Raw genomic sequence first — 57,671 nt, forward strand, 5'->3', positions numbered from 1 at the left:
TGACCGATAATCGTAGAGATTCAACCCGATATGGTATCCGAAATCGTTTATCCTGTCATTCCATGACAATTCGGTTTCCCATCCTTTTGTATTCATCGTCCCGATATTCTGGTACGGGTCCGAATATCCCATAAAATCGGGGATATCCACAGCAATCAGCATGTCTTTTGTCTTTTTCCAGTAATAATCACCCGAAATACGCAGGCGGCTGTCCAGTAAATAGAGGTCGAACCCTATATCGGTTGTGGTTGTCGTTTCCCATGTATTTTCCTTGATGGCGTACTGGTAAGCCGAAGCACCTTGTACTGAACTGGGTGTGTTGCCGATATAAAGCGTCGGGTTGTTAAAACTCAGGTACGATTGATAGGTGTAGTTCCCGATGCGTTCATCTCCCAATTGTCCCCATGATCCCCGGAGCTTTAACATCGAAATGGCCGGAACATTATTCTTCATAAAAGGTTCCTCACTCACGATCCAACCGGCCGATACCGAGGGGAATGTTCCCCAGCGATGGTCTTTATGAAAACGGGATGAACCGTCCCTGCGCAGATTGAACTGGAAATAGTACTTCATGTCCCAGTTGTACATGATCCTGCCGAAGAAAGAGCGGTAACTGTTTTCATAAGCGTCACCGTCATTCTTCATCAATGTACCGGGACCGGCCGTCAGGTAAGGATAATAAGGCAATGCATACTGGTCGCGTGAAGCCATGAGCGATTCATAAAAGTAATAATAGTCTTCGTAACCGACCATCGCATTGATATTATGTTTCCTTATGTTCTTTATGTAGTTGGAAAACAGTTGGGTATTATAGGAATGGTTGTCGTTCCGGTTTTCTTGCAGGTCCATGTTTGCCGTCCCGTCCATAGTCCCTGAAGGGATCTCTTCATCGGGACTTGTATAATACATTACTCTTTTTGTGAATTGCTTATTCTTCAGCATATTGAAGGTTGGGGCGAAGACCATGGTGAGCGAGAGGTCTTTTGTGGGGTTGACCGTAAGGCTGGCTTTGGCATTCGCCACGTAGTTATTGGCCGTTATTGTCCCCCCGTGGAGCATTTTTCCGTAAGGGTTCGTACCGTCTTTGCCTCCGGCCAACCGCCCGTCCGAATAGGTTGCGGCATAGACAGGGGCGGCATAACGCATCTGGAACGATGGGCTGTAAGCCGGGTTTACAGACGAGGTCTTTCTCATGTTGACATCTATTGATGCTTTGAGCCAGTTTTTTATCGTAATATCATTATTAACACGCAGGGACACTCGATCCCATGAGAGGTTTTCTTCAAACAATCCATCTACATTGTCATACCCCACACCTACTTTGGTTTGATGCCTCTCACTTCCGGCGGTAATCCCTATTTGATGGCTTTGCCGCGGGGCATAGTCCTTCAATATCAGTCCCACCCAATCGGTATTCGGGTACAGATCCGGATTTTGCTTGTTCAATGTCCAGTAATTATCGATAAGGTCTTTGTCGTAAATGCTGTATTCATTGACTTCGGGTACGGCGCCCGAACCGTTCCATTCGCGCTCGTTCACGACTTTCATGTACGTAACGGCATCGGCATAATCCGGCATGTCGGTCGCAAAGTCCATTGAATAGCTATAATTGTAATCGATGTCAATATCTTTTTTCGAACCCCGTTTCGTTGTGATGAGAATCACTCCCGAAGCCGCCCGTGCACCGTATATGGATGCCGATGCCGCATCTTTCAATACCGTCAGGTTCTCGATATCGTTGGGATGCACATCATTGATGCTTGATGTGGCAACCCCATCCACAATAACCAAAGGGGCATTGTCCCTCATGGAGGTGATTCCTCTTACCCGGATACTTCCTCCCGCTCCCGGAGCCGAACTTGATCTTGTTACGGTCACACCCGGCAAAACCCCTTGCAAAGCTGCGGATATCTGTGTTGTCTGACGGGCGGCTAACTCGGCACCATCCAAAGAAGATACGGCTCCTGTCAGGTCTTTTTTCCTTGCACTGCCATACCCGATCACCACTACTTCCTCAAGGGCCTGGTTGTCTTCCTTAAGGATGATCTTCAGTTCGTTTTTGTCATCTATCTTTGCCTCTTGCGTGACGAATCCTATGTAGGAAACTGTTAAGACGGCACTATCGGGAGCATCCAGTACGAATCGCCCGTCCATATCGGTAACGGTTCCCGTGGAAGTCCCCTTGATGACAATGCTTGCCCCGATAACCGATTCCCCATCCTCATCCGTTACTGTTCCCGACCGGCGTTTTGCAACTTCCGCCTGTTTTTGAGCAATTTGCGCCTCTCCCCTGATAATAGCGTATGTATTATCGGAAAATTTCCTATAGGTAAAACCAGTGGAGAGAAGGGTTTGAGATAAGGTTTGTTCCACATCCGCCTGTTGCAGTTCCAATACAGACACTTCCACGCCTTTAATTAAATTGTTATCGAAAGAGATATTCACTGAATACCGCTCCGATATTTTCTGGATACGTGTTATCAAACCTTCTTTCGGAAAAGTTAAGTCGTATTGTTGTGCAACGGTACGGACGGGAAACACGACCCATACGAGGAGCACTACTACCGGCCAGATGCCGGAATGAATACTTGTCCTGATCTTTTTTTTCATTGTCGTTTTCATTTAAAAATACCTATATATTATTATATCTTTGTTTATGAGTCTATTACCTGTCTGTTTACTCGTTTTTAAAAGGCATAGGAAGAACCTTTCCCTTTTTCAGAGGAAAAAATTTCAATTGCTAAAATCAAAGATGATTTGTTACCCTAAAGGGAGAACGGGAAGAGAATTAAAAAAACCTCATATAATTGTTCTAATCATATAAAATTACTTGTGAATGTGTGATGCGGTAGTTTACGCCGTACATCGCACTGATGATCTCCATTACCTGCCCGAGCGACGTTCCTTTTTCAAAGGAAGCGGTAAGCAACATTGTATGAAGCGCCGTTCCTTCTATCGTTACCTCTTTTCCAAAGTGTTGTTTTATCCTTAGTTTCAACTCGTCGGCATTCGCCTTGTTCAACACTAACCGGTCATCCATCCACCCGCAGGCGTCATTCCATTTCACGTCCGAAATATCCGCACTCCTATCGTCCAATTTATAATTCAGTTGCTTATTCGATGTGAGCGTACCGTATAATTGACCTGCGGAACCCACTTCCACTTTTCCGCTACGTACGGATACTACATTTTCGTGAAGGCTTTTATAGGCTTTTATATTAAAACTTGTCCCCCTTACAACCGTTTGCAAATCCCCGTGATATACGATAAATGGTCTTTCGGTATCCTTGGCCACCTCGAAAAAAGCTTCCCCTTCTTCCAACCATACTTCCCGTATACGACGATTAAATTGATCCTGAACGATATACAAGCTGGTCTCTTTATTCAGTTGTATATTGGAACCATCCGGCAAAGTAATTCTCATAACGGGCCTTTCCCCCGTTGTCTGATAATAGGTTTTGTCCGCCTGCGCCATAGTAACACCTGAATAGTCATCCGATAATCTTGGAACCATATACCATAAGCCGCCGATAATCAAAGCTAGCGCTACGGCGGCAGCGGCATATTTCGTAGACCGGCGGATAACAAGTTTCGGCCGGCGATCCCGTCCCCTATGTATTTGTTCAGTTATCTGCTTCCAGACTCTCTCTGTAGAGACATCCACTAGAGGATTATCCTGATCGACGGTATTCAGCATGCGCTGATCGGGGATCCACTCTTCGAGCATCTCGCGTTCCTTTTCACTCACGTCCCCTTGCCGGTAGCGCCGGATCAGATCCGTAACGTACATCAGACTACTGATTTTCTTCGTTTTTCCTTGCTTCATCATTATAACTTGTTCAATTACATCAGCAGTTTTCCCGCAATAGCATAATACCAATGAATTTATCTTCTGTTCATTTCTCTTATCCCTTCCGGTTCTTATCCCCTTCTATTAGATAAAAGGAACGAACAGGATAAATCTACTTGAAAAACCGATTAAGATTTTGTTAAGATTCTATCTTATCCTTATTTTCAGCCATGCATATCTACCCTATATTCCTTTTTCCGGGCCATCAAAATTAACTGGAACGTAACAAGTCGGCAGGAATTTATACATAACTTTGCAACAAAAAATGACGGATAAACAATTATTGGAACGAATATCCCAAAAGGATGAGGAAGCTTTCAGGATGTTGTATGACCGTTACCGTAGATTATTTTTCGGATGGGTACTTTCACGGCTGAACGATGAGGATGCATCCTGCGATCTGACTCAGGAATTCTGGATAAGCGTATGGACGGCTCCTGAGAAGATACAGTGTGATGATACCGGGTCTGCCAAAAACTGGTTATTGCGCCATATTTCATTCGGTATCATGGATTACATTCGTATTCAATGTAAGCGTCTTGAAATCACAGATGAGATGTTGATTGAGCAAAAGATACGGGTTATGGCTTATACCCATGTACAGGAAGATATAAATTTTCTTGAGTTACAACAACTTATTGATGACATACTGCGCAACTTACCCCCTCTTATTCGAAAGGTATATGAACTACGTTGCGTCCGGAATTTCTCGGCAAAGGAAACGGCTAAAGTACTCGGTATTGCAGAAAGTACGGTTTATAACAATTTGTCATCTGCGCTTATCTGTCTCCGTAATGAACTCACCTTACAATACACTACTAACGATTCCGGTAAGTTGAAAATATTACTGCCGATATTACTGTTGTTGCTGAATTAAATCCGTTCAATAAAAGAAGCCATCTGCGATTACACGTCCAACTCTTACACAACAAGCGTCTTTACGAAAAAGAGGATAAGTAAACCGACCGTAACCAATTTGAGCACAAGCCCCGCAATATAACCGACAAAAGCACCCGTAGCCTGTTTCACAGCGTGTATGAATTGTGTTCCGGAAAGCAGTCCTCCAGCGAACGCACCGATAAACGGGCCGAAAATAATCCCCCAAGGCCCCAGGAAAAAACCAATCAGTAAGCCGATGGTAGCCCCCCATACCACCTGTTTATTGCCACCCAGTCTTTTTGTGCCCCATACCGGAAGCACATTATCAAGGATAGTGACCACTATCGTCAATACCCCCAGGATAATAATAGTTCTCCAGGAAATATCGTCCTGTGTGGAGGGGATGAACTTCAATACCAGCAAACCGCCCCAACTCAGGGGGACACCGGGAAGAATCGGGGCAATGGTACCAATAGCTCCCACGAGCACCAGCAAGCCTGCAAAGATGATCCAGATCGTATCTCCCATTTCTAATTGTGTGTATGTGATTCCTCTTCCGGATGATCATGTTCCAGATGATTGTGCTCCATCAGCACACGGTGAGGCAATGAGCCATGACCGAGTATTTCTATGGGACAAGATTCATAAGCATTCAGCAACCACTCCTGCGATATATCAGTGCCTGGATGGTAATGTAACCCCTGATTCACACAAGCAATATTCTTTACAAGTGAAATGATCGTGCCCACATCGTGCGAAACCAGTACAATAGCTATATCTTTATTGATATCGCCCAGCAATTTATAGAAATTGGTCTCGAAAAGCTTGTCCACATAGGTACTCGGTTCATCCAGGATAATCAGTTTCGGATTGTCGATAATCGCCCTCCCAAGCAATACCCGTTGCAGTTGCCCCCCTGAAAGTTCTCCGATCGCACGTTGCAACAGTTCTTCGATTCCAAGCCGTTGTGCGACCTCCTTGACTTTTTGCTTATCTGCATGAGAATAGCGCTTGAAAATATTCGTCCCGGGAGTCAGGCCTGACAGAATCACTTCCGATACGGAGATAGGAAATTTTTTATCAATCTGGTTGATTTGGGGCAGATAACCGATATTGAGTGAAACCGTTTTTTCATCTTTATTATAGAATGTAATGGAGCCCGATTGAGGTTTTATCAATCCCAGAATCGTCCTCAGAAGAGTAGTCTTCCCTCCTCCATTAGGTCCGATAATACCAAGGAAATCATCCTGATAGATGCTGAGATTAACATCCTGCAATACATTCGGCTTATTGTCATAGCCGACAGTAAGGTTTGTTATGTCGATCAGTTTATTCATTTTACTTCCCGGGCTAAAATAGTGGCAATCCTCAACAGTTCCTCATCCCACTCATACCTGAGCGGATCAATCTCGAATACCTGGGCACCGATTTCCTGGGCGACAACTGTCGTATTCTTCGTATCAAAACTACGCTCGATAAAAATAGTATTGATTTTTTCCTTACGGGCAACGTCTACAATTTCCTTGATCTGAGAGGGAGAAGGGCTCTTTCCCTCGAATTCGATACTAATCTGGTTCAGGCCGTAATCACGGGCAAAATAACCCAACGCCGGATGGTAAATAATAAATGATTTAGAGGAAACATCCTTCAACAAATCCCGGATCAGGCTGTCCGTCTTTTCTATCTTTGCCAATAATATATCATAATTCGCTCTATATGTCCCTGCATTATCAGGATCCAATTCCATCATTGTTTCCAACATATTGCGTGAGAAAATTTTTACTGCCCGGGGCGACGACCATACATGGGGGTCTATTCCACTGTGGGAATGCACATGTGCGGGATCATCCGCTTGAAGATCGTGATGATCGTGACCATCGCATGACCCATCGGCATGACTATGGTCGTGATCATGATCATGGTCGTGGCCTTCCATCCTCACGATACCTTCCGAACAATTTATAATAGTCACGTCCGGGTTATTTTTTGCGAGCCGCTTGCTCCAGACATTTTCGAAACCGAGATCACCTACCATAAAATAGACATTGCTCTTTGCCATATCGACCATTACAGACGGCGCCGGTTCATACGTCTCCGGGCTGGTTCCGGGCGGCACAAGCGTATTGATGGTAAACGCATCGCCCACAATCTGGTCGAGAAAATAACGTTGGGGTTCAATCGTTACCGTCAGTATCCGGGTCCCTTCCACATTGTTTTTCTTCGTACCGGAACCACAAGCCAGTGTCAATGCCGATAATAAGATGATATACAGATATTTTTGCATAAAATGGTTTTAGTAGACAAATGTAGTAATTTTTTTTCTGACGCTGCTCCATTGCAAATACTAAAATCAGTAGCCGGCAATGGATACAATAAACAAATAGTTTCTATTTTTGTTGTGATTTTGAATAATAACTACCTGCTTCATCCTGAATCGGGTCAGACTCAACGTACATCAGCGGAAACTGAATATATAAGCGCATAAGAAACATATGCAACATATTATAGAAATAACGGAAGACGGATCGCATACATTATATGTACCGGAATTGGATGAACATTATCATTCCACACACGGAGCCATTCAGGAGTCGCTCCATGTTTATCTGGAAGCAGGGTTACACCATTGCGGTAAATCGGAGATCAATCTATTGGAAATAGGTTTCGGCACGGGACTGAACGCGTTCCTTACCCTACTCGACATTGAAAAATCGGGAAAGAGAGTAAAATACACCTCTCTTGAACGATATCCGGTATCGTTTGTGGATGCACAGATGTTCAACTATGCCAAATTGCTGGATCCGGCGCAAGAAGAGAAGTTTATGCGGCTTCATTCCTGCCCTTGGGGAGATTGGGTGGGGATAACCCCCAATTTTCATCTAAAAAAGGACCAAATGGACGCAAGCAATCTGGATGATTTTCAACCGGAAGCGCCTTTCGACGTGATCTACTACGATGCCTTTGCCCCGGAAAAACAGCCCGCACTGTGGACACAAGAGATATTCAACCAGTTATACACCCTCAGCAATCAGGGAGCCGTACTTACCACCTACTGCGCCAAAGGAGCCGTAAGGAGGATGCTTCAATCCGCCGGCTTCCAAGTGGAACGCCTTCCCGGCCCTCCCGGAAAACGGGAAATACTACGGGCCGTGAAATAAAATTTGCCAATCCATGTAGAATTCATATATTTACACACATAAAAAGTAAGTCATGGATATAAAACCAACATCGGACAAGGATCTCCTCAATTCTCTTTCCAATGATGAAATGGATAATTTTAAAATTTTCCCTTTCGTCAAAAGTATTTTAAGCGGGAACAAGTATTCCGTCAAATATTGATGATCAAAAAGTGAGAGAAAAATACATTGATTTTTTAGACGAAAAATATCAATGAGATACAAAAACGGATATCCACAAAATAATAACTATCTTTGCAGCACAAATCAATAAGTAAGATCCAATGAGATAAAATAATTTCTTTCCATCTTTTAATGAGGTAAATCGCAAAAACGGTTTGCCGGGTTACTCATCTATTTAAAGAACGTTTTCGTTAAGCAGTACGAACAGAAGACAAGCTTGCTTGAATTATGTCGTTGCGAGAACCATTTCGATAAGCGAAGACAAAGGCAAAACTTGTTTTGACCATGTTGAGCGTAGAAATAGTGTAAATAATTTGAAAACGACTAACTTTAGTGAAAGAAATTATGCTTACAATTCAAAACCTATCCTATACACATCCCGATAAGACTCTATTATTCAGCAATATCAGTCTGACAGTCAATCCGAATGAGAAAATTGCGTTGATTGGCAATAACGGTTCCGGCAAAACCACATTGCTGAAAATCATCGCAGGGGAATTGCAACCCTCCGACGGAATATTGAAAACGGATGCCAAACCCTACTACATTCCCCAGATCTTCGGCCAATATGACCATCTCACAATTGCCGAAGCATTGCAAATAGACCATAAGTTGGATGCTTTGCACGAAATACTGAATGGAAATGTTTCTGAAAAGAGTTATGAATTGCTTGACGACGACTGGACAATCGAAGAACGTTGTACGGCTGCTTTGAACGAATGGCAGTTAAGCGGCTTGGACTTGTCACAAAAAATAGAGTCACTGAGCGGGGGACAGAAAACAAAGGTTTTCCTGGCAGGTATCTCCATCCATCAACCTGAACTGGTACTATTGGACGAGCCCAGCAACCATCTGGATATTCAGGGAAGACTATATTTGTATGATTTTATAGAAAATACAAAGTGCACCTTGCTCGTCGTAAGCCACGACCGGAAATTACTCAACCATTTGAACGTGGTCTGTGAGCTGACCAAGCCCGGAATAACCGTCTATGGTGGCAATTATGACTTTTACAAAGAACAAAAACAGATAAAGGCGAATGCTTTGACGCAAGACATCCAAAGTAAAGAAAAAGCATTGAAAAAAGCTAGAGAGAAAGAGCGTGAGACCATCGAACGCCGACAGAAATTGGACGCGCGTGCAAAGAAAAACCTGGCAAATGCGGGATTGCCCAAAATAGTAGCCAATACATTGAGGAACAACGCAGAAAGAAGTACTGCCAAAATCGAGAGCGCACACTCTGAGAAGACTGGAAATATTTCACAGGAATTGCAAGAGTTGCGTTCTTCCTTACCCGGGATCAACAAGATGAAATTTGGGTTCGACGATTCGGGGTTGCATCAGGGGAAAATCCTGTTTACTGCCACCGACATCAATTTCAGTTACGAAAACGGAAAATATGTCTGGAGTGAACCTTTGAACCTGCAGATCACGAGCGGCGAACGGATAGCCATTAAAGGATCCAACGGTTCGGGAAAGACAACGCTGATCAATATAATCCTCGGGAACCTCATACCCCAAACCGGAACTGCAATTGCCGCGGAAAACAAATCAATTTATATCGATCAGGATTATTCGCTGATAAATAACGAACTGACAATCTATGAACAGGCTGTCCGGTTTAATAGTTCCACTTTGCTCGAACATGAAATAAAAATCAGGCTGAACCGCTTTCTGTTCACGAAAGAAGATTGGAACAAACCTTGCACGACATTGAGTGGCGGAGAAAGGATGCGGTTAATGATATGCTGTTTAAACATAGCCGACAAATCGCCTGACATCATCGTTTTGGACGAGCCGACCAACAACCTCGACATCCAGAACATCGAGATACTGACCCAGGCAATCAACGAGTATCAAGGAACATTGCTGGTGATTTCCCACGATGAAATATTCCTGGAACAGATAAACATTGAAAGAGTAATCAGTGTTAATTAGAGATAAATCATAAGAAATAAATAGCGAATCGATAATTCAAAACAGTATGGTAATAAAAATCGACAATGATATCGAACTAAGACAGTTGGAGCAAACAGACGCAACTGATATTTTTGAAGCCATCGATATCCAACGGGAATATTTAGGAAAGTGGCTACCATTTGTAGCGTCCACCCAAGAAGTATCCGACACACAGAAATTTGTAGACTCAGTCGTCAATGCCCCGAAAGAGAGATTTGAGCTGCAATTTACCATCCGAAAGCAGGATCAATTCATTGGATTGATCGGTTTTAAGGATACCGACAAAGCCAACAAAAAGACAGAAATCGGATACTGGCTTTCAGAGAAATACCAGAAACAGGGAATTATCACCCAATCCGTCAAACAACTTTGCGATTTTGCCTTCAACGAGTTGGGCATACACAGGGTTCAGATAAAATGTGCCGTCGGCAACCAGCGCAGTATCAATGTTCCCAAAAGATTAGGATTCCGATTCGAGGGAATCGAACGGCACGGAGAGCTACTCACCGGAAATATTTTTACTGATTTGGAAATCTACAGCAAACTACAATCGGATAAATAACGATTTTAACATCCATACTACGCTCATTTGGATCGAAATCTTTATCTTTGCTTCATTGCCAAGTGGCATAAAGAATATAAATAAAACTTCCCAATTATGAATACATTTCCAGTAAAAGCATTCGGGACAGAAGCTCCCGAAGCCGACTTGAAGCAGATGAATATCGACCGTCGCGAAGTGACAAGAAAAGATGTGGAGATCGATATCCTATTTTGTGGCGTATGCCATTCCGACCTGCATACGGCAAGGAATGAGTGGCATGGAACCGTATATCCCAATGTGCCGGGACATGAAATTGTGGGACGGGTCACCAAAGTGGGTGACGGAGTGACTAAATTCAAGGTGGGTGACCTTGCCGCCGTGGGTTGTATGGTCGATAGCTGCCGGGAGTGTGAGCAGTGCAAACATGGGAACGAGCAGTATTGTGAAAACGGGAATACCATGACATACAACGGAGAGGACGTCTATCTTAACAAACAGACATTCGGCGGCTATTCGGAACGTATCGTGGTAAATGAAGATTTCGTGTTACATGTCCCCGAAAATCTGGATCTGGCGGCTACTGCTCCATTGCTTTGTGCGGGAGTAACCACCTGGTCTCCTTTGAAACACTGGAATATCGGACCCGAACACAGAATAGGAGTTGTCGGTATCGGTGGATTGGGACATATGGGTGTCAAGCTGGCCAAAGCGATGGGAGCTTATGTGGTGGTTATTACCACCTCGCCGTCGAAAGTAGATGACGCCAAACGGCTTGGGGCTGACGAAGTCATTCTCTCCACAGACAAAGAACAAATGAGAGCCAACTACAACTCGCTGCACTTCATATTGGACTGCGTTTCGGCGCAACACGACGTGAACGCCTATCTGCGTCTACTCAAAGTGGACGGTACCCTTGCATTGGTAGGGGCACCCGAACATCCTCTGCCAATCGCGGCTTTCAGTCTGATCCCCGCCCGGAAAAACTTTGCCGGATCAACCATCGGAAGCATCAGTGAGACTCAGGAAATGCTCGATTTCTGCGGCGAACATAATATCACTGCCGATATCGAACTGATCAACATACAGGATATCAACACCGCCTACGAACGGTTATTGAAAGGTGATGTGAAATATCGTTTCGTGATTGATATGAACTCTTTGAAGCATTGACCGGGAATTAAATCCGATTTGACAACTGATTTGCATCTGGGATTTATCGTAAACATATATCGATGAAAGGAATACAACGATGAGCTCACTTTTTATCAAAAACATGGTCTGCAACCGTTGTATCATGGTGGTGCGGCAGGAACTGGAGAAACTGGGGATGGACGTGAAAAGCGTCACGCTGGGCGAAGTAACACTCGGTAGAGAGCCTACATCCGAAGAAAGGATGCGGATAGAATCGGTTTTAGTCCCATTGGGATTTGAGGTGATTGATGACAAAAAAAGCAGGATCATCGAAAAGATTAAAACGATCATTATCGATCTTGTACATCATCATGACAACGAAACCAAAACAAACCTGTCGGAACTGTTGAGCAGTGAGTTGCATCACGATTACAACTATCTGTCCAACCTCTTTTCGGAAGTCGAAGGCATCACCATCGAGAAATATTTTATCGCCCAGAAGATTGAGAGAGTCAAGGAGTTGTTGGTTTACGATGAATTATCGTTGAGTGAGATCGCCTATCGACTCAACTATTCAAGCGTTGCCTACCTGAGCAATCAGTTCAAAAAAGTAACCGGACTCACACCGAGCCACTTCAAACAGATCAGAGAAGACAAAAGAAAACCGCTGGATAAGGTGTAAGGAGGTAAAAGAAACAAATAAGAACCGCAACAAATATCCGACATCTGTAAATATTACAAATCAAATCCATAAAACTACAATAGGATAACTCCATTTTATCGCCATCTTTGCATTGTCAACAAAAAAGTAAATCTTTTCGTTATAGCAGACAGCCCGATAGCCAACGTATTTGAGGCATGCCATAACGAAATGCTGATGAGAAAGCTATGGCAACAAACAATACAAAAACAATAAAGCAAACGCTTCCCGTACTGGGCATGTCTTGTGCATCCTGCGCCAGCAGTGCCCAAACTATTGTACAACATGAACCGGGAGTAGTGAATGCGTCCGTCAACTTCGGTACGGGCAACCTCACTGTTGAATACCAACCCGATATCACCGATATTTTAAAGCTGCAAAAAGCGGTGCAAGGTGTCGGTTATGACCTGTTGATCGAAGACGAGTCCACACAGCAGGAAACATTAGAAAATATCCATGCCGAGAAATTCCGGGAACTCAAAAAGAAAACCATCTGGGCAATCATACTGGCACTGCCGGTGGTCGTGATCGGCATGTTCTTTATGGATATGCCTTATGCCAATGAGATCATGTGGTTATTCGCCACTCCCGTGGTGTTCTGGCTGGGTAAGGATTTTTATGTCAACGCCTGGAATCAAGCTAAACACCGCTCTGCCAACATGGATACATTAGTCGCTTTGAGTACCGGCATCGCCTACCTCTTCAGCGTCTTCAACATGCTGTTTCCCGATTTCTGGCTCCAAAGGGGATTGCATGCCCACGTCTATTTCGAAGCAGCGGCGGTTATTATCGCCTTTATTCTGCTGGGGCGTCTGCTCGAGGAGAAAGCCAAAGGCAATACCTCCACGGCACTCAAAAAACTGATGGGGTTGCAACCCAAGACTGTGGTAATCATACGATCCAACGGAACAGAAGAGCAAGTCGCCATCGACAATGTAAATGTGAACGATATCATCCTCGTCAAGCCGGGAGAAAAAATAGCGGTGGACGGTATAGTGACTTCCGGTAATTCCTATGTGGATGAAAGCATGCTGAGCGGCGAACCCGTTCCCGTATTGAAAGAGAAAGACGAAAAAGTATTTGCCGGCACCATCAACCAGAAGGGAAGTTTCCGGTTCAAAGCGGTGAAAGTCGGCAAGGAAACGATGCTTGCCCAGATCATCAGGATGGTGCAGGATGCGCAGGGAAGCAAAGCCCCCGTCCAGAAACTGGTTGACAAGATTGCAGGGATCTTCGTTCCCGTGGTGATCGGCATTGCCATCGTCACGTTTATCCTTTGGGTGATTTTAGGTGGCGACAACGGTATCGTACATGGATTACTCGCCGCCGTCACGGTGTTGGTTATCGCCTGCCCCTGCGCATTGGGGTTGGCCACGCCTACCGCCATCATGGTCGGTGTGGGAAAAGCCGCCGAGAACGGCATTCTGATTAAAGATGCCGAGAGCCTCGAGCTGGCAAAGAAAGTGAATACCGTCGTACTGGATAAAACCGGCACCATCACCGAAGGAAGGCCGCAGGTGACCGATATCCGGTGGCTGAACAATGACGATTCCACCAAAGATATCCTGTTCAGCATCGAGAAACAATCGGAACATCCATTGGCCGAAGCGGTGGTAAAACATCTGGAAGGTACCGCCACCACTCTACTGTCCAAATTTGACAGCATCACCGGGAAAGGAGCCAAAGCCGATCATAACGAAGAAACCTATCTCACCGGCAACAAGAAACTACTGACGGAAAACAATATCACCATCGCCAACGAACTATTGCAGTATGCCGATGAATGGGGCAACCAGGCCAAGACCGTTATCTGGTTCGCCAATAGCCAACAGGCACTTTCAGTGATTGCCATTTCCGACAAAGTCAAGGAGACCTCGATAGAAGCCATCCGGCAGATGCAGGAAATGGGCATCGAGCTCTATATGCTGACCGGAGACAATGAAGCCACGGCAAAAGCCATTGCGCAACAGACGGGTATCCATCATTACAAGGCGGAAGTATTGCCGCAGGACAAGTCCGAGTTTATCACCGAGCTGCAACAGCAAGGCAAGATTGTAGCAATGGTAGGCGACGGCATCAACGACAGTACGGCACTTGCCACTTCAGATGTGAGTATCGCGATGGGGAAAGGAAGCGATATAGCGATGGATGTCGCCAAGATGACCATCATCTCATCCGACCTCACCAAAATACCACAGGCAATCCGGCTCTCCAGGCAAACCGTAGCGACCATCAAGCAAAACCTGTTCTGGGCGTTTATCTATAACACGATCGGCATCCCTATTGCAGCAGGCATCCTTTACCCCATCAACGGCTTCCTGTTGAATCCGATGATTGCGGGGGCGGCCATGGCACTGAGCAGCGTAAGCGTGGTAACCAATAGCCTGCGATTAAAATGGAAAAATATAGGCAAAACTGATTGATCATGCCAACCCATTATCTGTCACGTATCCTGATGATCTTGTCAGTAATCGTCAATTCAACTAATAGTGTATTATAAGCAACAATTAAAATAATGAACAATATGGAAACAAAAGAACTTCAATTCAAGACAACCATCAATTGTGGCGGATGTGTTTCGAGGGTAAAACCCGGACTGGATAATGCAGAAGGCATGCGCAGTTGGAATGTGGATATCGACAATCCCGATAAAATCCTGACCGTACAATCCGAAGGAATTACCGCAGATCAGGTAATCGCCATCGTCCAAAGCAAAGGATTTACGGCAGAGGTTTTGGGTTAATCGGAATTAGAGCGACTTAAGGTCATTGTTAAGCCAAACTCAGCTGGGTTAAACAGAATTAAGCGACCAGATTGAGAAACAAAGACAAAAAAATGGATAGCATCCTGCACCATTTACTTGACATTCTATTTTACAACCTTACCCTGGAAAAGTGAACAAAACGATTATATAGAAATATCGCATCTTCATATTCGTGATTTTTTTCTGCCATTTTATTTTGTAATCTAAAAATATTTTGTATATTTGCGATGCGTATGGGATGAGTCGCCAAGCGTCTCAATTATGGGAATAATTCCCTGAAACCATTCGCTTTTTTTATACCCAAAAGTCTATTCGCTATGGTATATTTCTGTTATATCGATGAGTCTGGAACGCCTGATATCCCGGGTAATACAAGCCATTATGTATTAGCAGGATTGTCTATCCCAATCTCACACTGGAAGAAATGTGAAAAAGCCATTGCCAAATTGAAGAAAAAATACAATTTATCTGATTGTGAAGTCCATACTGCTTGGTTGATCAGAAAATATATTGAACAGTCCAAAATAACAGACTTCGATTCTTTAAGTTATGCCCAAAGAAGAAGTGAAGTAGAAAAATTAAGAAAAGCAGAATTGCTAAAACTACAGAAAGGGAAAAACACTGCGCACTACAAGCAGACTAAAAAGAATTACAAACAAACGCAGGCCTATATTCACTTAACGTATACAGAGAGAAATAATTTTATCCGTGATTTAGCAGACACCATTGGTAGTTGGTCGTTTGCAAGAATATTTGGTGAAGCCGTCAATAAAATCCATTTTGACACCTCTAAAGCAAAAACCACCGTAGATGAACAGGCTTTGGAACAGTTAGTTTCAAGGTTTGAACAGTATATGAAGATTCTCAGCAAGACAAAGGATCAGGATATTTACGGCACATTGATTCACGACAATAATGAAACTGTTGCAAAGAAACATACCGAGCTAATGAAAAGATTTCATCTTGATGGCACGCTTTGGACAAGTATCGAGCACATCATAGAAACTCCCTTTTTTGTAAATTCCGAATTAACCAGTTTGGTACAAATAGCTGATTTATGCTCTTATGCTCTGAGACGTTACTTCGAAAACAACGAAACAGATTTGTTTGACAGGATCAAACCAAGATTTGATAGAAAAAGAGCAAGGATAGTTGGCTTCAGGCACTTTACCGATTCATCCTGCAAATGCGAGATATGCTCATAAACAGCACCTGTTTTACCCTATAGAGGTTATAGACAGAATTCCAAATCACTGTTTCGTTGCTTGAAGCATATTCTGTAGATAGTTAAAAAAAAGTATATTGTTATGACATTGAAAGAATTGCTATTGGGATGTGATTTCGACAATGTAGCTACATGCATCAGAGAAATCTACGATTCACAATCGACCATGATCCTCCATTATAAAGAGGTATTCGATAAGCTACGCCATACAGAAGCAATACCCTCCGAAGGAAATATCCGCATCGGAATGGCAGAATCCGATTGGGAAGACGAACCTCCCTATATCAGCGTGGACGGTTGTCATGGGGCAACTGTCGAAGAAACGCTGGGGAAAGAGTTGCAGGTAGAAGTAGAGATTTCTCCCGAGGAGACGGCTGCACGTTTTCTTTGGGAATTCACTTTCCTCGGGTTTTCAGATGAAGATATTGAAGAAAGGTTAGGCATTGGGAGAGAAAAAGGATATACCCATTTTGGGCGACAAGCATTCGAACTGGGGCTAAGACATTATGAGGGGTTGATATACTCTAAAAATGAGAATAGGCGGGATCGTCTCAAGCTCATCATGAAACATGGTATTGCCTATACCATGGAAACATGGGACGAAATCAGATTGCACAAAAAGCGATGCAATAAAATTAGACGCAAACGCAATTATCGGCAGAAAAAGCGGATAGCTGATTTAGAACGTAAGGACAAGATTGAACACCTGATCCGGAAACTCACAGCCAATCCGGCATCACAACCATTTTTACGCAACGACGTAGAGTTCCTCTTCTCTACTTCAAAAATATGGGAGGTGAAGTTTCACACCTATGCGTATGATGTAAACACCCGAGTTGACTATTTGCGAGAGTTGATAGAGGAATACTCTACTTATGATTTTCAAGGTTACGACCAGTACCTTGTACTTGCCACTACTGCCCCCGTCCATCCGTTACGGCCAGAAGAAGCTCTTGATTTTATTGCCAATGGATTTACGCCGGGAAAGGATATACTGTGGGGTTACAATTATGATGAAAGCCTTGGAGAAGAAATAAAGATAAGGATCATAATGTGTGAGTTTAAAGCTAGTACAAATGCAACATCTATATCAACTGTCACGGAGTAATCATATCCACTCGTTGATATCATTTATTGGCGACATTCCCTGTGCGTCGTCTTCAGTTCCCGGACCAATTCTCTTGTTTCCAACCGCATGATAGTGTCATCCGGGTTTACATCGTCGAGCAACCCGATGCTTCCATACCACACGAGTTGGTTATCTATGATGATATATTTCTGATAAATGTCAGCTTCTGTCTTTACGGTTACTTTTTCTTGAAGAGCTTCAACACATTTCCTCACCCTCTCTTGCTGCCGGTATGAGGCTACTGGTCGGGTAATAACTGTAACAGGTATATTTTTCGACAAAGGAATATGCAGCAACTCCAATACCATATCGACTTGTTTTTTCCGGATATATGGACATACTATCAATATCTCTATTGTTGCTTCCTCGAAATCCCTTTTCAAAACAGATAGAAATGTGTCGGAATCATAAAGCATACTGATCGTATCCGGCATATTCTTTGAAGATAGGGCTTTATACCCAATTTGTGCATAACCTGTAAGCCGTTTATGATACATCCGTTCCAATACAGGAATATGAATATCCACATAGTCATAGACAATTACATCTTTCTTCCCGGGGTATTCCCGATGCAGTCGACCGGCATATTGTGCCAGTGTCTCTTTCCATGCTATCGGCGAAGCAAGAAACAAAGTATCTAATCGAGGATAATCAAACCCTTCACCAATATACTTCCCTGTAGCCACGATAATGAGCTTTTCAGCGGGAGAGATGTCTACCAACAATGATGCGTGCTCTCTTTTCTTTTTTGCTGAATCCGTTCCCACAAGCACAATGACATTCGCATTCGTCCGGGTTTTCAACATATCAGACAGTATGGTTACATGATCTTTGCGCTGTGTTAGAATAATGGGAGTCCGATTATTTTCAACAGCATCCAGCACATCTCTTACTATTTGCTGATTACGATCTTCATCTTCAGCAAGGGTACTATATATCTTAGTAATATGCCAATCTGACTCCGATTGTGTCAATGGTTTTCGAAATGAAGTGAAGCAAGGGATTATAAAATGCGCAAAACCCCGTCTATCCGCTTGTTCCTTTGCACTGACACGATGACGGATAGCTCCGCATTGCATAAAAACAACCGGATGTTGTCCATCCTGCCGATTGGGAGTTGCCGTCAGCCCATAGACATACCGCGCATTCACGTTGCCAAGCACTTTTTCGTAAGTGAGTGAAGAAGCGTGGTGACATTCATCTACAATCACCATCCCATAGTTTTTCACGACCTCTTTTACCTGATCATCATGTATCAGACTCTGTATTAAAGCGATGTCTATAATTCCTGATGATGTATCCTTTCCCGCTCCTATTTGTCCGATAATCGACCGGATTTTCTTTCTTCCCTGTTTCTGTTCCGGTTCAGGTAACGATTCATTGATTTCAAGAAATTGTTTCAGCGATTTTCTCCATTGATCCAACAACGTCTGCAAATGAACTATTATCAAAGTATTGCATTTTCGTTCCGCGATCAGTGAGGCACCGATAACGGTCTTGCCAAAAGCGGTCGGCACCAATAATACTCCGTTCTCATGTTGAAGGAGGGCGGATGTAGCTGATTGCTGTTCTTCACGAAGAATTCCTTTGAAATGGATATCGATCTTTCTTCCTGTATCTCGTTTATCCTTGACTATATATTCTGTCTCAGACTCTTCAAGCAAATGAATAAGAGAGGGTTTACATCCTCTCGGAATACCAACATATTCATCCGTTTCGTCCAATGACCAGATGATTCTCGGGATACCATACGTGGACATTCGCATCTTCTGTGTCTTATAAAATTGCGGATTTTGAAAAGCTGACAGTCTTTTGATCCGATTAATTGCTCTTGGACTAACTCCTTCTTTCTGAACATACAACCTGTTTGCTTCAATGATAGTCAGATTGTTCGGAAAATCATCACATTCAAGTGTCGCAATCTTTTCACCTTCCCACGGTATCGTGATTTCTTTTTTCTCATCGGGCAAATCGCCAAATTCACCTAATCCGTTTCCTACACACAATTCAACCAACAATTTATCAACTTCTTCTTGATCCATCTTCCGTATTGAGTCCAGATAAGCCCATTGATCAGGATATCTCCGGAAATTCTCATCCACAAATTCACTATTCCCATTTTCACGAACTCCTTTTTGTAAAGGTAATGCTATCAGGTTTCCGAAGCCTCCCTTGGGCATAAAATCCTGATTCGGGAACATACGATCGTAGGAAGAGAACTGAATTTCAGATCTTACAGACATCGCTTTTGTCAAAAGGGCGTTCCCTAATTTTCGCGCCGAAATGGCAGGAATAGGCTCTTCAAAGAATAACCAGGCATGCGCGCCATTCCCGGAACGGGAACGTTCGATCGCAACCGGAATATTCAAATTATCACAAACTGAACGGAATACATCAACATCCTTTTCCCATTTTGCCTCATCGAAATCCACCGCGAGGAAAAAACAAGTTTCATCCGGGAGTAAAGGATAAATGCCGACGACACCAATCCCATTTTCATTTTCGTTTCTTAAATGTGTATCAATTACATTTACTGTCAAGGGAGATAACTCCCGACGTTTACAATCTTTGCATTTGATACGGGGCTTTTCGCAAATCCCTCTTACCCATTCGTTTTCACAGGCAGGGACATAATATGAGCTGTCATGTTTTTTACTGTAACACCGTTTAGCGTACACATCTGTGCGACCTCTGAACAGGGACATGAACAATGCTATTTTTTGTTCGGGGGTGCTGTGTTTGTTGATAGATGATGTTGAAACAGATCCTTCTTTCACCGAGATCTTTTCATCCGGCAAACCCAACATCTCACGTAGTCGCCTGTTCTCAGCAAATAACGTCTGATTATTCTCTTCTAATTGGGCGATACGTTTATGGAGATCGGCATTACTCAAAATCCATATTTTTTAAATCAATCTGTTCTTTCACCCACTGGATATAACACATCTTCTTATAGTCAAACCATTGTTGTCGAAACTTACCTGAATTATCAATCTCCCACTTAAAGTGCTGAAATGGTTTTCGTTTGTTTAATGCATCAATCAGTCTATTTTGTAATCGATGATCCTCGATACTCTCGGCAAAATCTGCCATTATCTGAAAGGATTCATGAGATTCAAATCCTACAAATTCAAAATAATCATTCCAATGTTCATCTATCTCTTCTAATTCTTCCTCCCACGGTTCTTCATCTGCACCAACCCAGCTATTAAAATTGAGAATAGACTTAATTTCGCCTGATCTAAGATTATAAAAGCATCTCATCCCTGACTCCAGATAGTCAGCAATTTTTTCTATTTGTTTTTCAGTCAGTTCCATGTTTACGGATCTTTTTAAGCGGACATATTATATTCACTTTCATCTTTCTCCATAGTGAAGAATCAACTTATCGCAAAAATAATAAATCTTTCGATAACAGGAGCAGTGACAGCCTCTTGAAATTTATCATCAACTTCGCCTCATCGGTCTCTTTTTAAACTATTACATTACCGGGTAAAATCCCAAAATGCGATTTCATCATCTAAAGATTCATACTTTTTCATTTTTCCAAACAGGTTGTTTCTCCAAAAAAATGATATTCATCTGGGGATAGGTTTTCCAATTATACGGTTCAGGTAGAAAATTGGTTTTATGTCCTGATTGATTAGCATTAATCCAGGTCAACAGCAACTGATGCCATTCATACAGATGCACCAAAACATCCCGGATATTTTTATCCCTGTCTTCAAACGAAAACAATTTTTCCTGTTCTTCTTTGCTCATTGAATGAATAAGTGAAAACAGTTCCGTGAAATTATCTTCACTCATTTGCTTCAATTGTTCTTTGGTTGTTGCTCTTGCCATGTTATATTAGAAAATTGATTTTGTTTCGTTATTTCTTAGTAGCAATCATTCAATTTCTTTCTAAAGAAGTATTTATTCTATCTATCAAAAGAGATTTAAGCACACAAATATACGCAAATAGTCATTAAAAAATGACCGATTTTTACACTAAAGTTAGAAACATAGATTAACTATATTCGAACACACTTAACTTCACAGGAAAACGATCTTCATATTACTGGGGCGTTTGTGCTATTTCTAAATTACCCCCAACCCATTGAAAATCTTCCGTGTTGCTTGGATAAAAGAAAATAAACCTGTAATTTTGTCGCAAAACGGATTGGATTGAAGAAGAAGATTGCCATATCACCCATTGTATTAGCGATATTGATCGTGCTGGTGACGGGAGCGATACCGCATCATCATCACGATAATGGGGTAATCTGCTTTCATGTGATACATTATGCCGAAAATCATGGAGGAAATGATGGGCATGATGCTACGAACGATGCACACCACTCGGCACAAAGTGGCCATAGCTGCCACGACGATCCGAACTGCATCGCAGAAACAACCTATTATACTAATCCGGATAGTGAGATAAAAATCAAGGCACCTTCATTCGAGAATGGTGATAATCCGGTGTATAACCCGTTTTTCCCGTTGCTTTATCTTGTTTCGGACTTCCTGATAAACCCTGCTTATAATACCTATACAAAACCGAAGCAGGGGGAATACCTGCTATTCTACACCTCAGCCGAAGTAAGCCGTTTCCATGGTTTGCGCGCTCCGCCTTTTATCCTTTCCTGAATTAACCTGCTGCATTTCATCACAGGATTGATGGCTATACTCGAAATAGCTGTCGATGCATTATTCCTCATTCATCATCACGGAGCAATAAATTTATCAAAAATGAAGACTTATATTGTAGGCTCATTGATCGCAATGGCCTTGCTTATTTCGGGTTGCCATTCCGGAAATAGAAACGAATCATCTGCGGATGCGAAAGAGTCACATGAGCATCTGGATGAACACGACCATGATCACAGTCACTCGCATGATCATGACCACGACCACTCATCCGGGGATACCGATGAAATCCACTTTTCCCGCCAACAGGCCGAAGCGGTCGACTTGGAAACAGAGGAGGTCGCTCCCGGCCCGTTCAGCTACGTGATCAAGACCAGCGGACATATCCGGGCGGCACAGGGTGACGAGGCGATTATCGCGGCGACTTCCAACGGGATTGTCTCATTTACCAACCCTTCCCTCACCGACGGAAGTGCTGTCAAGTCCGGCCAGTCCATCGTGACGATATCCGCCAAAGACCTTTTAGAAGGAGATCCATCGGCCAAAGCCAAGATTGAGTTCGAGACGGCTGAAAAGGAATTCCAGCGGGCGGAACTGTTGGTCAAGGACCAGATTATCTCGACCAAAGAGTTTGAACAGTCCCGCCTCCGCTACGAAACCGCCAGAACGGCCTACAACGCGCAGGCGTCGAACATGACCGCCCACGGCGTGAGGGTGACCTCCCCCATCAACGGATATATCAAAAACCGGATGGTAGGGCAGGGAGAATATGTGTCGGTGGGGCAACCCATCGCGACCGTCTCCCAAAACAGGCGGCTGCAATTGCGGGCGGAACTGTCGGAATCCCATTACAAGACGCTTAAAAACATCACCTCAGCCAATTTCAAACCGGCTTACGACGATCAGGTCTATAGACTTTCCGATTTGAACGGTCGGCTATTGTCGTTCGGCAGATCAGCGGACGGACAGTCATTCTTCATTCCCGTCACTTTCGAATTCGACAACGTGGGCGACTTCCTTCCGGGTGCTTTCTCCGAAGTCTATCTGTTAGCCAATCCGCAAAACGATGTGATATCGGTGCCGACCTCATCCCTCACCGAAGAGCAGGGGCTTTATTTCGTCTATCTGCAACTCGAAGAGGAGCATTATAAGAAACAGGAAGTCACCCCGGGTCAAAGCGATGGCACGAGGGTGCAAATCGTTTCGGGGCTGAAACCGGGCGACAAGGTGGTTACCAAAGGAGTGTATCAGGTGAAGCTGGCGGCGGTTTCGTCGGTGATGCCGGAAGGTCATACCCACAATCACTAACCGCAAAGACGAAATGCTATGCTGAATAAGATAATCAAATTTTCGTTGAACAACCGGATGGTTGTGCTGGTCGCCGCAGTTTTGCTGATGGTCGCAGGATTATATACCGCCGGCAATATGGAAGTGGATGTGTTCCCTGATTTGAACGCGCCGACTGTTGTGGTGATGACCGAAGCGCAGGGGATGGCTCCCGAAGAGGTAGAGCGGCTGGTCACTTTCCCCATAGAAACTGCCCTGAACGGGGCAACCGACGTACGCCGTGTCCGCTCCTCTTCCACAACGGGATTCTCCATCGTATGGGTGGAATTCGACTGGGGAACCGATATTTACCTCGCACGGCAAATCGTCTCCGAAAAGCTGTCCGAAGTGAGAGACGCCCTACCCTCTTATGTCGGAAACCCCACGTTAGGCCCGCAATCGTCCATTCTGGGCGAACTAATCACCATCGGATTGACATCCGATTCCACTTCGCTTAGGGATTTACGCACACTGGCCGACTGGACTATCCGCACACGACTGCTGTCGATCGGCGGCGTGGCGCAGGTGACCGTCATCGGCGGCGAGATCAAGGAGTACCAGATATTGCTGAATCCCGAAAAGATGAAGCATTACGACGTCAGTCTGGACGAGGTGATCAACGTGGTGCAGGGCATGAACCAGAACGCTTCCGGAGGCGTATTGTATGAATACGGGAACGAGTATATCATCCGCGGCGTCCTTTCCACGAACCAGGTGGAAGCATTGGGGAAATCGGTGGTAAAGAGTGTGGGCGATATGCCTGTCCTGATTGAAAATATCGCCGACGTGCAAATCGGCGACAAGGCACCCAAACTGGGGGTCGCCTCCGAAAAAGGGAAACCGGCCGTACTGGTGACGGTCACCAAACAGCCTGATATCAATACAATGGAGCTGACCGACAAGATAGACCATGCGCTGGCCAATCTTCAACAGTCGCTTCCCGCCGACGTGAAAGTCTCTACCGACATTTACCGACAGTCCCGTTTTATAGAGAGCTCCATCAGCAACATCCAGAAAGTGCTGTACGAAGGGGGTATTTTCGTGGTGATAATCCTGATTATCTTCCTGATGAACGTCCGTACGACCATCATCTCCGTGGTCACCATCCCCCTGTCACTGGTCGTCTCCATCCTCGTACTCAAATATATGGGGCTGACCATCAATACCATGTCATTGGGAGGTCTGGCCATCTCCATCGGGTCATTGGTAGATGATGCCATCGTGGATGTGGAGAACGTGTTCAAGCGACTGCGAGAGAACCGGCTAAAGCCGAAGGAGGAGCAGAGGAGCGTGATAGCGGTGGTGTACGATGCATCGCGAGAAGTACGTATGCCGATTTTTAATTCAACACTGATCATGATTGCCAGTTTTGTCCCGCTCTTTTTCCTCTCAGGAATGGAAGGCCGCATGCTGGTCCCGCTCGGTATCGCATTTATCGTGGCGATGATCGTCTCCACATCGGTCGCCCTCACCTTGACGCCGGTATTGTGTAGTTACTTATTAGGGAGACCCGGGAAAAGAAGTGCCAAATCAAAGTTGAAGAGTGATGTGCCGGTGGAAAAAGAGTCTTTCGTCGCCCTGAAACTGAAATATCTCTATGAGAAAGCTCTTAGGTGGACGCTAAACCACAGGAAATGGGTGCTTGGCGGAACCGGAGTCGTGTTGATCGTCACCCTGATCCTTTTCTTTTCGTTCGGCCGTGATTTCCTTCCGCCGTTCAACGAAGGATCGTTCACCATCAGTGTCAGCACCATGCCCGGCATATCGCTGGAAGAGTCGGATAAATTAGGAAGGATTGCCGAAGAGCTGTTGCTTTCGATACCGGAAATACAAACGACAGGGCGCAAAACGGGACGTGCCGAACTGGATGAACATGCCTTGGGCGTAAACCTGTCGGAGATAGAAGCACCGTTCATACTCGACAAGCGTTCCAAGGACGATGTATTGGCAGAAGTAAGAGAGAAACTGAAGCTCCTTCCGGGCGTTAATATCGAAATCGGACAGCCGATCTCCCACCGTATCGACCACATGCTTTCGGGTACAAGGGCCAATATCGCCATCAAGATATTCGGTCACGACCTGAACAAGCTGTACAGCCTCGGGAATCAAGTCAAAGCATCCATCGAGGATGTCGAGGGGATTGCCGACCTGAACGTGGAACAGCAGATCGAGCGTCCGCAATTGAAGATAGAACCCAAGCGGGAACTGTTGGCCAAGTACGGGATATCCTTACCCGAATTTGCAGAGATTGTCAACGTGATGCTGGCCGGCGAAGTGGTTTCTCAGGTTTACGAGGGTAATAACTCATTCGACCTGACATTGAAAGTGAATGACGAAAGCCGCTCGACTGCCGACATGATCAGGAACCTGATCGTGGATGCCAACGGCCGGAAAGTCCCGCTGGAAAACATTGCCGAGATCACTTCATCTACCGGTCCCAACACAATCAACCGTGAGAATGTATCCCGAAAGTTAGTCGTTTCGGCCAACGTGGCCGGTCGTGATTTACGGGGAGTCGTCAACGATATCCAGAAGAATGTCGGTGAGAAAATCACATTGCCCGAAGGCTACCATATCGAATACGGCGGACAATTTGAAAGCGAACAGGCGGCATCACGTACTTTATTAGTCACCTCCCTGTTTGCCATTATGATCATCTTCCTGCTTCTGTTTGGCCAGTTCAAAAGCATCAACCAGGCTGCCGTCGTGCTGCTGAACTTGCCATTGGCCCTGATTGGCGGAGTCTTCGCCATATTCTTCACCAGCGGTACATTAAGCATACCGGCCATTATCGGTTTCATCTCCCTGTTCGGCATCGCCACCCGGAACGGGATGTTACTGATATCACGTTACAACGACCTGGAGCGTGAAGGCTATTCGAAGTTTGAATGTGTGATGCATGGTTCTTTAGACCGTCTCAACCCGATATTGATGACGGCTCTCTGTTCCGCGCTCGCCCTGATCCCTCTCGCTTTAGGGGGAGACCTGCCGGGTAACGAGATACAAAGCCCGATGGCAAAGGTTATCCTGGGCGGATTGCTCACATCCACTTTCTTGAATGGTTTTATCATTCCAATCATGTACCTGATTACTAAAAGGAAAGTGACTAAGACAGAAATTGTAAACGATGAAGAGATTTAAAAATAAAATCCAGATGAGAACAATCATAATCACCCTGTTGATACTGTTCATGTGCGTCACTTTGAATGCCCAAACAAATATCAACTCCGTGTTGACTTCGATAGAAGAACACAATACTACCTTACAATCCCTCCGGGAAAGTGCCGAAGCGCAGAAATTAGAAAACAGGACCGATATCTATCTCGAAAACCCGGAAGTCGGGTTCGACTACCTTTGGGGAAATCCTTCAGCGATTGGCAACCGCACCGACATCAGCGTGATGCAGTCATTCGACATGGCGACCATTACCGGCGCGAAAAGAAAAGTGGCCGACAGACAGAATGTCCTGGTCGACTGGCAATACAAAGCCGACCGGATGAATATCCTTTTGGAAGCAAAACAATACTGCATCGACCTGATTTACTATAATGCACTAAAAAAGGAACTCGACCTGCGCCTGCAACATGCCGAAACGATTGCCGCCGGTTACGAAGGACGTCTTAATTCAGGTGATGTGAGCCGACTGGAATACAATAAGGTGCAACTCAACCTCTCCACCGTTCGGGGAGAAATATCCCGTATCGACGTGGAACGCAATGCACTGCTGGAACAACTCAAAAGGCTCAACGGAGGAACGGATATCCTGTTGGAAGATGTACGCTATGATGACATTTTGCTTCCGCCTCGTTTTGACGACTGGTTCGGACAAGCGGCAGAGAAAAGCCCTGTGTTGGCGTATGCCAGGCAGGAGATAGAGGTAAGCAAGCAGCAGGTTTCTCTAAGTAAAATGAAAGGACTGCCCAGTCTCTCCGCCGGATATATGAGTGAGAAGGTGGTAGGCGAACGCTTTCAGGGAATTTCAGTCGGCATTTCCATCCCCTTGTGGGAGAACAAGAACCGTGTAAAGCAGGCAAAAGCATCGGTAAGGGCGGCCGAATCACGGGAAACGGACAGCCGCTTACAGTTCTACAACCGGCTGCAGATACTCTACAACCGTGCCGCAGGCTTGAAGGCAGCATCAGAAAAGTACCGACAATCGTTGACAACTGCCAACAACACAGAGCTGCTGAAAAAAGCCCTCGATGCGGGAGAAATATCGCTGCTGGAATATATGGTAGAGATGGGGTTATACTACGAAACCATCAACCAGGCATTAGAAACCGAAAGGGATTACCAAAAGGCATTCGCGGAATTATCAGCCGTGGAACTTTAGTAAGTCGCATCTCATTTATTTTTAATTTGGCAATTCCCCTTTTTCGTACTATTTTCGTAGGCTAAAACGAGAAAAATAATGCAACTGACAGCGAAACTAATTCAAATTCTGCCGCTTCAATCCGGCACGGGTAGAAACGGTGAGTGGAAGAAACAAGATATTATTGTGGAGACACAGGACCAATATCCTAAAAAGATTTGTGTTTCCTTATGGGGAACCAAATTCCAGCATGTCCCACTCAATACCGGGGAAATGTATACCATCGATTTTGATGTGGAAAGCAGGGAGTTCAACGGCAGATGGTACACCGACGTGAAAGCATGGAGAGTGGAAGCGCAAACTACACAAAAAGCCGCCCCGACTACCTATCCAAATGATGACTATGATGAGATACCCCCACCGGAAAATCCATTCAGTGATGCTAATGAGATTGATGATATACCGTTTTGATATATTCCGGATTCATAGCAGCGGAGTGAGAGGGGTCTCGTTTGAACACCTTATATCTGTTCTAAGTTTCCTGAATCAGCTTAAATGACTGATTCATTGCCTCATTATTAAAAAACAGCAACTTGTTAATTTTATTTCACTATGTATGGATTCGTGTCCATGTCGGCATTTGTAAAATAAAATTTTTCTGTTCTGATCGAAAAGATATAAATTGAAAAAACTGAATTGTTGTTTTAATAGATAAGTTGGATGTGTAGACTAAAGTATAAAAGCTTAAAATGGATATTCAGCAAATAAACTTGTAATACTCAAACCAAACTCTACAGTCAGCAAATTAATTCCGTTTCTTTCGAGTTTTGAACAAGGGATTTTTAAATCCTTCCCTTTTAAGAATATTTATTAATTGAAGTTTTGTTTTTATATTCCGATCTTTCAGCATCCCTTTTTTAAGAATATATTTTACATCCTCCTCTTTGGCATATTCAATAGGTAATCAACTCTTGGACAGATCATTATTTAAAAGTATATATTTTATTTCTAAAGAGGCTCCTAGTAAATTTATTTCTTGTACCACTCCAATATACTGTTTGTTTTTACACCATTCATCATCTACAAAAATAATATCATCTAATTCAACTCCAACTTTTTCGGATTTCTGTTTTATAAGTATTTGCTTATCCAGTTTTTCCCTTTCCTTTTCATAGATTTTTTGAAGAATCGATTGAGGATAAATCTCTTCGAAAGAATATTTAGGGATATAGTTTTGTATTTTTTCTTTCAGTTTCGGAACATGAATATTGATTTTATCAATTACTTTTAGGTAGTTATTAAAAGTATAAGGAATCTTCTCATCAATGACAAACCTTCTGATATCATCAATATTTCCTCCTGATGCATTGAATAATTCTTTATCTGTTATTGTTTCATAATCTACGGGCTCTCGAGTTGCATTCTCAACCAGTATTTTATGATAATGACAGTCAAAGTCAAAATCTCTATGATTCAACTCAAAATATTTTTTCGAGAAAGAGGTTTCTTTTTCATTGTAATTACCGTGACTAATGTATTCTCCTATATAATTGAAAAAAGGTTCTTTCTCTAATGATTCTATTTCCAGTACGCACCTTTCATTAATAATATTTTTGATGAAACCTTCAAAAAGATTTTTAGCGAATGAATAATTGGCAATAAAAGCTTTGATCATCTTGATATCAATATCATGGTCTCTTTGAGACTTATAGATAAAAGAGACGAATTGGCTTCCAGTTTCACTATTAGAATTATAAAAGTATTGATTTGCCTTATCCTTATTCTCTTTTGATAACTTTTTAAAATCAAACAAATCAATATCTATAGAAAAACGGCATGCGTGATTTGAATAGGCATTGGAAAGATAGAAAGAAACTGCGATTTTCTTGATTTCTTCTTTTAATAACACTATACCCGTACAATACCTGTTGAGATAATGAGAAAATTCAGCGTTAACGTAATCAATATAATACATAAGCTATATAATTAAGATTCATAAGTTCTAATATAAAATACAGGGCTATCATCATCTTCATCAAGAGATATAGATTTCCAATCAGGATTCCCGTCAAATTCAAGTTCACAATATTCATCATAACAGACTTCTGCGTTAAAAATATTCATCATGGTCATTACTGAAATAGAATATAGCTCCATATCATCGATGTCACATGCTAATTTTATTGCATCTCCACAGTCATCATAACATGCCATATATACTTGAAATTGTCTCCAAGAATGCTGCTTTAATTCATCTAAGTGGTTTGTTTTTCCTACACTTTCCCTAATTTCTCGATATTGGTTATTCCAATACATTTCCCACTGTCTTAAAAATTCTGGCAAAAAAACATGCTTTTCAACACCTACATCAGTATATATTTCACTCCATATATTTTTATCTGTTTCAGTATAAATTTCACCATATGATTTGTTTTTAATAAACGATCTCAATCTAGACGTTAGTCCTTCATAAGTATCCATTTCGTAAATATCTTCCTCCGTATGAAAATGAATAATTTCTCCAATTGTTTCAACCTTATAATCTCCTTTTTTTAACCCACTAAATTTCTCAAAGGCCTTTATAAATTCTGCATATTTGGGCAACTCACTGTCCTTGTTAAAATAATCGAACATTCTTTCAGCAATTCCATCTATACCCTTTTCTTTTGTGAATAAGAGTGCTTCGTTTTTCAATCGTATCAATACATTATCTTTATCTTCATTTTTTAATTCATGGTATTTCCCTGTAAGATATTTCTTGAAATCTTTCAATGTAAAATAAGATATATCTTCGATATCAACTTCCCCTTTTTTTAAATTCCATTTATCTGGTTCGACTGAATAATCCAGACTAAAGGTTACTCTTTCTGATCCATCGCTAATACGGCAATATAGATTCTTTTTTCTGCCTTCATTTAAATAATATACTATCTTCATAATCCATAAATTTGTAATACAAATAAAAACTACACTTCAAATGTAATAAATAAATATATTACAACAAAATTTTATAGGTTTATTTCACTATAAACCACAGAAAACTGCTATCACAAAAATACTCTTATCTGGGATTGCATTTGATTATGTATGCATCACAACACCAAACCACACAACTCAGGACTTAAAAACTACGTAAGAAAATCGATTTTCTTGAAAGAAATAAATTTCCTGTGCGGGAGTTTTCACAGGGCATGGCCACAAAACTGGCTAATAGAAGTAAAAATGGTATCTGATACAGGAGGGAAATTTTGCAAAAAACAGGTGAAAAATGTTTTTAGTTTAGAGTGAAACCTTTAATTTTAAATGAAATAAATAACACCCGGAATTAAAGCTGTGTGCTTACATCTTTTTTATCTGTTTTATTACAGCCAAAAGAGGAGAAATATCATTTCGCAATGTGTCAAAAATCACATCAGTATCAATTTCAAAATAACCATGCGCAAGGCGGTCTCGCATACCCATAATATCACTCCACGAGACCGAGTGGTAATTTGGCAAGAGTTGTTTTTCGGTATATTTGTCAAGCCGTTTTATTTCTTCACCAATAATGATGAAACTCATACAAATGCCATTTAATGAATTCTTAGTTGATAAAGATACAACCTTTTCAAGGTCTATATTCAATATAAGGTCACATCATTCTCAAAAAATGAATGTGCCTAAAACAGACAAAACCTACAAGTTATTGAACTTGTAGGTTTTGTCTGTTTTTTATCGCCTTTTGGCTTTGTATCTCCGCGGAGATAGAGGGATCAGGTTCGAACACCTCATTCCACTCCTAAATTTTCTCAACAAACTTAAAGAATTGATTTACAGAAAATAACCAATAAGTAATTTATTTTGTCTAAATATTAAAACAATATCTCTCAGAACTTTGCAAATACAAGAAAGACGTTCGAATACAAAATAGAAGTCGTCTTTTGAGTAATTTTCGGAAGTTTGAATAAACAATCTGTAATAATAGATTCGATGCAATGGTGATATTCTTTTCCTTTACAAGCTGATATTGGACAGTTTTCTCTCCCGCTTGTTTTTATTCTTCCTCTCCTTCTATTTGTTTCTGAGCTGTTTTGTCTTGTAGTCCGACCTTCGCATTCAGAGATGTTACGATTCTTTTGCCGGTTTGAGATTCAATTTCTTTCCGGGTATTCCCTGCGATTGTACCCCCTTTTTTAGCTATCGATTTACTTTGGAGAAATGTTTTCGGTTTCTTCTCCTTGCTGATTTCGGTCGTAGTAGCTTCTGCCAGCATGTTAAGCACCAGTTCAAGATTGGTCATATTATCCCGAAGGCTTTCCTTCTTCAATCCCTTATGAACTTTATACTGTTTCACCGAAAGTCCACTCCATGCTTTTGTAATCTCGTCACTGAGGATGGCGTATTCCTGCCCTTTTTTTACGCCCCGTTTGTCCCATTCGTCGGTGAGTTCTTTGCGAACTTCGATACTCTTTAAGCGTTGATTGATCCAAGCCACGCTATAGCCTTTTCTCAGGTAAGTCTCCATCAGTCGATCTATACCAATCTCAGGGTCATTAATTTCGTCAATACGTTCTCTTCCTACTTTTGCAAGCCATTGTTTGAATGGCTCTGCTTTTTTTGAGGGGATTGATTGAATAATTCTTAATATGCCTTCTGTGTCGGCAGCTTGTATTTTCCTTTTTTTCCCGTCGGCAGCGATCATTACAACCGGGGTACAAATTGTACCCCAGTTGACATTTAGTTCGGTATCACGTGAACGCATTTTCTTGATGTATTGTTTCACGTCTGTACTTTCAGATAATATCTGAACTACGTCCGATACGGAAAAGTACCATTTCTCCTCTTGTCCGTCCCAATGGGTACGAACTTGCTTTTGTTCAAATAACTGAATATTATTTCCTTTAGTCATAATATTATATTAAGTACCTTTACAAAGATAACCCCAACTAAGTGATTTTATCCAATTCTAATTGAACAAAATTCTTTTTCCATTAGAAATACTTAGAATTGGGGATGATAGAAATTACCCAACCCAACAATCCGAACACCCTCATTCAAAAATACAGATTGACTGAAAAGCAAAAAAGGATAAAGAATAAATCAACTTCTTTTCAACAAGTTATACGAGTTCGAAACCCTCCGGCTATAAACGTTAAAAAATAATATGCTAAAAACAGGAATTTCAGACAACAATGCAGGCATATCCGTAATCATTTAAATATAAACCAGTTGTCTTCAACTCATAATAAATCGATATCGTCAAGTAAAAATAGGAATAAACAGTCTATTTCTGGTATCGAACACACAAAACAAAACTATAATAAGCTAATAATCAATACATAAATAAACAAAAAAAAGAGGAATATTAGTATTTTACCCCTAATTTCCTCTTTCAGCGGAAAGAAAGGGATTCGAACCCTTGGTACCCGTGAGAGTACAACGGTTTTCGAGACCGCCCCGATCGACCACTCCGGCATCTTTCCTAATCAGGTGCAAAATTACGCTATTTTCCCGTAAAACAGTGTTAATCGTTCACTAAAGTTAGACATTTTCTGCGCTCGGCAAAACAAATAAATTTGGTCTGCACTTGCTTAACGAAAATGTTCATTAAAATTAGTCGTTTTCTCGCAACAGCAATATCCAAACAAGTTTGGTTTCCGCTCGTATTGCTTAATGAAATAGTTGAATAAAATTAGCGTTCTCCTTCGATCATAGAATACAATCAAGGTTGGATTACGTACATCTAACCCTGAAAAACAGCCCGATTTTATTTCTTCAACGCTTGTAATGCCTCATGGGTTGCGGCAAGCAATGGCTCTATCGAAATAGGCGATCCCACGGCATTCTTCATCCAATGCTGGGGAATAATGCTCCCCTGCGTATACATGCGGTACATTTCGTCGGCAAGGTTCTTACCCCGCACCTGCTGCTCGATCTGGAAAGCGATCAGATGCCCCATAGGATAGTTGGGCAAATAGAGCGGATAGTCAATCATGTGCGAGTAGATGCCAAGCAGGGTTTCATCCTTTCCTCCCAATATGCCGGCATAATAGGTGTTCCATACCTCTTTGGCTGCATTGATCACTGCCTCTTTCAGTTGCTCCGGCGTAGCGTTCGGGTTGGCATACAACCATTCCCATACCTGTATATCTACAAGCGAGACACCCATGATCTCGTAACAGGACCAGAAATTATCCAACGCTAACCAATATTCATCTTCCGGATTGGGGTTTTTCAGTCCCAATAATTCCAGATCCCTTTTCTGGAAAAGGAATGCGACTGCTTCGGTAAAAGCAGTATTGGGTACGCCGTTCAGCATATAATAATCCACATCGTTCATGGTGATGGTCTGTTCCACATTGTGACCAAACTCGTGCACGGCAATATTGTAACCCTTATAATCCAGTCCTTCCGCCCCGATCCGGGTACGCAACCGGGCGACATCATTCCGCATTTCAGCCCCCCAGGCATGGCCTGCGCCACGTGAAGCATCGACGGTCACAAGGGAAGTGATTTCCTTTGCTTTGGCCGGTTTCCAGCCCAGTTTCACTAAAATATTGGGCAGATCTTCCTCTAATGCTTGTGCATCGGGATACTTCCGTGAAGTGATGGCTGTCAGTTCATCTTCGGGAATGCCTTCTCCCGATTTGAAACCATTATACCAGATATCGAACGGCTCCAGTTTACGCCCCAACCGTGATTCGATAAAGGATGCCACTTCTTTCACCTGCGGAGAAGAGAGTAATCCCCGAAACAATTCTTCCACGTCTTTTTGCGGTACTTCCATGGTACCATCGAACGCGCGGACAAGTTGGGTGGGATAATCCGGAGAATAGGTATCCAACTGGCGCATGGCATGAAAATTTTTCAGAAATACCCCATATCGCCGGGTATCTTCGGGTTTGGAAGCAACAGTTCCTCCATTCTTGTCAAACAACTCATTCGTTATCGGATTCCATGAATAATTATCGCTGTTGATCACCTGTAGAGGAATAGACTGGTCAATAATACGTTGCATTACCTTGTAAACCATCCGCTGTTTTTCCAGCCCTCTTTCCTTATCAGCATAATTTGATTTCAGTTCGTCGCGTAACCCCCAGTGGGAGATCAGTTTCATAGTAGGAGGAAACAGTTGTTCCCCGGCCTCATTCCGGAGCTCTCCCATATAAATATTGTAATCGGAGATATAAGCATCCGCCTCTGTAATGGTTCTGGAAATATCCTGTAAAATAGCGGCCGGCACACGCGCAGTAAACCGGTCTCCCATCCGCGCATAGGCCCATTCCTTACGGCTCCAGTTTTCACCCAGTCCGGTTTTTTCATCCAGCGTATAAAAGGGGAAATTCAATGCCGTAATAAAAGCGATTTGATTGGCATACAGGTCATCTGTCAGATGTGCCGAAACATCGTACCCTCCAAACATCATGTCCACCGGTGTGATCTCAGGCCCTTCCAGTTGCAGGGGAGCTTTGAGCATCACATCTATCTTGTGATAGTAACCGTAAATTATCTCCAAATTACGTTCCAGCGTATTGAACATCCGGGAAAGTTCCGCCGTATCACTGATAAACGAGTTCTTACAAAAGTCGGAGAAGTCATCCACCGTGCCATCTGTTTCTCTCCAAAGATCAGCCACTTGCCATACGCCCCGCTCTATACGGAATGCGTGAGACTCTCCAAGAGAGTCTTTGAGTTGTTTAACTACGGTCTCTACCTTGGCTTCAGAAATAAAATCGGTTGTCTGCATTCTATTTTTGTTATTTTGATCGGAACTGTTACACGCCACTAATCCGATAAGAAAAGTAGAAAGAATAAAAGATAAGAATTTTTTCATGACTTTATTTTTAGTTGAACTATGCTGAGACGCATCTTATATTATACAAAGATATAAAAATCAATTAAAAAACATCTTCAATATACCCGATGTTACAGAATTTTTTTATAGTTTTACACCACGACATTTGTTCGGAGAAAATTTGTTTTACGGAAGTAACTGCCGAGTTGCTATGTGGATAAAGCAAATCAATCAAATAGTTTTAGTCGTATGAAATTAATAAATACCTTGCTTTTATTATTAGTCACTGTCGCCATTGTCGGGCAGGAGTCAAGTATTATTGCAGAAAACGCAAAAGTGATACAGGCAGGTACGGGCTATGCATTTACCGAAGGCCCGGCTGTTTCACCTGATGGGAAAGTTTTCTTTACAGACCAACCTAACGATCGCATTTATGCATGGGATGAAACCCGGGGAATTGAGTCGTGGTCGGATAGCACCGGAAGATCCAACGGCATGTATTTCAATGCTGACAGCCAGCTAGTTGCTTGCGCCGATCTGTATAATCAACTTGTATATTTCGACCGCGATAAAAAGAAACATCTTCTCTTTGAAAATTATGAAGATAGATATCTGAATGGCCCTAACGACTTATGGATCGCTCCTAATGGTGATATCTACTTTACTGACCCTTATTATCACCGGGACTACTGGAAAGAGGGACATGCACCAGCACAGGATGTACGGGGTGTCTATCATCTTTCACACGAAGGTGTGGCATCACGTGTGATAGATGATTATAAACAACCCAACGGAATCATAGGGACACCCGACGGCAAGATATTGTACGTGGCAGATATAAACGATCGGAAAATATGGAAGTATGGAATCCAGCCTGACGGAGCCCTCTCCGGTAAGACTTTCTTTGCGCCTGAAGGTTCTGATGGAATGACTATCGATGACCGCGGAAACATCTATCTCACCATGGGTAAGGTCTGGGTTTATTCTCCGGATGGGGAAATGATACAAGAGATCGAAATACCCGAAAGTCCGTCCAACGTTTGTTTCGGCGGAAAAGACCGGGATATTTTGTTCATAACGGCACGCACTTCGGTCTATATCTTAAAAATGAATGTGAAAGGTGTCCAGTAAATATCTTCAGGAAAAATCCGGGAAACGACTATTATTACATTAGACTCTGTATTGATTGAAGACTAAGATAATTGATAGTCAAATACATAAAACACTATTCGATATAAATTCTATTATAAAATAAAAACAATATGAACGAAATCAACAAGTACGTAGAAACACACAAACAGCGGTTTTTAGATGAACTTTTCGAACTGATCCGCATCCCGTCCATCTCATCCCTTCCTTCACACAAACCCGACATGTATCGTGCCGCCGAAAAGTGGAAAGAAATCCTGTTGGCAGCCGGTGCCGACAGAGCAGAGGTGATAGAAACCGATGGGAACCCGGTGACTTATGGGGAAAAAATCATAGACGATAAGGCACCGACCGTGTTGGTGTACGGTCATATGGACGTGATGCCGGTCGATCCACTCGACCTCTGGAAAACCGATCCATTTGAACCGGTAATAAAAGACGGGAAAATATGGGCGCGTGGCGCAGATGACGACAAAGGCCAGTCGTTCATGCATGCCAAAGCGTTCGAGTATATGGTACAATCCGGAGAACTGGGATGCAACGTAAAATTCCTTATCGAAGGCGAAGAAGAGGTGGGATCCCCCAATCTTCCCAAATTCTGTAAAGAACACAAAAAAATGTTGCAGGCCGATGTAATCCTCGTATCTGACACCTCAATGATTGCCCCTGACGTGCCCTCCATCACTACAGGCTTGCGCGGTTTGGCCTACTGGCAAGTGGAAGTGACGGGACCTTCTGCCGATCTCCACTCAGGGATATTCGGCGGAGCGGTAGCCAATCCTATCAACATTCTCTCAAAGATGATCGCCCGGACTATGGATGATGAGGGACATATTCTCATTCCCGGTTTCTATGACGACGTGTTAGAGGTCTCAAAAAAAGAACGGGCTATGATGGCCAAAGCGCCTTTCTCCCTACAGGAATACAAGAAGTCGGTCGGCGTGAAAGAACTCTCCGGGGAAAAGGGATACACCACCAATGAACGCACCGGCATACGACCTACTTTCGACGTATGCGGTATCTGGGGCGGCTACACCGGTGAGGGAGCCAAGACAGTTTTACCTTCCAAAGCTTATGCCAAGATCAGCACCCGGCTGGTTCCAAATCAGGATTATAAGAAAATAGAGAAACTATTTGTGAAATATTTTGAATCCATCGCCCCGAAATCGGTAAAAGTGAAGGTAGAATACCTCCATGGAGGGCCCTCCTACGTTTGCCCTATTGATCTCCCTGCCTACAAAGCGGCAGAAAAAGCATTGAAGGATGTGTACGGAAAAGATCCCGTACCGGTTCGCTCCGGTGGCAGTATTCCCATCATCGCCACTTTCGAGGAGATATTGGGAATTAAGTCAGTATTGATGGGCTTTGGACTGGGATCGGATGCCATTCATTCTCCCAATGAGAACTTCCCGCTAGAACAGTTCTATAACGGTATCAGAACACTTCCTCTCTTTTATCAGTATTTTAGTAATATGAGTGTGAAGAGCTAAAAAACGTTTACATAGGCAACATAACTCGTGGTTTTGGTAACGGGAGTCAACGACAGGTAGCCGGAAAGTATCTTTCCGTTCTCTACTTTGAGAGGGGATTCCCGTTGCATTTTCTCATTGAACGACAAAGCGCTTTCCGGTTTCTTAAAATAATCCACTACGAACTTCCCTTCTCCACCGGGATGCATGTACCGTTCATGGAAGAAACGCGCAACCAACCCCATATTCATTCGCATATTGATCTCCACACAGGGTTGGATACGATATCCGCAGGAGGTCTCACATACCATCATGTCGACTCCCGCGTAACCTGTATAAAGCGGGAAACGGTGGGATAATTTTTCTTCTATGGAGTATCTAAGCCGGTGTAATAATTCAATTGAAGCAAATTTACCAAGCTTTTCCTCAATCCTCGCATCGCTAAGCAACTCATTTCCGGTATATGCGCCAGAAGCAGCTGTCCTAAACAAGGAATAACCGGCAAAATCGGCCTTGCCTTCATGCAAGTAAAATTCCATCGCGAAATCCTGTACTTTGGATAGCACAGGCTCCGCTACTACCCCACCTTGCTCCCGGACAACTCTCCGACACCAGTCACATTGTTTATCCGTAATTCCGCCCAATATCCATATCAACCCTTTTCCGCTACCGGAGAGAGGCATCTTCAGCACCTTATTCCCGGATGAAGACTCCAACCAATTATACAATTCCTCCGTATCCGTGAAGAAATGCGATTCTCCGCAAACACCTGCTTCTTCGGTTTTCAATTCACTCAATATCTCTACGGCATGTCTTCTGCTCGAATAATGCCTCAGACATATTAATTCTTCCGGTGAAGGCAATACTTCCTCATTTGCGCCGTACGATACAAGTTTTTTCCTTAACGTAGGATTCCATCCCCAGGGAACAATTTTGAGATGAGGGTATAACGCTATATCAGAAAAAGGGATCAGTGATGCATGGAGCGGTAAAATTTTCTTGATTGACGCCAGAAATGAATGGTTCAACTCTCCTTCGGCAATTACTACCGCTTCCTTATTATTCCTTCCGAAGGTCCTTCGATCCATTCCGGCATACCAAATGGGCAGGATAGCCAACTCTTCCGTCATCCGGTTCGCAGACGCGGGCGGGGTATAGTTCGCAGTGAAATGAGCCAGTGCGAGATCGTTCTCGGGATTAAAAAGATACATCTACTATAAGAGTTCGGTTCCGGCTGAAAGTTCGGTATATCACGTAAATCTATTGATATTCTTTTATCTCGATATCACCGTTAATCGCAAGAAGGGCGTTCTCTGCCAGAGCACCCATCTCATCCTGTCCCGGATAGACATGGACAGGAGCAATACGATATACCCGCTCGATGACAAGGTTACAGAACCATTTGCTATTGGCAATCCCCCCGGTGATCAGGATCGAATCCACTTCACCCTTCAGCACGGTAGACATAGCTCCTACCTCTTTTGCCACCTGGTAGGCCATGGCTTCCAGCACCTCCTTGCATTTTTCATCTCCATCTTTCGCTTCCCGTTCGGCCAGATAGGCATCATTTGTTCCCAGATAGGCCATCATTCCGCCTTTCCCCATAATCATGGCATACATCTCTTCATAAGTGTACCGGCCGCTGAAAGCCGCTTTCAAGAGCGCTCCCGCGGGGAGTGTCCCCGATCGTTCCGGGGAGAAAGGGCCATCGCCATCCAACCCCTGGTTCACATCAATGACTCGTCCCTTGCTGTGTGCCCCAACCGTAATGCCTCCTCCCAAATGAACCACGATAAGGTTCAGATCCTCATATTTCTTCATGATAGAGTTGGCGTGTGTGCGGGCAATTGCTTTTTGGTTGAGCGCATGGAAGATGGAACTCCTCTCGAAGTCGGGGTGTCCCGAATATCTGGCCAACGGATTGAGCTCATCCACCACCACCGGATCGGCAATAAAAGCTTCGGCCGACGGGAGTAGCTTTGCAATATCGGCGGCTATCAATCCGCCAAGGTTACTGGCATGTTCCCCGCGTTTGCATTCCAGCAGGTCTTTCCTCATCGCCTCATTCACCCGATAAATTCCGGAGCCGATCGGTTTGACCAGTCCACCGCGACCAATCACCGCATCAATCGTCTCTACCGGCACATCCGCATTCTTCAATTCTTCATAAACAACCTCCTTGCGGTATTCATATTGGTCTGTGATCCTTTTGAATTTGCTCAGTTCTTCCAGTGAATGTTTAATCGTTTTCAGGAAAATCACTTTTTCCTGTTGAAAGATAGCGATTTTTGTGGAAGTGGAGCCGGGGTTAATCACTAAAATACGTGTATTTATTGCCATATCTATATTTTATTTTATTGGTTTAGAATCATTTTTCGAAGCTGCCCTCCATTAATCTATCAGCGTGGACAGAGCGATAGAGAGCAATTTACTCCGTTCATCATCTGACCGCGAAGTCAGTACGACCGGCACAGCGGCACCCATTATCACCGCAGCCGAGGAAGCCCCTCCCAAGAAATTGAGCGCCTTGTAAAACATGTTTCCCGCTTCGATATCGGGTGCAAGGATTACATCACAGTCGCCCGCCACCTCCCCGCCGATGCCTTTATGTCGTGCTGCCGCCGTACTCACCGCGATATCGATGGCGAATGGGCCATCAACCACACACCCTTTCACCTCACCTCTTGCATTCATCTCTTTCAATAGAGCAGCATGTACCGTTGCCTCCATCTTTGGATTCACGGTTTCTACTGCGGCAGCCACTGCCACCTTAGGATTCCCGATCCCGATTCCCTGACATGCTTTCACCGCATTGTGAATGATCTGGACCTTTGCTTCCAGATCGGGAGCAATATTCATTGCGACATCCGTTACACAAAATATTTTATGGTAATAAGGAGATTCAAAGAAAGCCACATGGCTCAACAACTGGTCCGTACGTAATCCTATATCTTTATCCAGTACCGCTTTCAGGAGATCACCGGTACCCACGAAACCTTTCATGATAATATCTGCCTCCCCGTTTTTTACTTTCGATACGGCTATCCGGGCAGAAACAGCCGCACCCTCCCTATTATCAATTAATTCGATGCCATCCAGGGAAAAACCAATCAGTTGTGCTATTCGTTGAATTTTCTCTTTATCACCCACCAGCAAGGGAATGATAATTCCCTCTTTCATAGCATCCTGCAAGGCTTTCAAAACATGTTCGTCTTCGGCAGCGGCGACAGCCATCTTTCGGATGGGTCGGTTTTTCGCTTTCCGGAGTAATTCGGTCAAATCGCGGATCATAGCAACTATTATTTTGCGTCGTTTTACTTGCAAATAAACAAAAAATATAGCAATCCGCAGCTATAAATCAAGCGTTTTTTTGACAAAAAGTAAATAAAGGAAGTGATAAATATAGATTTGGGGCATTCTTTATGAAAACTCGCTGGGAGAGACGCCAAATTTCTTTTTAAAACTTGAAGAAAAATGAGAAGCGGTACTAAACCCGGTCAAGTCGGCGATCTCCGACATCGTATATTTGCGTTCACGGATGAGTTCGGCAGCCCGGTTCAATTTATAGGTCTTAAAGAATACATTCGGATTCTCACCCGTGAGTCCTTTCACCTTATAATAGAATTTGGTACGGCTGATATGAAGTATTTCCGTCATACGGGAGATATTCAGTTCAGGATTGGACAGTTCTGTCTCCATCAGGTTATACAAGCTATCCATAAATGCCATGTCCTGCGAATTAAGCATCTCTTCCGAGAGAGTATTCGATTTTGTGGATCCGGAGAGTATCTCTCTGGAGTAATCCCTGTTTTTCAGTTGTGACTTCACCAAAGCGAGTAGATAAGAGGGGTCGAACGGTTTGGTGACATAGGCATTGGCGCCAACATTCAAACCCTCTATCTGGTCATTGATGGTGACTTTGGCAGTGAGCAGGATAACCGGAATATGACTGGTGGAGATATTCTCCTTGAGCCTGAGACAGAACGACAGTCCATCAGTCTCCGGCATCATCACGTCGCTGATAATCAGGTCGGGTTCCACATCTACAATCAATTTCCACGCCTTCTCTGCATCAAAAGCGGTGACAACATTATAGGCCGGCGAAAGTAGTGCTTTGAGGTAATAGGTGATTTCGGTATCGTCGTCCACCACCAAGAGTGTATTCTTGGGCTTTTCGTTCGGTTTCTCCTGTTCTGTTTGGTAGAAAGAGGTGTCAAGAGGCGGTGTGGGTTGTCTGGATTCTGACTCCGTCCCGGTTTCATAATTCAGCTCCGAATTCGCATAAGACTCCATATTCACGGGTAGGATAAATGAAAAGAGGGAGCCTCCCTCGAGTTTATTGGCAGCTTTGATATAACCATGGTGCAATTCCACCAGTTTACGCGAGAAATACAGCCCGATTCCGGTTCCCCAGTTCACATGTCCCGAATCCCCGTTTGATACCTGATAATATTTTTTGAAAACATCTTCCAGTTGGCTCTCCGAAATACCGATACCCGTATCTCCCACTGATATTTGAACATACTCCTTATCCCTGTCTTCTTCGGTCAAAGGATAACTATCGGCTGCATCCTCCCGGGATACGACATCGAAACGGACATCGATCACACCTCCCGGTTTTGAGAATTTCAACGCGTTCGACAGAAGATTGCTCAGTACCTTTTGCAGCACGTCTGTGTCTGCCCACATCCGGAAAGGATTTTGCAGACCGGAAGTGATCATCGAGATCTGCTTTTCTTCCGCGTTGATACGGAATATTTCAAGTTGTTCCTTCACGACGGCAGTGACCTCCACAAAATCGATCTTGAGACTCAGCACATCACTTTCCAACTTGTTAAAGTCCATCAGCTGATTGATCAGTCTCAACATACGATCCACGCTCCGCTGCACGATCATTAGCAGGTTCCGGTTTTCATCGTTGATGTCCGGATCATTACCCAGTTGGTTGATGGGGCCGGCAATCATGGTTAATGGCGTCCGGAACTCGTGGGAAATATTCGCGAAGTAACTCATGTTCACCTGGTTTATTTTTTTCTCCTGTTCCTTTTCATAGACCGCCTGACTAATTTTTCTGCGGTTTGTCCTCAAACGGATCACCAGGTTGAATATGAAGAAGACCGTAGTTAATATTACCAGCAGATAGAAAACAAGCATGGGAATTGTTAGCCAGGGGGCACGTTTGACTTGGAGGGAGATCGATGTGGTGACCTCCTCCACCGAATTGTCGGTGCTCATGCTTTTTACCTTGAATGTATATTTTCCCGCCGGCAGGTTGGAGTAAAATGCCTGCCGGAGTGTATTTGCTTCAATCCAATACGGGTCAAATCCTTCCAGCTTATAGGCATACTTCACACGATGGAACTCACTGTAATCAAGTGCCGCATAGGATATCTGAAAACTGTTCTGATTATATGCCAGCGTAACCGGGGGATTCATGATCATTTCAGTTTCAATGATACCCCCTTCCTCGGGCACCACCTTTCGGTTGTGAATCTTCATTTCTTCAATAAAAAGAGGGATCCTGCTACGGTTGGTCACATCAATGGGGTCGAATATGGTGAGACCATGGGTGCCGCCCAATACCACCGAACCATTATTCAGTCTGCACGAACTGCGTTCATTGAACTGGTTCCCCCCTATCCCGTCGTTTTTGTAATAGGAGGTGATCTGGCCTGTCGTGGAATCATACTTGCTCAACCCATATAATGTGCCGATCCACAAATTACTTTGTGCATCTTCGATGATACTGCTCACGTCGTTGCAGGCCAGCCCTTTGACAGGCTCAATCGTTTTGTCCCGCAGGGAGAATCTAAACAATCCGTTGCCATAGGTGCCAATCCACACATCTCCCCTCGAGTCCTCGTATGCTGCTATGGGGAAAAAGACACCCGAATGAATATGGGACAGGATGTCAACCTCTTCCATCTCTTTGGTTCGTGGATCAATGATACGCAAGGTCCTTCCGAAAGAGGCGATCAGTAATTTCCCGTTCGAAAGAGAGATCAGTCCGTTGGTGAAATTGAAACTTTTGGGGTAAAGTTGGATCGACTCAAATTCATCGGTTTCATTCAGGAAATAGAGGTATTCACCACTTCCCGCGGCCCAGATGGTGCCAAAATAATCCTCAGTCATACTGTTTATATTCAATCCCAGATTGAAAGTCTTATCCCGCACCAATTGGTTATTACTGTACCTGCAACGTATAATCTTGCCGTTTGTCTGTAACCAGACAGTATTTTTCGAATCTATAAAAATGGCATTTACACGATCCTGAAAAAATTTGTCTTCAATGAATAAGCTACTCATGTCAATATCCCTCAACCGCTGCTCCAACGGGCTCCACACTTTCAATCCATGGGTCCGGGTAACAATCCACAGGTTCTGTTCTTGATCCACCGCGGTAGATATCACCGATTTCTCTTCCATCTGCACCCGCAAATGATCATTCGCGTTAAAGCGCTGCTTGTACTCATAGTGAACAGAAAAACCCTGATCGTATGAACCGATCCATAAATTCTTCTTCTTGTCCCGGTAGATAACCGTGATGTCCGTCTCAGGAACGGTAAACGGGAATCTTCCGTCAGACTGATGCGTGATCTCCCCCGTGTATGTGTTGAAAAGAAACAGCCCTTCTCTTTGGGTATTTATTAAAAGTGACACATCGTCATAGGGGTAGATCATGGTAAGGATAGCACTGGATAAAACAGGGTGATCACGTATTGGGGAAGGCAATGGAATGAACTCCGCGCTCTTCGTATCCAACACAAAAGTCTCATTTCCGGCGGCCAGCCAGAGTTCCCCGTTTTTCCGGAGAAAAGAGTAATGGATAGCCTTGGTGAGTGGAAAAGTTGAAATCAGCGAGAATGTCTTCCCGTCATGGCAGTACACCATAGAAGGACTCACGCTCCAGAAACGCCCCGCCTCATCAATATGAAAACCATATACGGCCGCGTTCTCATGGGGAAATGCAATCCGTGAAACAAATCTGTCTTCTTCGGTATCATATTCACAAATATCCAAAACGGTGTTTACAAAAACCCGCTTGTCCTTGTCCTCTCTTATATATACAATATTCTGACTGTAGCTTTCAACAGGAACAGGCCGGAAGACACCTTGCTTATTGAACAGGTTCACCCCAAAGGTGGTGCCTACCCATAGCCTGCCTTTCGAATCGCTGAAGACACTTTGTGCTTGGTTACTCGAAAGGGTCAGACTATCTTCCGTGTGGAAGAATTGTTGGAAACTATATCCGTTATACTTGTTTACGCCCCGATTGGTCCCGATCCACATATAGCCAAACTCATCCTCTTCAAAACAGGAGACATGCTGGTTGGAAATATTGTCGGAGGCAATTGCAGAAGGTAACTCCGTATTTCTCACGTCCGGATGTTTCCCACATGCCCCAAAAAACACAGAAAAACAAAAAAAGAAATAATATGCTTTCAAAATACTCATCCGTTTAATAAAGCAAATATAACAAAAAAGAAAGAATTTTTACAGACAGAATGATCGAGACGCTATGTTGTTAAACAGCTTTTAACCAAACAAGACATCTTTTGAACAAATCGGACAGGTTGATAAACATATTGGCAAACCCAATGAATAAAGCGGACAGCCCTCTTTATTATAAACCGGTACGTTTGCATCGGGTTTTATGTGAAATTTAACTTTATCAAATTAAAAATGTGTATTGTGAGGCATTATTATTCAAGTCTTGTATTCATATTCGCCTTTATCTCTTGCGTGGCAGATCCTTCCTCCCGTGAAGCATCCGCTACCTATAGAGGAGAGATTATCACGAATGGAAAAGATCTGGTAGTACAAACCAAATCCGGCAAAGTGGCCGGATACAAGGAAGAGGGAGTTTATATCTTTAAGGGGATCCCGTACGCCGAAGCCGACAGGTTTATGCCACCCCGGGAACCGGAGCCGTGGGAAGGTGTAAGAAGCTCGCGGGCTTATGGTCCAACCAGCCCCCAGGGATTCCGGAGCGGGTGGCTGTCGGACACGCAGGCATTTGCCTTCGACTGGGACGATGGGTATCCCGGTGAAGATTGCCTGCGGATAAATATATGGACGCCCAAGACAGGCAATAATAAAAAGCGGCCCGTCATGGTCTGGCTTCACGGGGGCGGATACGCCGCCGGCTCAGGGCAGGAACACCCCGCGTATGAGGGATCCAATATGGCTCGCCGGGGTGATGTGGTGGTGGTTTCATTGAATCACCGTTTGAATGTATTGGGATTTCTGGACTTGTCGGCTTTCGGTGACAAGTATGCGCAATCGGGAAATGTGGGATTGCTCGATCTGGTTGCCGCGCTGGAATGGGTCAAAGAAAACATCGAACAGTTTGGAGGAGATCCCAATAATGTGACCCTGTTCGGACAATCAGGTGGAGGTGGGAAAGTGACCACCCTAATGGCAACGCCCGCCGCGGAGGGTCTTTTCCATAAAGCGATCGTGCAAAGCGGATCGTTGCTCAGAACTATGGAATCCAAATATTCCCGCCGGATCGGCGCTGCCACAATAGAGGAATTAGGACTTAAAGCGTCACAGATAGAGGAATTGCAGCATATTCCATACGAGCAACTCCTGGCCGCTGGAAATAGGGCGATCACGAAAGTGAAGGAAGAGAGCCTCAAAGAGGGATTCAACATCTTTCTTTTCAACTGGTCGCCCACTGTCGACGGAAACATATTGCCTTCACAACCATTTGAGGGCAAGGCTCCCGAGATATCGAAAAACGTTCCGATGATGATCGGTTCCACGTTGCACGAATTCATGATGAGCGGCTGGAGACCGGAGTTGAAGACTCTGAGCAGGAATGAGGCCAAGAAGGAATTAGAAAAGACCTATGGCAAACAAACTGATCGCTTTCTTGAAGCATTCGCCAGGGCTTATCCTGATCATACAACCGCAGACCTGTTTGACGTTGACTTCCGCTTCCGTCCGGACGCGGTGCGCCAGGCAAAAATGAAACATGAGCAACAGGGCGCTCCGGTCTATATGTACCTGTTTACTTGGGAATCCCCCGTGCTTGACTACGCGTTACGCGCGAGCCATTGTATGGAAATTCCTTTCGTATTCGACAATATTTATCGATCAAGGAGCATGACTGGAGGAGGAAAAGAGGCGTATGTGCTGGCAGAAAGAATGAGTACGGCGTGGATTAATTTCGCGCGTGCCGGAAATCCGAATACAGAATTATTGCCTGAATGGCCGGCATTTGACCCGGTGGATGGCGCCACCATGATTTTCGACAACCGGTGTGAGATATGGAATAATCACGACCAGGCGGTGCTCCAACTCATTGACACCATACCGTATCGAGGACTATAAACCCTTTCTCTGGGGGTTACGCGGAGATAAAACAGAATTATAAATATTAATAACTAGTATCGTATGAAAAAAGTAACTGTGCATTTGTCACAAACAACTGATCGAAACGCCAGGAAAAGACTGGCTTCTCTTCTGGGAGTTTTAATTTTCTTTTTTTCAGCCGCTTACGCTCAAAACGCGCAAGTTGCCGGAAAGATAACCGATGTCGCCGGCGATCCATTGATTGGCGTGAGTGTAGTACAAAAGGGAACGACCAACGGAACCGTGACCGATTTCGACGGTAATTATCAACTTTCCCTACCCGCGGGCAGTGTGATCAGCTTCTCTTACATCGGCTATACAACTCAGGAAGTGACGGTAAATGATCAAACAGTGGTCAACATCATACTCGAAGAAGATACAAGAGCATTGGATGAACTTGTTGTAGTGGGGTATGGCGTGCAGAAGAAAAGTTCTGTTACCGGCGCAATTTCTCAGGTGAAACCTGAAGATATTCAGAACCGGACTATTAGCAACGCACAACAGGCATTGCAAGGTAAAACCGCGGGAGTACAAGTCATTCAGACTTCGGCAGCTCCGGGATCATCTCCTACCGTACGTGTCCGTGGCTATTCATCGAATGTGTCATCTAATCCTCTTTATGTTGTAGATGGCGTTCGTTTGTCGGATATCAGTGGTATTGATCCAAATGATATTGCTTCCATGGAAGTGCTGAAGGATGCTGCTTCTGCTGCTATCTATGGTGCTGAAGCGGGGAATGGTGTGGTACTTATCACCACAAAGAAAGGGAAAGCCGGTCAAGGTAAAATTTCTTATGATTTCCAATACTCCTCTCAATCACTGGCAAACATTCCTAAAATGTTGAATGCAGAACAGTACATAGACTATATGGTAGAATCGAATACCTTTACACAGGATTATCTTTTACAAAACTGGAATGGCGTTACCAATACAGCTTGGGCGGATGTGGCTTTTGAGAACAGCAATATGCAGCGTCATAACATTGCATTCATGAATGGGAACGAAAAAAGTAACTACTACCTGTCGCTTTCCTATTTAGATGATGATGGCATTGTAAAAGGTGATGCTGATTCATACCAACGTTTGACTGCCACCATCAATTCTGAAAGTGAGATTAAACCTTGGCTAAAAGTAGGAACGACTAACCAAATTGAAAAGTACAATGTCCGGAGTGTGTCAACTAATAACGAATATGGCAGCTTGCTCACCTCTATTCTACAGCTGGATCCTTTGACACCGGATACCTATAGTTATGAGAATTTGCCGTCTCAGATGTTAACCGCCCTAAACAATGGCAAGCATTTACTACAGAATGAGAATGGAGATTATTATGCCGTATCCAAATACTACGCTGGTGAGCAGTATCACCCTATGATCATGCGGGACAACAATATTGGTAAAAACAGCGGGTATAATGTCAACGGCTCTGTTTATGGCGACTTTAAGCCTCTGAAGGAATTAACCCTTACTTCCCGTTTCGGATATAGATTATCCGGCACCCGCAGCTCGAATACCACCCTCCCATTCTATGGCAATGCCACACAGAGCCGCGATTACGTGGGACAGAACAATACCTCTTCCACAACGATTTATTATCAATGGGAAAACTTTGCCAATTACATGCAAACTTTTGGAGACCACACGGTAACGGGCATGTTGGGGATGTCATACCAAGAGTCTTCTTATGATTTCGTATACGGCAGTCTTGCGGCTAATGAGGAAGACGCGTTGTTGAAGAATGATCCACTGTTCTATTATCTGAATTATGCTTCGGCTTCTGCCATTAAAGGGGTCGGTGGAGAAAAAACACGTACGGCCAAGCTCTCCTACTTCGGACGTGTAGGCTATGAATTTGTGGGGCGTTACTTCCTGCAAGCATCGCTTCGTGCTGATGCTGCCGACCTTGCCTATCTCCCTTCTACAAATCGATGGGGATATTTCCCTGCAGTATCGGCAGGATGGACAATCTCAGAGGAAGATTTCTTCGCCCCACTGAGGGATCAAATCAGCAGCCTGAAACTTCGTGCCAGTTGGGGCCAGAATGGCAGTTTGGCCGCATTGGGAGGCTATGCATATAGCACAGACATGGCATTAGGCGGACTTTATCCTTTTGTGCCGGGAAATACCTACATTACGGGCACCTCTCCGTCGACGTTGGGTAATGATGAGCTGAAATGGGAAACCTCCGAGCAGATAAATATCGGGATCGATGCCCGCTTCTTCCGTGACAGGCTGACTTTCGGCATGGACTATTTCGATAAGAAAACCAAAGACCTGTTAGTGTCAGGTACCACTCCTTCATTGATTATCGGTGGATCTACCTCTCCAATGAATGCCGGTGATGTGAGCAACAAAGGATGGGAGTTTGAGTTAGGTTGGAGGGATCATATCAACGATTTTCACTATAGCATCAGTGCAAACCTAGCCACGTTGAAGAATAAAGTGACCTATATCGATCCTTCCATCACTCGTCTTTCAGGTGTGAACTTTCATACGAATACCATCACCTATTTCGAACAGGGATACCCCGTCTATTATTTCCGGGGATATAAATTCAACGGTGTGGATCCGGAAACAGGCAATCCTACATTTGCGGATTTGGACAATAGCGGCGATCTAAACGATGGTGACCTGACATATATCGGTGATGCCATTCCTGACTTTACGTACGGTATTACTTTGACTGCCGGATGGAAAGGACTTGACTTAACAGTGTTTGGCACTGGTTCTAGTGGAAATGACATCTTCAATGCAATCAATCGTCCCGATTATGCGGCATCCAATAAAATGAGGGAAGTGTTCTATGACAATCGTTGGACAACTTCCAACACAAACGGTTCGGTACCACGTGCCGGTGCCACTAATATGGATAAATACCAGGTCTCTGATGCATTGGTATACGATGGCTCGTTCTTTAAGATTAAACAGATCCAGTTGGGGTATACCATTCCTAAAAACATCACGAACAAAATCAATATCAGCAATCTCCGACTGTATGGATCGTTGGACAATTTCTTCACCTTCACCAAATATCCAGGGTTTGACCCTGAAGCTGCAGCCAACTCTACATCGGGGATGGGCGTTGATAAAGGTTCTTATCCGAGTTCTAAAAAAGTGGTGTTCGGTGTTAATCTGGAGTTTTAATAACCCTCAAATGAATAATAACAATGAAAACTAAATATTTTTACATACTGATATTAGGATTCCTATCTGTTTTCAGTACAGGTTGTGAAGATCGTCTGAACATAGAAAAGCATGGAAATATGGGAAGCCAGGAGGACTTTTACAAGACTGATGAAGATGCCTTGCAGGCACTGGCTTCCTTGTATACAAGTTGGGCTGCCAATTATTATAATTGGTTTTACACGAAAAACTTATTAGCTGATGATGTGTGGGCTGGTGGCGGTTCTCGGGGTGACAATCCCCAAATGGAGCAATTAAATGAATATACATTCGACACCGACCATAGCATGATACAAGGTATATATTCTGGAACGTATGGTATCATTTACAAATCGAATCTGATTATTGATTTGCTGGAGCCGGATACGGATGTCAAAAAACGTGCCGTCGCGGAGGCGAAATTCTATCGGGCATGGTCGCACTTTGAATTGGTGACGCTGTTTGGAACAGCTCCGGTTGTCGACCACTTGTTGACTCCGGGAGAGTATCGTCTTGGGAATAGCACTCCTGAGGAACTTTGGGAGATTGTAGAGAGTGACCTCAACGATGCGATCAACTCAAACTCGCTTCCCTCCAAAAGTAGTGTCAACGACAATGTAACCGGTATCAGAGTTACAAAAGAAGTGGCGCAGGCCATGTTGGGAAAAGCTTATTTATTTCAAGGGAAATACAGTGAGGCGGCCACAATGCTGGATAGAGTTGTTGATTCCGGCAAATACGAGCTCTATACGGGGGACTATGACCAATTGCTGCATGCTGTTGCCGACGGAAGTCCCGAATCTATGCTGGAGGTACAAAAGCGCAACGATTCTGAACAAGCCTGGAACCAATATACCATGACCTTCATCATGCAAGGATGGCGTACGGATAAGCTGAACATTACTGGCAGTGCCTCCGCGCTTATAGCCTCTGGCACATATGGGTTCATGAACCCCAAGAAGGGTTTGTACGATGCCTTTATGGAAATGGAGGGCGCGAATGGTTATCGATTCAATAGCACTTTGCGCACTGCGGAACAGATGGAAACTGCCGGCATTTCACTACAGACAGGGGCGAACTTGGTAGGACACGAAGGTTATTTCATGTGGAAAAACCGGGCACTGCAAGCCGACAATGTGTATGACGCCTCTTATTTTCAGGTATTACAGTACATAAACCTGCGTGTGATGCGATATGCAGAGGTCCTGTTGATGGCTGCGGAAGCCCACGTGCAAAGTGGAAATAACGGCAAGGCACTGGGATATATCAACCAAATCCGTACCCGCGCGCAACTGCCCAACTTAACCTCTGTAACACTGGAGGATGTAAAGAAAGAAAAACGATTGGAGCTTTGCCTGGAGAGTGTTCGCTTCCAAGATTTGGTGCGGTGGGGAGATGCCGAAACAGTGTTGGCCAATCAAGGAATGGAGATTCCAAGTTATTCTGCTACCGGTGTTGAAATTTTGTTTAAGAATTCAACTTACGGGTTCAAATCGAAACACAAATTGTTGCCTATACCCCTCAAGGAGATAGAACTGAATCCGAATATGGATCAGCATGCAGACTGGTAACCTCTATTATTAACGCTAAAAAGATAAGATAATCATATGAAAAAGATACAACCCTTATTGATATTGCTGATGCTCTGTTTTGTGGGTGCGTGCAATGAAGATTCACTAGACTCGCTGTCTGGAAAATATGACATGGATAGATATGTGTTCGACAAAGTTGAGCAAGCGACAACCGAAAAAATAGGCGGGGGCATCAAGGTTTTCCCTATGACACTTTCTGACGGCACAAACACCATGACACTCACCCTCGGAAGTAGTGAATGGATTATGCCTGCTGGCGTGTATACTCCTGCGGCTGCCGTGAGCAACAAAAATCAGTTCTCGGCCGTGATAAATGGCGATATTGTGGTGGCTTCCGGCAATTTGGAAATAACTCTTCTAGAGAGCACCTACTATATCTCCGGTTTACTGTCTGATGCCTCGGGTAATCGTTTCAAAGTAGATTATAAGGGAGTCCTTTCTTTTGAAGTAGGAGAGGATGATCCCGAAGCAAGCGGCTACACCATTTCTATTGTGGAAAATCAGGTGGTGGATGAAAATGAAACGGTGTATCCCGAACTCACGAAATATGCGATCACCGTCTCGGATCCCAACGGGGTTGCTGTGTTCCATGTAGATGCTGTCAACAACGCGGGAATGACATTGGCCGACCTGGTAGGCACTTATACTACTGCCGGCTATCCAACCGAAGCGCGGCTGGCGGACAACGGCTGGGTGGTGTATTTTCCTGAATGGGGGGTAGAAATGGGTGGTGGCACCTATTTTACCGATGCGAACAATAAAAAACAGTATGTTACCCAAGGGAGTATTGTGATTACAGCGGCGGAAGACATGAACGGAAATCCTCTGTACAGCTTCAGTGGTGAAAACCTGGTTACACTGACAGCACAAAATGAACCTGGTACAGACGGTGCTTTCAGCATCATGTTTGCCTCCGAAGTGAATAATGGCGGTACGGTGCTAAAAGACCAAACCATCACCAGTGAGGTGTTGGGTATGGATATGAAATACTCGGTTTATTTGCCCGAAAGCTGGGATGGCATAAAGACTTTCCCTGTGCTTTACCTGTTGCATGGTGCTGACGGCGGGAACAATGACTGGATCACCGGTGGCAAGATTGATGTGCAAGTAGCAGCAGCCGTCGCTGCCGGCACAGCCCCTGAAATGATTGTCATCATGCCTAACTGTACAGTAGACGGCAAAAATCTGTTCTATGTAAACGGTTACCAAGGAGATGCCCAATACATGACCTATTTCTTCGACGAGTTCCTCCCAACAGTCGAGGCGCTATATAAAGTGAAAGGAGATCGGGAAAACCGCGCCATCGGTGGCCTGTCAATGGGAGGATATGGTTCACTCTATTATGGCGGAATTCACCCGGAGATGTTCTCTTACGTTTACGCTTGCAGCCCTGCTGTAATGATAGACGGAACACCCAATTTGTTCGACATTTATGGAGCTGCCGTGACAGAGGGAGCAACATTACCGGGTATTACCTTGGAGATAGGAACCGGCGACTTCTTATATGAGACGGCTGGCTGGTTTAAAGGATTCATGGATAGCATGAGTATTGATCACGAATATATCACCCGTGATGGCGCGCATGACTGGGCATTTTGGATGGCTTGTACCCCTAAAATTGTAGCAAAACTCGGTACACTTTTTTCCGAGAATTGAATGTGTGTCTTTTCCTGATATAGGTAGAGTAGTTTTTTCCATGCAGCATAAAATATGCTGCATGGAAATATTCATTACTGATGTGTAAATTCTTAATAGAATGAGTATGAAAAATATTTTGACAGCTCTCCTTCTTTTAATTGTTGTGGTTCCCAAAACAGCGGCACAGGAACTTTTCAAGAATGGAGAGTTAACCATAAGCAAGCTTGAAGAAAGAACATGGGTGGTAGAGACTGCCGATATGACCACTATGTATATCCTTGAAGGTGACGACCGTGCAATGCTGATCGACACCGGTACCCAATGTGAAGATCTAGACAAGATTGTCCGAAAAATCACACAGAAACCACTAATAGTTGTTCTTACTCACAACCACAGAGATCATGCAGGAAACATCCGTTTCTTCGATAAGGTTTACATGCATCCTGCAGACACCATCATACCAATCGACATAATTTTTGAAGGAGAGTACAAGTGGCTGCAAGAAGGAGATTCATTCGATTTAGGTGGCCGACATATTGAGGTCTACCTGATGCCCGGACATACACCCGGCTCTATCATTCTGATGGACCATTCCATCAATGCCTCTTTTACTGGTGATGCTTTCGGATCAGGACAAGTATGGCTGCAGTTGAAACCGCATGTACCCATGAACGATTATTATGCCTCCTGCGCGAGAATGGAACAGTTGATGAATGGACACAACATCACCAAACTCTACGTAGGACACTATCCCTACGTAAAACGTCCACTCGACATAAATTATATCCTCGACATGAAGGTATTGGCAAAGCGGCTGAGTGAGGGAGACACAACAGGAGCAAAAGATTATCCCAATATGGGAATAGATATCGCCTGTAAAAATCCGATGATCGTTGCCAATGGGCAAGCCATGATCGTGTTCGACCCTGAAAATATAAATTAAAGGAGTGATTAGAATGATCGTGGGAACTCCCCATTTTCAATTATTTCTCTATAAATAAACTACTTAATCTATGTATAAAAATAGAATTTTGTTACTCGGTTTTTTTGTATCTGTTTGGCTATGCGGTTTTGCACAGTTCCCGAGCACAGGAAGGGTAGAATATAAAAAAATGCCCAGTGACATACTGAATCTGGAACGAGAATATGCCATTTATCTGCCGGCGACATATGATAAAAACGTGGACAAGGAATATCCTGTCCTTTACTTGCTTCATGGTGGAGGCGGTTCCCATACCGATTGGGCAAAAGCCGGACAGTTGCAGGGAATCGCCAATCAGCTGATTGCTGCCGAGGATGCCAGTGAGATGATTGTGGTTTGTCCCGAAGCAGGGAAAGACTTCATGAACTATTTCAACAACCCCGATTGGAGGTACCAGGATTACTTCTTTGAAGAGCTGATTCCTTATATCGACACTACCTATCGCACGAAGAGCGACAAGCAACACCGTGCCATTGCGGGACTTTCGATGGGGGGTGGTGCCTCAGTGGTATATGCCACCGCACATCCCGAATTGTTTGCCGCGGCCTATTCCATGAGCGGTTATTTTTATCGTCATGACAATTTGTTCTGGATCAACTTCAATGATCCTGTGCAGAAAAAGATTCATCAGCTTGTGGAAGATAATAATTGCGTAAAGCTTATTCTGGAGGGAACACCTGAACAGGTGGAAGCCTGGAAGAGCGTTCGCTGGTTCGTGGATTGCGGCGATGATGACTTCACCTACGATGCCAACGTCGCTTTTGTGGCAGCCTTGCGTCAACAGCAGATTCCTTACCAGTTACGTATTCGCGACGGTGGCCATACCTGGGAGTATTGGACAAGCGCCCTCTATCTTGCGCTTCCCTTTGTGTCTCGCTCGTTTGAAAAATAGTTAAGGGACAGCGTTCGATTATCATACACTGTCATTTTTATTGCATATTTGATTTTTTTAAACAACAAAAAATAATCATTAGATGAAACAAGCAATTCTATCACTGTTCATAGGCCTGCTTCCGCTCATGGGAATGCATGCCCGGACACCTGTTTTGAGAGTGGAGGGAGGAGAGATAACAGGAGTAGCCTGTGACCTGCCCGGATTGATGGTATATAAAGGGATTCCCTACGCTGCCCCTCCTGTGGGGGAGTTACGCTGGAAGCAGCCTCAACCCGTATTGCCCTGGCAGGGAGTGCGTTCATGTGACACCTTTGGTGCGGCATCCTTGCAAGGAGACCAAACGGTAGGCTCTTTTTATTGGAAGGAGTTTTATCAGGGTGGTAATCCGGAACGCAGCGAAGACTGTCTCTATCTGAATGTGTGGACGCCGGCGGCAGGGAAAGACGCCAAGCTGCCGGTAATCTTCTGGATACATGGCGGTGGATATATGGCCGGCTATGGACATGAACTCGAATTCGATGGCAATGCCTATGCAGGAAAAGGAGTGATATTGGTGACCATTAACTACCGGTTGGGAATGAGCGGTTTTTTGTCGCATCCGCTCCTGACGGCGGAGAATAAGGGCAAAGGATCCGGCAATTATGGACTGTTCGACCAACTGGCTGCCCTGAAATGGGTGAAAAACAATATTGCGGCATTTGGAGGCGATCCCGGCAATATAACCGTAATGGGACAGAGTGCCGGTGCGGGTAGCGTGCAGGCGCTCATCTCCTCTCCGCTGACCGAAGGCCTTATTCAACGCGCCATCATTCAAAGTGGTGGAGGGCTGGGTGGAATCATTGCCGCCAAACCTCTGCGGGAAGCAGAAAAGACTGGCAAGGAGATGTGGGATGGGGCGGAAGCGACAACGTTAGAGGAGATGCGCCTCTTTCCTGCCGATAAGTTTCAGGAGGTGATGATAAAGTACCTGATGAAACAGCAAACCTTCGGGGGACTTCCTTTTGGACCCTCTATCGACGGAGAACTGCTGACAGCTTCACCGGATGAGGTGGCGAAAGCGGGGAATCAACTGGACATCCCCTATATGATCGGTTATACGTCGGAAGATTTGATGCCGGATGTGATGAAAAAGGCCGCCGTGGATTGGAGCCTTCTCCTTGAAGAACAAGGCAAGGAACCGGCTTACGTTTACTGCTTCAGCCACGATTTGCCGGGAGAAGATATGCCTGCCGGACCGCAAATGGGTGGTTTTGGCGATATGAAGGGAGCGTTCCATTCTGCTGAACTATGGTATATGTTTGGAACGCTGGGCAAGAGCTGGCGACCGATGGAACAGGCCGATTTTGAACTGAGCGAGCGAATGGTGACCTACTGGACCAACTTCGCTAAAACCGGGAATCCGAATGGTGAGGGTGTGCCTTTGTGGGACCCTTGCACCAAATCAAATGAGCATATTCAGACCTTGGATATTCAGGTGAAATAAAGCGTTACAATAGTCCCCAGGTGTGGAAACAGGTAAATAGCCCTGGACGATATGTGACATTCCTAGTAAATTTGAGCACTAATTCAATAAACATAAAAAAACATGAAGAGAACTATTCTGACATTTTTTGCCGCAATTGCCATACTGGCGGCGCATGCACAGTTCCCGGGATGGGGACCACAAAGCAAGATAGTGACGGACAGCATCCATAGTGAAATCCTGCATGCAGACCGGGCTTTCAATATCTTCCTGCCACAGAGCTACGAGGTAGACAAGGAGAAAGAGTACCCTATCCTCTACTTGCTGCACGGCATGATGGATACCAATCAGGGATGGACCATGAGGGGACACCTGAAG

43 protein-coding genes and 1 tRNA gene (2 of these 44 cut by a window edge) are annotated in these 57,671 nt (G+C 44.1%); 26 read left to right on the forward strand and 18 right to left on the reverse strand.

Annotated elements, in window-relative coordinates; genetic code table 11:
• Both ABV001_RS05145 and ABV001_RS05150 read right to left on the reverse strand, forming a co-directional pair.
• On the reverse strand, positions 1-2,610 hold the 5' portion of the coding sequence (locus ABV001_RS05145; RefSeq protein WP_352421815.1) for a SusC/RagA family TonB-linked outer membrane protein. Its footprint begins 741 nt before the window's first position; only the first 2,610 of its 3,351 coding nucleotides appear in the window; it begins with the start codon at positions 2,608-2,610; its stop codon lies beyond the left edge, outside the window.
• Positions 2,611-2,812: 202 nt separating this feature from the next.
• Positions 2,813-3,829 carry a FecR family protein gene (locus ABV001_RS05150; protein WP_352421816.1) on the reverse strand — a complete coding sequence of 339 codons (1,017 nt, stop codon included), beginning with the start codon at positions 3,827-3,829 and terminating at the stop codon, positions 2,813-2,815.
• A gap of 286 nt (positions 3,830-4,115) precedes the next feature.
• Here ABV001_RS05150 and ABV001_RS05155 point away from each other — a divergent pair, with 286 nt between their 5' ends.
• Positions 4,116-4,727, forward strand: a complete 612-nt coding sequence (locus ABV001_RS05155; protein WP_352421817.1) for an RNA polymerase sigma factor — start codon at positions 4,116-4,118, stop codon at positions 4,725-4,727.
• Between the two features lie 44 nt (positions 4,728-4,771).
• Here the strand turns inward: ABV001_RS05155 and ABV001_RS05160 are convergent, their stop codons facing one another.
• Genes ABV001_RS05160 through ABV001_RS05170 form a run of 3 tightly spaced genes read right to left on the reverse strand, consistent with a single transcriptional unit; the run spans position 4,772 to position 7,013 of the window.
• Positions 4,772-5,257 (reverse strand): DUF456 domain-containing protein, encoded by a 486-nt coding sequence (locus tag ABV001_RS05160; RefSeq protein ID WP_352421818.1) that lies wholly within the window; start codon positions 5,255-5,257, stop codon positions 4,772-4,774.
• A gap of 2 nt (positions 5,258-5,259) precedes the next feature.
• Positions 5,260-6,066, reverse strand: a complete 807-nt coding sequence (locus ABV001_RS05165) for a metal ABC transporter ATP-binding protein (protein ID WP_352421819.1) — start codon at positions 6,064-6,066, stop codon at positions 5,260-5,262.
• A complete protein-coding gene (locus ABV001_RS05170; RefSeq protein WP_352421820.1) occupies positions 6,063-7,013 on the reverse strand; it encodes a metal ABC transporter solute-binding protein, Zn/Mn family in 951 nt (316 codons plus the stop codon). Before ABV001_RS05170 ends, ABV001_RS05165 begins: the two co-directional genes overlap by 4 nt.
• A gap of 208 nt (positions 7,014-7,221) precedes the next feature.
• On the opposite strand from ABV001_RS05170, the gene mnmC2 reads away from it, so the two are divergent.
• The 9 genes from mnmC2 (at position 7,222) to ABV001_RS05215 (ending at position 17,519) form a co-directional block, all read left to right on the forward strand.
• Positions 7,222-7,887 carry a tRNA (5-methylaminomethyl-2-thiouridine)(34)-methyltransferase MnmC2 gene (gene mnmC2, locus ABV001_RS05175; protein ID WP_352421821.1) on the forward strand — a complete coding sequence of 222 codons (666 nt, stop codon included), beginning with the start codon at positions 7,222-7,224 and terminating at the stop codon, positions 7,885-7,887.
• Positions 7,888-8,433: 546 nt separating this feature from the next.
• Positions 8,434-10,026 (forward strand): ribosomal protection-like ABC-F family protein, encoded by a 1,593-nt coding sequence (abc-f, locus tag ABV001_RS05180; RefSeq protein ID WP_502929852.1) that lies wholly within the window; start codon positions 8,434-8,436, stop codon positions 10,024-10,026.
• Between the two features lie 46 nt (positions 10,027-10,072).
• Complete coding sequence (locus tag ABV001_RS05185) at positions 10,073-10,609, forward strand: GNAT family N-acetyltransferase (protein ID WP_352421822.1); 537 nt, start codon at positions 10,073-10,075, stop codon at positions 10,607-10,609.
• A 96-nt stretch (positions 10,610-10,705) separates the two neighbouring features.
• Positions 10,706-11,761: an NAD(P)-dependent alcohol dehydrogenase gene (locus tag ABV001_RS05190; RefSeq protein ID WP_352421823.1), complete on the forward strand. Its 1,056-nt coding sequence runs from the start codon at positions 10,706-10,708 to the stop codon at positions 11,759-11,761.
• A 79-nt stretch (positions 11,762-11,840) separates the two neighbouring features.
• Positions 11,841-12,404: a helix-turn-helix domain-containing protein gene (locus tag ABV001_RS05195; RefSeq protein ID WP_352421824.1), complete on the forward strand. Its 564-nt coding sequence runs from the start codon at positions 11,841-11,843 to the stop codon at positions 12,402-12,404.
• Between the two features lie 206 nt (positions 12,405-12,610).
• Entirely contained in the window at positions 12,611-14,845 is a 2,235-nt protein-coding gene (locus ABV001_RS05200; RefSeq protein ID WP_352421825.1) for a heavy metal translocating P-type ATPase, read from the forward strand.
• A gap of 101 nt (positions 14,846-14,946) precedes the next feature.
• Positions 14,947-15,165 carry a heavy-metal-associated domain-containing protein gene (locus ABV001_RS05205; protein WP_352421826.1) on the forward strand — a complete coding sequence of 73 codons (219 nt, stop codon included), beginning with the start codon at positions 14,947-14,949 and terminating at the stop codon, positions 15,163-15,165.
• A gap of 338 nt (positions 15,166-15,503) precedes the next feature.
• On the forward strand, positions 15,504-16,391 hold the full coding sequence (locus ABV001_RS05210; RefSeq protein WP_352421827.1) for a DUF3800 domain-containing protein: 888 nt from the start codon (positions 15,504-15,506) through the stop codon (positions 16,389-16,391).
• A gap of 102 nt (positions 16,392-16,493) precedes the next feature.
• On the forward strand, positions 16,494-17,519 hold the full coding sequence (locus ABV001_RS05215) for a DUF6557 family protein (RefSeq protein ID WP_352421828.1): 1,026 nt from the start codon (positions 16,494-16,496) through the stop codon (positions 17,517-17,519).
• Between the two features lie 23 nt (positions 17,520-17,542).
• Here the strand turns inward: ABV001_RS05215 and ABV001_RS05220 are convergent, their stop codons facing one another.
• The 3 genes from ABV001_RS05220 to ABV001_RS05230 all read right to left on the reverse strand — a co-directional run bounded on the left by ABV001_RS05220 (position 17,543) and on the right by ABV001_RS05230 (position 21,383).
• Positions 17,543-20,434 carry a TOTE conflict system archaeo-eukaryotic primase domain-containing protein gene (locus ABV001_RS05220; RefSeq protein ID WP_352421829.1) on the reverse strand — a complete coding sequence of 964 codons (2,892 nt, stop codon included), beginning with the start codon at positions 20,432-20,434 and terminating at the stop codon, positions 17,543-17,545.
• Positions 20,427-20,858 carry a UPF0158 family protein gene (locus tag ABV001_RS05225; protein WP_352421830.1) on the reverse strand — a complete coding sequence of 144 codons (432 nt, stop codon included), beginning with the start codon at positions 20,856-20,858 and terminating at the stop codon, positions 20,427-20,429. Before ABV001_RS05225 ends, ABV001_RS05220 begins: the two co-directional genes overlap by 8 nt.
• A 210-nt stretch (positions 20,859-21,068) precedes the next feature.
• Complete coding sequence (locus ABV001_RS05230) at positions 21,069-21,383, reverse strand: ClbS/DfsB family four-helix bundle protein (RefSeq protein WP_352421831.1); 315 nt, start codon at positions 21,381-21,383, stop codon at positions 21,069-21,071.
• A 324-nt stretch (positions 21,384-21,707) separates the two neighbouring features.
• Here ABV001_RS05230 and ABV001_RS05235 point away from each other — a divergent pair, with 324 nt between their 5' ends.
• From ABV001_RS05235 to ABV001_RS05255, 5 genes are all read left to right on the forward strand, one after another.
• Positions 21,708-22,172 carry a DUF6769 family protein gene (locus ABV001_RS05235; protein WP_352421832.1) on the forward strand — a complete coding sequence of 155 codons (465 nt, stop codon included), beginning with the start codon at positions 21,708-21,710 and terminating at the stop codon, positions 22,170-22,172.
• Between the two features lie 102 nt (positions 22,173-22,274).
• Positions 22,275-23,480, forward strand: a complete 1,206-nt coding sequence (locus ABV001_RS05240) for an efflux RND transporter periplasmic adaptor subunit (RefSeq protein WP_352421833.1) — start codon at positions 22,275-22,277, stop codon at positions 23,478-23,480.
• Positions 23,481-23,498: 18 nt separating this feature from the next.
• Positions 23,499-26,639: an efflux RND transporter permease subunit gene (locus ABV001_RS05245; protein ID WP_352421834.1), complete on the forward strand. Its 3,141-nt coding sequence runs from the start codon at positions 23,499-23,501 to the stop codon at positions 26,637-26,639.
• Positions 26,640-26,652: 13 nt separating this feature from the next.
• Positions 26,653-27,831 (forward strand): TolC family protein, encoded by a 1,179-nt coding sequence (locus tag ABV001_RS05250; protein ID WP_294080614.1) that lies wholly within the window; start codon positions 26,653-26,655, stop codon positions 27,829-27,831.
• A 78-nt stretch (positions 27,832-27,909) separates the two neighbouring features.
• Positions 27,910-28,281, forward strand: coding sequence for a DUF3127 domain-containing protein (locus ABV001_RS05255; RefSeq protein ID WP_294080616.1), 372 nt, complete (start codon positions 27,910-27,912; stop codon positions 28,279-28,281).
• Positions 28,282-28,774: 493 nt separating this feature from the next.
• Here ABV001_RS05255 and ABV001_RS05260 read toward each other — a convergent pair whose 3' ends face one another.
• From ABV001_RS05260 to ABV001_RS05275, 4 genes are all read right to left on the reverse strand, one after another.
• Positions 28,775-29,785, reverse strand: coding sequence for a hypothetical protein (locus tag ABV001_RS05260; protein ID WP_352421835.1), 1,011 nt, complete (start codon positions 29,783-29,785; stop codon positions 28,775-28,777).
• Positions 29,786-29,796: 11 nt separating this feature from the next.
• The gene (locus tag ABV001_RS05265) at positions 29,797-30,747 is read right to left on the reverse strand and encodes a hypothetical protein (RefSeq protein WP_352421836.1); all 951 of its coding nucleotides are present in this window, start codon (positions 30,745-30,747) and stop codon (positions 29,797-29,799) included.
• Between the two features lie 402 nt (positions 30,748-31,149).
• The gene (locus ABV001_RS05270; RefSeq protein WP_294082401.1) at positions 31,150-31,434 is read right to left on the reverse strand and encodes a HepT-like ribonuclease domain-containing protein; all 285 of its coding nucleotides are present in this window, start codon (positions 31,432-31,434) and stop codon (positions 31,150-31,152) included.
• A 409-nt stretch (positions 31,435-31,843) separates the two neighbouring features.
• Positions 31,844-32,698: a BRO family protein gene (locus ABV001_RS05275; protein WP_352421837.1), complete on the reverse strand. Its 855-nt coding sequence runs from the start codon at positions 32,696-32,698 to the stop codon at positions 31,844-31,846.
• Positions 32,699-32,796: 98 nt separating this feature from the next.
• On the opposite strand from ABV001_RS05275, the gene ABV001_RS05280 reads away from it, so the two are divergent.
• Complete coding sequence (locus ABV001_RS05280) at positions 32,797-32,952, forward strand: hypothetical protein (protein WP_349678749.1); 156 nt, start codon at positions 32,797-32,799, stop codon at positions 32,950-32,952.
• A gap of 233 nt (positions 32,953-33,185) precedes the next feature.
• On the opposite strand, the gene ABV001_RS05285 is transcribed toward ABV001_RS05280, so the two are convergent.
• Positions 33,186-33,272, reverse strand: a tRNA-Ser gene (locus ABV001_RS05285).
• A 284-nt stretch (positions 33,273-33,556) separates the two neighbouring features.
• A complete protein-coding gene (locus tag ABV001_RS05290; protein WP_352421838.1) occupies positions 33,557-35,623 on the reverse strand; it encodes a hypothetical protein in 2,067 nt (688 codons plus the stop codon).
• Positions 35,624-35,833: 210 nt separating this feature from the next.
• On the opposite strand from ABV001_RS05290, the gene ABV001_RS05295 reads away from it, so the two are divergent.
• Both ABV001_RS05295 and ABV001_RS05300 read left to right on the forward strand, forming a co-directional pair.
• Positions 35,834-36,715 (forward strand): SMP-30/gluconolactonase/LRE family protein, encoded by an 882-nt coding sequence (locus ABV001_RS05295; protein ID WP_352421839.1) that lies wholly within the window; start codon positions 35,834-35,836, stop codon positions 36,713-36,715.
• 131 nt (positions 36,716-36,846) lie between these two features.
• Positions 36,847-38,223, forward strand: a complete 1,377-nt coding sequence (locus ABV001_RS05300; protein ID WP_352421840.1) for a dipeptidase — start codon at positions 36,847-36,849, stop codon at positions 38,221-38,223.
• On the opposite strand, the gene ABV001_RS05305 is transcribed toward ABV001_RS05300, so the two are convergent.
• The 4 genes from ABV001_RS05305 to ABV001_RS05320 form a co-directional block, all read right to left on the reverse strand.
• Entirely contained in the window at positions 38,220-39,413 is a 1,194-nt protein-coding gene (locus ABV001_RS05305) for a hypothetical protein (protein WP_352421841.1), read from the reverse strand. The genes ABV001_RS05300 and ABV001_RS05305 overlap by 4 nt on opposite strands.
• A gap of 49 nt (positions 39,414-39,462) precedes the next feature.
• Positions 39,463-40,542, reverse strand: a complete 1,080-nt coding sequence (gene buk, locus ABV001_RS05310) for a butyrate kinase (RefSeq protein ID WP_294082415.1) — start codon at positions 40,540-40,542, stop codon at positions 39,463-39,465.
• 51 nt (positions 40,543-40,593) lie between these two features.
• Positions 40,594-41,493, reverse strand: a complete 900-nt coding sequence (locus ABV001_RS05315; protein WP_352421842.1) for a bifunctional enoyl-CoA hydratase/phosphate acetyltransferase — start codon at positions 41,491-41,493, stop codon at positions 40,594-40,596.
• A 129-nt stretch (positions 41,494-41,622) separates the two neighbouring features.
• Positions 41,623-45,582 carry a hybrid sensor histidine kinase/response regulator transcription factor gene (locus ABV001_RS05320; protein WP_352421843.1) on the reverse strand — a complete coding sequence of 1,320 codons (3,960 nt, stop codon included), beginning with the start codon at positions 45,580-45,582 and terminating at the stop codon, positions 41,623-41,625.
• Positions 45,583-45,885: 303 nt separating this feature from the next.
• On the opposite strand from ABV001_RS05320, the gene ABV001_RS05325 reads away from it, so the two are divergent.
• The 8 genes from ABV001_RS05325 to ABV001_RS05360 all read left to right on the forward strand — a co-directional run.
• A complete protein-coding gene (locus ABV001_RS05325) occupies positions 45,886-47,541 on the forward strand; it encodes a carboxylesterase/lipase family protein (protein WP_502929853.1) in 1,656 nt (551 codons plus the stop codon).
• Positions 47,542-47,604: 63 nt separating this feature from the next.
• The gene (locus tag ABV001_RS05330; protein WP_294082423.1) at positions 47,605-50,706 is read left to right on the forward strand and encodes a SusC/RagA family TonB-linked outer membrane protein; all 3,102 of its coding nucleotides are present in this window, start codon (positions 47,605-47,607) and stop codon (positions 50,704-50,706) included.
• Between the two features lie 23 nt (positions 50,707-50,729).
• Entirely contained in the window at positions 50,730-52,295 is a 1,566-nt protein-coding gene (locus ABV001_RS05335) for a RagB/SusD family nutrient uptake outer membrane protein (RefSeq protein ID WP_352421845.1), read from the forward strand.
• 36 nt (positions 52,296-52,331) lie between these two features.
• Complete coding sequence (locus ABV001_RS05340) at positions 52,332-53,972, forward strand: alpha/beta hydrolase (RefSeq protein WP_352421846.1); 1,641 nt, start codon at positions 52,332-52,334, stop codon at positions 53,970-53,972.
• A 106-nt stretch (positions 53,973-54,078) separates the two neighbouring features.
• Positions 54,079-54,897, forward strand: coding sequence for an MBL fold metallo-hydrolase (locus ABV001_RS05345; protein ID WP_352421847.1), 819 nt, complete (start codon positions 54,079-54,081; stop codon positions 54,895-54,897).
• Between the two features lie 169 nt (positions 54,898-55,066).
• Complete coding sequence (locus tag ABV001_RS05350) at positions 55,067-55,828, forward strand: alpha/beta hydrolase (protein WP_352421848.1); 762 nt, start codon at positions 55,067-55,069, stop codon at positions 55,826-55,828.
• 82 nt (positions 55,829-55,910) lie between these two features.
• Positions 55,911-57,314: a carboxylesterase/lipase family protein gene (locus tag ABV001_RS05355; protein WP_352421849.1), complete on the forward strand. Its 1,404-nt coding sequence runs from the start codon at positions 55,911-55,913 to the stop codon at positions 57,312-57,314.
• 102 nt (positions 57,315-57,416) lie between these two features.
• Positions 57,417-57,671, forward strand: the start of a protein-coding gene (locus tag ABV001_RS05360; protein WP_294082436.1) for an alpha/beta hydrolase. 627 nt of this gene lie beyond the right edge of the window; 255 of the gene's 882 nt are visible here — the first part of the coding sequence; its start codon is at positions 57,417-57,419; its stop codon lies off the right edge, out of view.

Source organism: Proteiniphilum sp., from assembly GCF_040307845.1.
Classification (GTDB): domain Bacteria; phylum Bacteroidota; class Bacteroidia; order Bacteroidales; family Dysgonomonadaceae; genus Proteiniphilum.

Bases quoted from the DNA above. Each gene is read 5' to 3' on its own strand.
- ABV001_RS05150 (WP_352421816.1), bottom strand. From the start codon at position 3,829: ATGATGAAGCAAGGAAAAACGAAGAAAATCAGTAGTCTGATGTACGTT.
- ABV001_RS05155 (WP_352421817.1), top strand. From the start codon at position 4,116: ATGACGGATAAACAATTATTGGAACGAATATCCCAAAAGGATGAGGAA.
- ABV001_RS05160 (WP_352421818.1), bottom strand. From the start codon at position 5,257: ATGGGAGATACGATCTGGATCATCTTTGCAGGCTTGCTGGTGCTCGTG.
- ABV001_RS05165 (WP_352421819.1), bottom strand. From the start codon at position 6,066: ATGAATAAACTGATCGACATAACAAACCTTACTGTCGGCTATGACAAT.
- ABV001_RS05170 (WP_352421820.1), bottom strand. From the start codon at position 7,013: ATGCAAAAATATCTGTATATCATCTTATTATCGGCATTGACACTGGCT.
- mnmC2 (WP_352421821.1), top strand. From the start codon at position 7,222: ATGCAACATATTATAGAAATAACGGAAGACGGATCGCATACATTATAT.
- abc-f (WP_502929852.1), top strand. From the start codon at position 8,434: ATGCTTACAATTCAAAACCTATCCTATACACATCCCGATAAGACTCTA.
- ABV001_RS05185 (WP_352421822.1), top strand. From the start codon at position 10,073: ATGGTAATAAAAATCGACAATGATATCGAACTAAGACAGTTGGAGCAA.
- ABV001_RS05190 (WP_352421823.1), top strand. From the start codon at position 10,706: ATGAATACATTTCCAGTAAAAGCATTCGGGACAGAAGCTCCCGAAGCC.
- ABV001_RS05195 (WP_352421824.1), top strand. From the start codon at position 11,841: ATGAGCTCACTTTTTATCAAAAACATGGTCTGCAACCGTTGTATCATG.
- ABV001_RS05200 (WP_352421825.1), top strand. From the start codon at position 12,611: ATGGCAACAAACAATACAAAAACAATAAAGCAAACGCTTCCCGTACTG.
- ABV001_RS05205 (WP_352421826.1), top strand. From the start codon at position 14,947: ATGGAAACAAAAGAACTTCAATTCAAGACAACCATCAATTGTGGCGGA.
- ABV001_RS05210 (WP_352421827.1), top strand. From the start codon at position 15,504: ATGGTATATTTCTGTTATATCGATGAGTCTGGAACGCCTGATATCCCG.
- ABV001_RS05215 (WP_352421828.1), top strand. From the start codon at position 16,494: ATGACATTGAAAGAATTGCTATTGGGATGTGATTTCGACAATGTAGCT.
- ABV001_RS05225 (WP_352421830.1), bottom strand. From the start codon at position 20,858: ATGGAACTGACTGAAAAACAAATAGAAAAAATTGCTGACTATCTGGAG.
- ABV001_RS05230 (WP_352421831.1), bottom strand. From the start codon at position 21,383: ATGGCAAGAGCAACAACCAAAGAACAATTGAAGCAAATGAGTGAAGAT.
- ABV001_RS05240 (WP_352421833.1), top strand. From the start codon at position 22,275: ATGAAGACTTATATTGTAGGCTCATTGATCGCAATGGCCTTGCTTATT.
- ABV001_RS05245 (WP_352421834.1), top strand. From the start codon at position 23,499: ATGCTGAATAAGATAATCAAATTTTCGTTGAACAACCGGATGGTTGTG.
- ABV001_RS05250 (WP_294080614.1), top strand. From the start codon at position 26,653: ATGAGAACAATCATAATCACCCTGTTGATACTGTTCATGTGCGTCACT.
- ABV001_RS05255 (WP_294080616.1), top strand. From the start codon at position 27,910: ATGCAACTGACAGCGAAACTAATTCAAATTCTGCCGCTTCAATCCGGC.
- ABV001_RS05260 (WP_352421835.1), bottom strand. From the start codon at position 29,785: ATGTATTATATTGATTACGTTAACGCTGAATTTTCTCATTATCTCAAC.
- ABV001_RS05265 (WP_352421836.1), bottom strand. From the start codon at position 30,747: ATGAAGATAGTATATTATTTAAATGAAGGCAGAAAAAAGAATCTATAT.
- ABV001_RS05275 (WP_352421837.1), bottom strand. From the start codon at position 32,698: ATGACTAAAGGAAATAATATTCAGTTATTTGAACAAAAGCAAGTTCGT.
- ABV001_RS05290 (WP_352421838.1), bottom strand. From the start codon at position 35,623: ATGAAAAAATTCTTATCTTTTATTCTTTCTACTTTTCTTATCGGATTA.
- ABV001_RS05295 (WP_352421839.1), top strand. From the start codon at position 35,834: ATGAAATTAATAAATACCTTGCTTTTATTATTAGTCACTGTCGCCATT.
- ABV001_RS05300 (WP_352421840.1), top strand. From the start codon at position 36,847: ATGAACGAAATCAACAAGTACGTAGAAACACACAAACAGCGGTTTTTA.
- ABV001_RS05305 (WP_352421841.1), bottom strand. From the start codon at position 39,413: ATGTATCTTTTTAATCCCGAGAACGATCTCGCACTGGCTCATTTCACT.
- buk (WP_294082415.1), bottom strand. From the start codon at position 40,542: ATGGCAATAAATACACGTATTTTAGTGATTAACCCCGGCTCCACTTCC.
- ABV001_RS05315 (WP_352421842.1), bottom strand. From the start codon at position 41,493: ATGATCCGCGATTTGACCGAATTACTCCGGAAAGCGAAAAACCGACCC.
- ABV001_RS05325 (WP_502929853.1), top strand. From the start codon at position 45,886: ATGTGTATTGTGAGGCATTATTATTCAAGTCTTGTATTCATATTCGCC.
- ABV001_RS05330 (WP_294082423.1), top strand. From the start codon at position 47,605: ATGAAAAAAGTAACTGTGCATTTGTCACAAACAACTGATCGAAACGCC.
- ABV001_RS05335 (WP_352421845.1), top strand. From the start codon at position 50,730: ATGAAAACTAAATATTTTTACATACTGATATTAGGATTCCTATCTGTT.
- ABV001_RS05340 (WP_352421846.1), top strand. From the start codon at position 52,332: ATGAAAAAGATACAACCCTTATTGATATTGCTGATGCTCTGTTTTGTG.
- ABV001_RS05345 (WP_352421847.1), top strand. From the start codon at position 54,079: ATGAAAAATATTTTGACAGCTCTCCTTCTTTTAATTGTTGTGGTTCCC.
- ABV001_RS05350 (WP_352421848.1), top strand. From the start codon at position 55,067: ATGCCCAGTGACATACTGAATCTGGAACGAGAATATGCCATTTATCTG.
- ABV001_RS05355 (WP_352421849.1), top strand. From the start codon at position 55,911: ATGAAACAAGCAATTCTATCACTGTTCATAGGCCTGCTTCCGCTCATG.